This is a genomic window from Streptococcus sp. CF8-6 (genome assembly GCF_024295845.1).
Taxonomy (GTDB): domain Bacteria; phylum Bacillota; class Bacilli; order Lactobacillales; family Streptococcaceae; genus Streptococcus; species Streptococcus oralis_BO.
In genome coordinates, this window is the sequence record NZ_JANCOF010000008.1 from 1 (window position 1) to 48,141 (window position 48,141).

Here is a 48,141-nt window from a genome sequence, read left to right on the forward strand (position 1 = left end):
CAATCTAGCAGATCCATGATTTCCTTATAACTCTTTTCTTTTGAGCGAAAATAAATAATCTGTAGACGTTTGTGATATTTGGCGTATGATGAATCTCTTAGGAGTTTTTCAATTTTTTGTGTTTCTTCATTTGTAAGTTTCATAACTACTATTATAAGATGTTTTTTGATTTTAGGATAGTATTATTTCAAAGCTTTTTGTGCGTCTTCAATCATAAGTTTAGTTGATTCAAGACCGCCACCACTTAGATACCAGAGGTCTGGTGTTAGTTGGATGATTTTACCATTTTTAGCGGCAGGAGTTTCAGCAATGAGGGCATTTTCTAGGACGCCATCGTTGCTAGAGTTATCTCCACCGATGGCAAGGGTACGGTTGATGACAAAGAGGATGTCAGGATTGATTTCTTTGACACTTTCAAAGCTGACTTCCTGGCCATGACGAGAGTCTTCAAATTGAGTATCAGTTGGTTTGAATTTCAAGGTTTGGTACAAGAAAGAGAAACGAGATTGGGCACCAAAGGCAGCCATTTTTCCTTCATTTAGGAGGATTGCAAGGGCTTTTTTGTCAGAACTTTCATTTTTAGAAGCGACTTCTTGGATGCTCTTATCTAGGTTAGCTAATTCTTCTTTAGCTTTCTGTGTACCAGTTTCGCCAAAGGCGCTTGCTAGAGATTCGATGTTAGCCTTGGTTGAAGTCCAGTAGTCGTCCTTGCTTGCTTGGAAGAGGACTGTTGGAGCGATTTCTTTGAACTTGTCTACGAATTTTTGGGTACGTGGAGAAGCGATAATCAAATCCGGTTCAAGAGCAGCAATGGCTTCTAGGTCTGGCTCAACCATGGAACCCACATTGTTGACATTTCCTGCAAGATCTTTTAGGTAGGTCGGAACAGTTTTTGTAGGCATTCCGACGATATTCTTTTCAAATCCTAAAGCGCGAATAGTATCCGCAGCACCGAGATCAAAGGTCACAATCTTTTCAGGAACCTTTGAAAGTTTGACCTCATCTAGTGAACTTTTAATGGTTACTTCTGTTTGAGCAGAACTACTTGTCTCTGCTTGCTTCGTAGTTTTAGTTGTACTACATGCACCAAGTAAGAGCAAGAAGCTAGCCGCTAGGGCAGTGAGATAAAGTTTAAGGGATGTTTTCATAATTTCTCCTTTTTAAAATGTGATAACGATGTAGGGGTCTCTTAGATAGACTTGTTAGCTAAGAGACAGAGGGTTCTCTAACATGAGTTCAGAATAGCTAGCTATAGATACAGATCTTTTTGCCATTGATATCAGCCAGCGTGATGGGAATCTCATAGAGTTGACTGAGCAGGTCAGCCTGCATGATTTGAGCAGTCGTTCCCTTGCAAAAGACTTGACCGTCCTTGAAGGCAACAATTTCATCCGCATACTGGCTGGCCATGTTGATATCGTGGAGGACGATGATAATGGTCTTCCCTAGTTCCTCCACCAGTCGCCGAAGAATCTGCATCATGCTGACGCTTTGCTTGATATCGAGATTGTTAAGCGGTTCGTCTAGCAAGATAAAGTCAGTATCCTGGGCCAGTACCATGGCGATAAAAACACGTTGGAGCTGTCCACCAGACAGACTATCGATATAGCGGTCTTTTAAGTTGGTCAGTTCCAGATAGTCCAGAGTTTCTCGGATTTTTTCCCAGTCTTCCGCCCTCAGTCGACCACGGCTGTAGGGAAAACGTCCAAAGCTGACCAGCTCTTCAACGGTCAATTTGGCTTGGTAATTGATCTTCTGCTTTAGGATAGTCAGCTCTTTGGCTAGTTCTTGCGAATTCCAACTCTCAATTTCACGCCCTTTGATACTGAGGATTCCCTGATCTTTCTTGGTCAGTCTGCTCATGATGGAGAGGAGAGTTGATTTTCCAGCACCATTTGGACCAATGAAGGCTGTCAGTTTATGAGGACTGACTTCAAGGGAAATGTCTTGCAAAATATCCTGTTTTTGAATGGATTTGTCAATGTTTTCCAGTTTCACTGACGGGCCCTCCTGTAAAGTAAGATAAAGAATAAGAAACCACCCACGCTCTCGATGATCATACTGATGCGAATTTCCAACGCAAAGACTCGTTCAATGAGGGCTTGCCCCAAGGTCAAACTGATAAATCCAATCAGAATGGCCACGATAAAGAGCAACTTGTGCCGATAATCTTTGACAATCAGGTAGGTGAGATTGGCCAACATAAAGCCAAAGAAGGCCATAGGCCCTACCAAGGCAGTGGCCGTTGAGGTCAAAAGCACGATGCCCCAGAGGAGTTCTCTCTGTTCTTTTTCAACATTGAGCCCCAGTATCTGAGCCGTTTCTCTTTGTAAGTGCAAGACATCCAGAACGACTGCTTTTCGAAAGAAAAAGATTGTCAAGGCAAGGATGATCAGAGAACCGATGGCTAGGATGGAAGTGTTGAGATGCTGAAAGGAGGCAAAGAGACTGTTCTGCAGTTTATCGTATTCATTTGGATCCATCAGAACTTGGAGGAAGGTACTGATATTTCGAAAGAGACTTCCCAGGGCTAGGCAGATTAGCAGAATGAAAACCAAATTTTGCTTCATCAGCGTCTTCAAGTAACCTTGTAAGGCGAGAAAAAAGAGGGATTGAAGCAGAAGCAAGATTAGAAATTCTAAGACAGGAGACTTTCCAAGCTGTAGAAATTTGCTTTCAAATATCAGTAGCAGGGTTTGTAGCAAGACATAGAAGGATTCGATTCCCAAAATACTTGGCGTCAGAAAGCGATTTTCCGTCAGGGTTTGAAAACTAATGGTCGAAATCCCTGTCGCGATGGCTACCAAGAGATAAACGATGATTTTTTGGGAACGCAGCTTCCAGGCAAAGGCAGACAGGTTAGTGATGGGCCAAAAGTAGAGGAGACAAGCTCCGATGGCCAGAATAATGAGAAGGCAGAAGAGTTTGGTATGTTTGCTTTTAAACTGCATCTTTTTGTCCCCCTCTCCAGAGAAGTAGGATAAAGACGAGGCTACCGATGATTCCTAGTAGGAGACTGACAGACAGCTCATAGGGCCGAATCAAGACTCGAGAGAGGATATCGCAGGCCAGAACCAGATTGGCTCCGACCAGAGCGACCATGAGTTTGGTTTGGCTCAGATTATCTCCATAGCGCTTGCGGACAAGATTGGGAACGATGACTCCGAGAAAAGGCAAGGCACCTACAGTAATCATGGTGACACTTGTCGTTAGTGCCACTAGAAAGAGGGCCAGCTTTTCAAGTAGGGAGTAAGAAATCCCCAAACTCTCACTGGTTTCCTTGCCCAGATTCATGATGGTGAAGGTTTGGGATAATTTCCAAACGGCTATCAGGATGATGAGGCCTAAGAAGAGCCACTCATACTGATGGGTCTGAATCATGGAGAAGGAGCCCTGGGTCCAGGCCGTCATACTCTGAACCAGATTGAAACGATAGGCGATAACTTCTGTGACAGAACCGATAATCCCACTATAGATGATCCCGATCAAGGGCAACATCCACCTTTCCTTTACAGAAAAAATAGTCATAAAGGCCAGGAAGAAGAGGGTAAATAAGATGGATGAGCCAAAAGCAAAGAGCATCTTTTGGGTCAGACTTGCAGACGGAAAGACAAAGAGGCTTAACACCATTCCCAGTTTGGCGGCTTCAGTCGTTCCGACTGTACTCGGAGCAGCAAACTGATTTTGGGTAATGGTCTGCATGAGGAGTCCTGCCATGCACATACTAGAGGCTGCAAGGAGAATACTGATGGTTCTTGGAAGACGCGATTCCTGAAAGAGAAGCCAAGTCTGCTGGTCAAAAGCAAAGAATTTTTCCCAAGAAAAATCACTGGTTCCAATGGTAATGGAGAGAAAGACTAGGAGTAGAAGTAAGCCCGTTAAAATATGAGAGAGTTTCATGCTCCGTCCTTTCATGTAGATTTGGTATAAAAATACCCTTGGAGATAATGTAACACGATTTTTTTAATCTTTCAATAAATTTTCTGACAATTTAATGTAAAAAGAAAGAAAAATTTCTGAAATTACATCTGCCCCTCTCTTTTATTGGAAAACTGAGTAAAAACCAATCTACCTTCCCACTATCCTTCTCCTATAAAAAGTGGTAAAATGGAGGACAGAAAGAAGGAACTGATATGACAACATTATTTTCAAAAATCAAAGAAGTAACAGAGCTTGCTGCGATCTCAGGTCATGAAGCGCCTGTACGGACTTATCTTCGTGAAAAGTTGACACCGCATGTGGATGAAGTAGTGACAGATGGCTTGGGTGGTATTTTCGGTATCAAGCATTCAGAAGCTACTGATGCACCACGCGTCTTGGTCGCTTCTCACATGGACGAAGTTGGTTTTATGGTCAGCGAGATTAAGCCAGATGGTACCTTCCGTGTCGTTGAAATCGGTGGCTGGAACCCTATGGTGGTCAGCAGCCAACGCTTTAAACTCTTTACGCGTGATGGTCGTGAAATTCCTGTGATCTCAGGTTCTGTTCCTCCACATTTGACTCGTGGAACAGGTGGACCAACCATGCCAGCTATTTCAGATATCATTTTTGATGGTGGGTTTGCAGACAAGGCTGAGGCAGAAAGTTTTGGCATTCGTCCTGGTGATACCATTGTCCCTGATAGTTCCGCTATCTTGACAGCCAATGAAAAAAATATCATCTCAAAAGCTTGGGACAACCGCTACGGTGTTCTCATGGTAAGCGAGCTAGCTGAAGCTTTATCAGGTCAAAAACTCGGAAATGAACTCTACCTTGGCTCGAACGTCCAAGAAGAAGTTGGTCTTCGTGGCGCTCATACTTCTACAACTAAGTTTGATCCAGAAGTTTTCCTAGCTGTTGACTGTTCACCTGCTGGTGATGTTTATGGTGGCCAAGGTAAGATTGGGGATGGAACCTTGATTCGCTTCTACGATCCAGGTCACTTGCTTCTCCCAGGTATGAAGGATTTCCTTTTGACAACGGCTGAAGAAGCGGGTATCAAGTACCAATACTACTGTGGAAAAGGTGGAACGGACGCTGGAGCAGCTCACCTGAAAAATGGTGGTGTCCCATCTACAACTATCGGTGTCTGCGCTCGTTATATCCACTCTCACCAAACTCTCTACGCGATGGATGACTTCCTAGAAGCCCAAGCTTTCTTGCAAGCCTTGGTGAAAAAATTGGACCGCTCAACGGTTGATTTGATTAAAAATTATTAAACATGAGGGAGGTGCCGGATGGCAGAACCAAACCTAGAAAGCCTTATAAAAGATCTCTATAACCATGCTCGTCAGGGTTTGAGTGAAGATTTAGTTGCTGCTCTCCTAGAGACTGCTAAAAAACTACCTACTACAAATGAGCAATTACTAGCAGTCCGTCTCTCAGGACTGGTCACCCGTGAATTGCTCATCAATCCCAAACACCCAGCACCTGAGTTGATCAACTTGGCGCGCTTTATCAAAAGAGAAGAAGCCAAGTATAGAGGCACTGCAGTTTCTGCTATCATGTTTGGAGAACTCTTTAAAATGCTTTGATTCCATTGTTAATCAAAGCATTTTTTTATATGTCAGAAAAGAAATTCTTGATGAGGAGACGAAAAAAGCCATCCCATTCAGGATAGCTTTTTGTTTATTAGATTTGTTCAGCGATGACCTTTTCAGCTAGGTTCATAGCATGGTCAGATACACGAGTGTAGTGGGAAATGATGTCGATAAAGTTGACTCCAGCTTGTGTAGAACACTCACCTTTGTTAAGGCGTTTGATGTGAGTCTTTCTGAGAACGCGTTCCATATTGTTGATTTCTTTATGGCGTTCAATCAGACTTTGAGCTTTTTCAATATCATTGTTTTCCACACTATCAAGGGCATCCTTGATAAATGCAGTTGTTGCTTGATAAATCTCAGCTAATTCCTCTAAAGCAGCTTCAGAGAACTGAACATTCTTACGTTGGAGGTAGTCTGTTAGGTTGAGCAAGCCTTCTGCGTGGTCCCCAATCCGTTCCAAATCACGAGATGAATCCAGGATGTTGGTCAAGACTTCGCTTTCCTTTTGACTCAAGGATTCGCTTGAGAGTCTGATGAGGTAACGAGTGAGTTTTTCATCGATGGTGTTGATGGCTTCCTCTGTCTTGTGCCCTTTTTCAGCTATCTTCTCATCCAAACCGATGATATAGCTATAAGAAAGGTCAAAAGCTTTGGCTGCATAGTTCCCCAAGTGCAAGAGTTCTTTTTTGGCATTTCCTAGAGCAATAGAAGGAGATTGCTGGATAAGTTGCTCATCAAGATAAAGAGGCTCGTACTTGACAACCTCGTCTTCGCCAGGGATAATCTTGGTTACAAAGTAGGCCAAGGCTCCGATGAATGGAAATTGTACAATGGTATTGCTTACGTTGAAGGCACCGTGAGAGAAGGCGATGGTCATCTCAGGTGAGAGGTGAAGGATTGCCTGGAAGTACTCGATCATAGCAGTAAAGGGGCCTAATAAGATTAAGCAAAGAATAGTCCCTAAAACGTTAAAGGTAACGTGGGTTGCTGCAACGCGTTTCGCAGAGACATTGGCTCCAGCTGCTGCGATGATAACGGTTAGGGTTGTCCCGATATTATCTCCGAAAAGAACTGGTAGTGAACCTTTAAGGTCAAGGAACCCACCTGCATAGAGGCCTTGCAAAATCCCGATTGTAGCCGAAGAGGCCTGAATGAGGACGGTAATCACTGCACCAGCTACTACTCCTAAAATAGGATTTTGTCCCAAGGTGACCATATATTCCTTGAATTGTGGTAAATCTTTAAGTGGGCTCATACCGGCACTGATGAGGTTAAGGGCGTAGAAGATTCCCCCGACACCAAACAGGATGCGTCCGATATTGTTTGCTGTTCTGTTTTTTGTAAAGAAGAGGAACATGGTTCCAAGGAAAATCAAGGGTAAAGCATACTCGCCTAGTTTGAAACCGATGATAAAGGAAGTAACGGTGGTTCCGATATTGGCTCCCATGATAATTCCGATAGCCTGTCTAAGAGTGAGAAGACTAGCGCTGACCAGTCCGACCGTGATAACTGTAACCCCTGTACTTGACTGAATGAGGGCAGTCACGACAATCCCGACTAGAACACCTAAAAAGGGATTGCTAGTGTACTTGTCAATGTAAAAACGAAGGCGATCTCCAGCAGCTTGTTGCAAACCGTCTCCCATGGTCTTAATACTGTATAAAAACAGTCCTAGACCTCCTAAAAAGTGAAATAAAATTTCCTGCCAATTAATGGACATTTCTTTTTCCTCCGGAAAATAATAACGGAATTTCTCCTATTCTATTTTAAAGGATAAAAGTAAATCTCACAAGTGTTTAGCTGAAATTTTCATAAGAAACAAGAACTTTCTTTTAAAATGAGAGATAGTTTCCCTTTAAGATAGATGATTTATAGGATTGTGTCCAAATTTTACTGATTATTATCCTAGTTATAGTTTTTATGTTAAATAGATTGACATCGCTTTCATATAGGATAAAATGAAGATGATCTTGTTCTGGTGGTTTGCACTGAGAACAGTTACTTTTTATCAAAAAATAAAGCGCTTACTTTATGTTTTAATTAGGAGGATAAGATGAAAAATCTATTTTTTGAAAAACGTTGCCGTTACAGTATTCGTAAGCTGTCAATCGGGGCTTGTTCCTTGATGATTGGTTCAGCTCTATTTGCGAGCCCAGCTCTTGCGGAACAGGTCGCTGTCCCTGAAACAGCCGCAAACACGAGCGCTCAAGCTACAAGTACTAGTGAAACAACTAATCCAGATACTGCAGCTATCGAAAAACAATTATCGGAAACAGAGAACAAAGTAGCTGAGCAACCAATTTCAGAAAACACTCCAGCAATAGCTGATTTGCTTAATGAAAAAGAAGAGGCAAAGCCAGCTCCGACAGAAAAAGTTGAGAATCCAGCTCCAGCAACTGACAAAGAAGGAGTCAAGTCAGAGGAAGCTCCTCAGGTGGTTGACAATAAAGCTGACAAACCAAGTCTAACAGACGTTCCTAAAAATGAAGAGAAGAGTCTCCGACCAAAAGAAATCAAATTTGATACTTGGGAAGATTTGTTAAAATGGGAACCGGGTGCGCGCGAGGATGATCCCATCAATCGTTCCTCAGTTGAACTCGCCAAGCGCCATAGAGGTCAGTTGGTTAATGAAAAAGCAAGCAGAAGAGCCAAGGTTCAAGCTCTAGCAAACACCAACTCGAAAGCTAAAGACCACGCTTCTGTTGGTGGAGAAGAATTCAAGGCCTATGCTTTTGACTACTGGCAATACTTGGATTCAATGGTCTTCTGGGAAGGTCTAGTTCCAACTCCAGATGTCATTGATGCAGGCCACCGCAACGGAGTTCCCGTTTATGGAACCCTCTTTTTCAACTGGTCAAACAGCATTGCCGACCAAGAGAAATTTGCCGCTGCCTTGAAACAAGATGCAGATGGTACCTTCCCTATCGCAAGAAAACTTGTTGATCTCGCTAAATACTATGGCTTTGATGGCTATTTCATCAATCAGGAAACAACGGGAGAATTGGTAGCACCTCTTGGTGAAAAAATGCGCCAATTCATGCTCTATACAAAAGAATACGCGGCTAAGGTCAACCACCCAATCAAGTGTGCTTGGTACGATGCCATGACCTACAAATATGGCCGTTACCACGAAGATGGTCTTGGTGATTACAACTACCAGTTCATGCAAAAAGAAGGAGACAAGGTCCCTGCAGATCAATTCTTTGCCAATTTCAACTGGAACAAGGAAAAGAATGACCACTCTGTAGAGATGGCAAAATGGCTAGAACGTAGCCAGTATGATGTCTTTGCAGGCTTGGAATTGCAGCAAGGTGGTTCATATAAGACCAAGGTCAAATGGGATGCCCTCTTAGATGAAAATGGCAAGTTGCGTTTGTCACTTGGACTTTTTGCACCAGATACCATTACCAGTCTAGGAAAAACAGGTGAAGACTACCACAAGAACGAAGACATCTTCTTTACAGGTTACCAAGGGGATCCGACAGCTCAAAAACCAGGTGATAAAGAGTGGTATGGAATTGCCAATTTAGTTGCGGACCGCACACCAGCAGTAGGTCGAACCTTCACGACCTCCTTTAATACAGGTCATGGTAGAAAATGGTTTGTGGACGGCAAAGTTTCTAAGGATTCTGAGTGGAACTACCGTTCTGTTTCTGGTGTCTTGCCAACATGGCGCTGGTGGCAGACTTCAACGGGGGAAAAACTTCGTGCAGAATATGACTTTACAGATGCCTATAATGGAGGTAACTCCCTTAAATTCTCAGGTGATGTAGCTGGTAAGACGGACCAGGATGTGAATTTGTATTCTACCAAACTAGAAGTAACTGAGAAAACCAAACTTCGTGTTGCCCACAAGGGGGGAAAAGGCTCGAAAGTTTATATGGCCTTCTCTACAACACCAGACTACAAATTTGAGGATGCAGACGCATGGAAAGAACTAACTCTCTCTGATGACTGGAAGAATGAAGAATTTGACCTTAGCTCACTAGCAGGTAAAACCATCTATGCAGTCAAACTCTTCTTCGAACATGAAGGTGCTGTAAAAGATTATCAGTTCAACTTAGGTCAATTAACAATTTCAGATAACCACCAAGCACCACAAGCGCCGACGGGACTTTCTGTTGTGAAACAATCTCTCAAGAATGCCCAAGAAGCTGAAGCAGTGGTCCAGTTTGCGGGTAACCAAGATGCAGATTTCTATGAAGTCTACGAAAAAGATGGAGATAACTGGCGTTTGTTAACAGGATCATCTGCTTCCACTATCTACTTGCCAAAAGTTAGCCGTTCTGCTAATGCGACTGGTAGGACTCAAGAATTGAAAGTTGTTGCAGTAGGTAAAAATGGACTTCGTTCTGATGCGGCGACGGCGGCATTCGACTGGGGTATGACTGTTCAGGATACAACTCTCCCAAGACCTTTGGCTGAAAATATTGTTCCAGGGGCAACGGTTATCGGCAGCACCTTCCCGAATACCGAAGGCGGTGAAGGCATCGAAGGCATGTTGAACGGTACGATTACAAGTTTGTCAGATAAGTGGTCTTCAGGACAATTGAGCGGTAGTGTCGATATTCGTTTGACCCAACCACGTCGTGTTGTCAGATGGGTCATGGATCATGCGGGAGCTGGTGGTGAGTCTGTTAACGATGGTCTGATGAATACCAAGGACTTTGATCTTTATTACAAGGATACAGATGGCGAGTGGAAACTAGCTAAGGAAGTCCGTGGCAATAAAGCGCACGTTACAGATATCCCTCTTGACAAACCAATCACCGCCCAAGACTGGCGCCTAAAAGTTATCACTTCAGATAATGGGACACCTTGGAAAGCCATTCGTATCTACAACTGGAAGATGTACGAAACCCTGGACACAGAAAGTCAAAATATTCCAATGGCTAAGGTAGCTGCCCGTTCACTTGGAAACCATCAAGTTCAACTAGGCTTCTCTGATGTTCCAGCGGGTGCAACTATCACCGTTTACGACAAGGCAGATTCACAAACACCGATTGCAACTTTGAAGTCTGAAACTGGAGGCGACTTGGCAACAGCACCATTGGGATTTGACAAGCAACCAACTCTCCTCTACTATCGTACCCAACTACCTGGCAAAGAAATCAGTAACACCTTGGCAGTAGCGATTCCGCAGGATGAGAGAAAAATTGCTGCAGTTAGCCTTGAAAAAGGACCTAAGAAGATAGTTTACAAAGAGGGAGAAAATCTCGACCTCAGAGGCGGAACCCTCCGTGTTCAGTACGAAGGGGGACAAGCTGATGAGCTGATTAACCTTACTCACTCAGGTGTGACAGTATCTGGCTACGACGCTCATCAAAAAGGGGAACAAAAGCTCACAGTTAGCTATCTTGGACTTCCAGTTACTGGTGACTTAAAGGTACAAGTGACAGGACAAGATGAAGTAAAACCAAAAGAAGTAGCGGGCTTGTATATTACTAAGAAACCAAAAACGGACTATCTAGTAGGTGAGCAACTGGATCTTGCAGAAGGTCGCTTCGGTGTTCTTTATGATGATGAGACAGAAGAAAATCATGCCTTCACAGATCAAGGTGTTGAAATTACGGGCTACGATGCTCAAAAGACTGGACGACAAACCTTGACCTTGCATTACAAGGGGCACACCGCTGAGTTTGATGTCTTGGTTTCTCCAAAAGCAGCTGTCAACGATGAGTACCTCAAACAAGAAATCACTGCTGCCCAAGGTCGTCAGTCAACCCTTGCCTACACCTTCTCAAGTGAGGACAAACAAGTAACACTAGTAGAGAAGCTCAATGCAGCGAAAGCTGTAGCAGAAAACCACAATGCTAGCCAAGAAGAAGTCAACCGGGCTTTGAATGAGTTGAAACAAGCAGGGACAGACTTGGATGGAAATCAACGTTACCAAACTGCTAGAGAAGAATTGGAAGGCTTGCTTGAATCCCTTCGTGAAAAAGATCCTAAAGCTGACTTGATTGAACAAGCAGAAACTTTGTTGGATTCAGAGATGCCAACTCCACAAGCTTTTGCGGAAATGAAAGAAAAGTTGAATAAGAAACTAGCTCCTGCAGAAGAAAGTCACCACGTTGGCAGTATGGATCCAAATGAAGTAGCTCCAACGGTTGAAGCCCTCCCTGAACTAGTTATTGAAACTGAAACAACAGCCTTTGAACGTCAGGAGCGACCAAACGCCGAGCTTCTCAAAGGACAACGCCAGCTAGTTCAAGCAGGTGTGGAAGGCCAAGTTCGTCATTTAGTAGAAGTAGATGCCCAAGGCAAACGCACTCTTCGTTCGACTGAGGTAGTCAAGGAAGCAATCCCAGAAATCACTGAAGTTGGTACAAAAGTTCTATCGAGCAACCAACCAGCTGAAGGTGTGAAAGATTTAGTTCTAGAAACTCCGAAACTGGAAGTTGAAGAGGGAACAGTTTCCTTCGAACGTCAAGAACGACCAAATGCAGCCCTTCTCAAAGGACAACGTCAGCTAGTTCAAGCAGGAGTTGAAGGCCAAGTTCGTCGCTTTGTAGAAGTTGATGCTCAGGGCAAACGCACCCTTCATTCTACTGAGGTTCTCAAGGAAGCTCTTCCAGAAATTGTTGAAGTAGGAACGAAAGAAGAGCAAGTCTCACAAACAAGGGATCGGGCACTTTTAGCTACACCAGCAAAAGTTGAAGAAGTAAGTAAAGAGCTTCCAAATACGGGAGCGACAAGAGATGCTAGTCTAGTAGCGCTAGGACTTTTCGGAGTAATGAGTGGCTACGGCTTGCTTGCTAGAAAGAGGAGAGAAGACTAATCGGATTTACGAATCTTGGATTTTCTCATAAAAATTAAAAAACAGGGCTTGACTGTAGATTAGTCAGGCCTTGTTTTTAGTTTTGAAATTGAAGAGTAAATTTGAAGCTAGATTTTTGTTATTCAATTCCTTGGATAAATTTTTGGAAACGATAAGTGTCGAAATAGATATTGGATGCAACTAATTTATCAAATTCATCGAATTTCAGAAATTCTGCGACATCCAGTTCAAGTTCTTTTCCTTGAGGAGAATGTAGACGGTAGCGATTTAAAGCTGAGACTGCTCGACCATCAACAAGTAATTGCTTCACTTCAAGATGCTGGCTCAAAGCATAGAATTGGCCTGCGCCTTGCAAATAAACATCACGTCCTTGTCGAATTTCTATACTATCGCACATGCCATAATCAAAGTTTTCAGCTACGAAATCTTCCCAGCCTCCCTCATTTACTGCCGTAAAATAGCTTTCTGCAAGTATTTTTGTATCCATTTGGAACCTCCTGTAAAATAATTGGACTATGATGAATATCATGAAATATTTTGCCCACTTAAGAGTATACAAAAGGAAATATGACTACAGGTTGTCATATTGCTGAAGATTTTTTTTGAGAGTACTGACCAGTAGATTTTGTAAGTGACTTGGAGATACGACCTTTACTTGATAACCAAAGCTTAAGAGTAAATCAAAAAATGCAGGAGTTAAAGCTCTGAATGCCTGAACTTTTATTATTTCGTCCTCGACTCTGATTTCTTCTTCTGTAAAGTAATCGTAGATTTTTGGAAGTGCAAATCTTGTAAAAACTAGTTCGATTTCTTCTCTTTGCCCCTCCACTTTATGTTTTGGGGGATTTAAAAAAAGGTCTAACTTTTCTTGAGATAAACGTGGATAATCGAATGGTTTATCTTTTATCTCGACTAGTTCTAGTTCACGAATTCGAGTTAATTTAAAAATACGAAAATCTAATTTTTCTAAGCAGTAACCGATAACATACCAAGCATTCAGTTTATAGATCAATCTGTATGGGATAACTGTTCGCTGACTTTTCTCTTGTTTTTTCGAATAGTAAGAAAAAGAAATCATCTGTTCAGTTTGTATCGCTTCCTCAATGTCTAGTAAATAATTTGTATTAAGAGTCCAGGAACTGAGATCAAAGTAAAAAGGACTGTTTACTTTTGTAATTTCTTGAGAAGAAAGCTTGTGCTCGATACTGTCAAGACTTGAATGATCAACGATTTTACTAACATTTTGGCTCATATTAATAATAAACTGTCTCTCTTCCTCAGTGAAAAAGTTTCTGTCTATCTTATAGTCGCTTGGTATATAGAAACCTCCCTTATCTCCACGTTCTGAATAGATTGGAATCCCCGCTAAACTGAGCGTATCCATGTCTCTATATACTGTTCGAGTAGATATTTCAAACCTATCTGCAATCTCTTTAGCTGTTATTCTCTTCTTATTTAAAAGAGAAAGTAAAATATAGATTAGTCTTTCTAATTTCATGGTAGCAATTCCCCTTCTTTTAATCTCAAATAGTACAAACTGAAGAAACTATTTTAGTTATATTGTATAATAAGAAACCTAGCAATTCAAAAAGAAGGACTGTATAGTTTAGAATATTAAGGATTAAAATGTTGGAAAAAGAATGGTATAGAAGTAATTAGGCAGATCAATCAAGAAATTTGCCTAAATTATTCCAACCGAATTGTGTGAAAATTGCTATTTCCCGTACTGCAATCCTAGGTTTTTAGGTTAATAGATAAAAGAATGAACTAGAAAAGTTTAGGGTTTTTCTATCTCTTTTACTGATTTTGTGATATAATTAACACGTATAAAAAAAAGAAGGAGTCATATCTAATGGCAAAATTGACTGTTAAAGACGTTGACTTGAAAGGGAAAAAAGTTCTCGTTCGTGTTGACTTCAACGTACCTGTTAAAGATGGCGTGATTACCAATGACAACCGTATCACTGCAGCTCTTCCAACTATCAAGTACATCCTCGAACAAGGTGGACGTGCAATCCTCTTCTCTCACCTTGGACGTGTAAAAGAAGAAGCAGATAAAGAAGGTAAATCACTTGCTCCTGTAGCTGCTGACTTGGCTGCTAAATTGGGACAAGAAGTTAAATTTATCCCAGGTGTTACACGTGGTGCTGAATTGGAAGCCGCTGTTAACGCTCTTGAAGATGGACAAGTTCTCTTGGTTGAAAACACTCGTTTCGAAGATGTTGACGGTAAGAAAGAATCTAAAAATGATCCTGAACTTGGTAAATACTGGGCATCTCTTGGAGATGGTATCTTCGTAAACGATGCATTCGGTACAGCTCACCGTGCACACGCATCTAACGTTGGTATCTCAGCAAACGTTGAAAAAGCAGTTGCTGGATTCCTACTTGAAAACGAGATTGCCTACATCCAAGAAGCAGTTGAAGCTCCAGAACGTCCATTTGTGGCTATCCTTGGTGGTTCAAAAGTTTCAGACAAGATCGGTGTTATCGAAAACTTGCTTGAAAAAGCTGATAAAGTTCTTATCGGTGGTGGGATGACTTACACATTCTACAAAGCACAAGGTATCGAAATTGGTAACTCACTTGTAGAAGAAGACAAATTGGATGTTGCGAAAGCTCTTCTTGAAAAAGCAAACGGCAAATTGATCTTGCCAGTTGACTCAAAAGAAGCAAACGCATTTGCTGACTATACTGAAGTGAAAGACACTGAAGGTGAAGCAGTTGATCCAGGCTTCCTTGGTTTGGATATCGGTCCAAAATCAATTGCTAAGTTTGATGAAGCTTTGACTGGTGCCAAAACAGTTGTATGGAACGGACCTATGGGTGTCTTTGAAAACCCTGACTTCCAAGCTGGTACAATCGGTGTCATGGATGCTATCGTGAAACAACCAGGCGTGAAATCAATCATCGGTGGTGGTGATTCAGCTGCTGCAGCCATCAACCTTGGACGTGCAGATAAGTTCTCATGGATTTCTACTGGTGGTGGAGCTTCAATGGAACTCCTTGAAGGTAAAGTATTGCCAGGTTTGGCAGCTTTGACTGAAAAATAAATAGTTTAACTAAAAGAAGATGGTGTGACCATCTTCTTTTTAATTTATAAATATGTAGAATTTCTCTATAAATAAAAATAAAAAAGAGTAAATATTTGCATCCTGCCTTGTAAAGTGATAGTATAAGAATTAACGACTAAATTTAGATAATGAAAGGGATTATAATGAAAAATAAAAAAGAAGTCTATGGATTTCGTAAAAGCAAAGTTGCGAAAACTTTGTGTGGTGCTGTTTTAGGAACTGCTTTGATTGCTTTTGCAGACAAAGCAGTATTTGCTGATGAAGTTACAGAGACAACTAGTACAAGTACAGTTGAGGTAGCTACTACAGGAAACCCAGCTACAAATCTACCTGAAGCTCAGGGTGAAATGAGCCAAGTTGCAAAAGAAAGCCAAGCCAAGGCTGGTTCTAAAGACTCAGCTTTGCCAGTAGAAGTATCATCAGCTGATTTGGATAAAGCAGTTGCCGATGCAAAATCTGCAGGAGTTAAGGTAGTTCAAGATGAAACAAAAGACAAAGGAACCGCCACAACTGCTACAGAGAATGCTCAAAAACAAGATGAGATTAAAAGTGACTATGCTAAACAGGCTGAAGAAGTAAAGACAACGACTGAAGCATATAAAAAAGAAGTTGCAGCTCATCAAGCTGAAACAGATAAAATCAATGCTGAAAACAAAGCAGCGGATGACAAGTATCAAAAAGATCTAAAAAGTCATCAAGAAGAAGTTGAAAAAATCAACACTGCCAATGCAACAGCTAAAGCAGAATATGAGGCTAAGCTAGCACAATATCAAAAAGATTTAGCAACTGTCAAAAAAGCAAACGAAGATAGTCAACAGGATTATCAAAATAAACTTTCAGCTTACCAGACAGAATTAGCTCGAGTACAAAAAGCAAATGCTGAAGCTAAAGAGGCTTATGATAAAGCAGTAAAAGAAAACACTGCAAAGAATGCAGCGCTTCAAGCTGAAAATGAAGCGATTAAACAACGTAATGCCACTGCAAAAGCAACTTATGAAGCGGCGATGAAGCAGTATGAAGCAGACCTTGCAGCTATTAAGAAAGCTAAAGAGGATAATGATGCTGATTATCAAGCTAAATTAGCAACTTATCAAACAGAGTTAGCTCGAGTACAAAGGGCTAATGCTGAAGCTAAAGAAGCTTATGATAAAGCAGTGAAAGAAAATACAGCTAAAAACACAGCAATTCAAGCTGAAAATGAAGCGATTAAGCAACGTAACGTCACTGCAAAATCGACTTATGACGCAGCGGTGAAGAAATACGAAGCAGATTTGGCGGCAGTTAAGCAAGCAAATGCTACCAATGAAGCAGACTACCAAGCTAAGCTAGCGGCTTATCAGACAGAATTAGCTCGCGTTCAAAAAGCAAATGCCGATGCAAAAGCAACTTACGAGAAGGCAGTTGAAGACAACAAGGCAAAAAATGCAGCGCTCCAAGCTGAAAATGAAGAAATCAAGCAACGCAATGCTACGGCTAAGACTGATTATGAAGCTAAAGTTGCGAAATATGAAGCAGATCTTGCCAAATATAAAAAAGAGTTGGCTGAGTATCCGGCTAAGTTGCAGGCTTATAAAGATGAGCAGGCCAAAATTAAGGCTGCATTGGTTGAACTTGAAAAAAACAAGGACCAAGACGGTTACTTGTCTAAGCCATCTGCTCAGAGCTTGGTTTACGATTTAGAACCGAATGCTCAACTTGATCTTAAAACGGAAGGAAAACTTCTCACAGCAGCAGCAGTTGATGAAGCTTTTAAGAAAGACACAGTCCAATATGGCAAGAAAAATCTTCAGTTAGACAATCTAAATGTCAAGAACTTGGAAAACGGTGCTACCGCTTCTTCGGTGGAATTGTATGGTAATATTGGAGACAAATCTGACTGGACCACCAATGTAGGGAATAAAACAGAAGTTAAATGGGGCTCTGTTCTTCTAGAACGTGGGCAAAGCGTAACTGCAACTTATACCAACCTTCAAAATTCATACTACAATGGTAAAAAGATTTCCAAGATTGTTTACAAATATACTGTAGATCCTTCTTCTCAATTTAAAAATCCTAGTGGAAAAGTTTGGTTGGGAATCTTTAGTGACCCAACTTTGGGTGTCTTTGCTTCTGCTTACACTGGTGATGTTGAAAAAGGGACTTCAATTTTCATTAAAAATGAATTTACCTTCTATGATGAAAATGACCAACCAATTAATTTTGACAATGCCCTTCTTTCAGTAGCATCTCTAAATAGAGAAAATAATTCTATTGAGATGGCCAAGGATTACACTGGTAACTTTATTAAAATTTCCGGTTCATCTGTTGGAGAAAAAGACGGAAAGATTTATGCCACAGAAACCTTGAACTTTAAAAAAGACCAAGGTGGATCTCGTTGGACTATGTATCCAAATGGTCAACCTGGTTCAGGTTGGGATTCATCAGATGCACCAAACTCTTGGTATGGTGCAGGAGCAATCAGCATGTCTGGTTCAACTAACCGTGTTACTGTTGGTGCCATTTCTGCGACCCTAGTAGTTCCTTCTGATCCAGTTATGGCGGTTGATACAGGTAAAAGACCAAACATCTGGTACTCACTCAATGGTAAGATTCGTGCCGTTAACGTTCCGAAAATTACAAAAGAAAAACCAACTCCACCGGTAGCACCAACTGAACCACAAGCTCCTACCTATGAAGTGGAGAAACCACTGGAACCAGCTCCAGTAGCACCAAGCTACGAAAATGAGCCAACTCCACCAGTAAAAACTCCAGATCAACCGGAGCCATCAAAACCAGAAGAGCCAACATATGAGACAGAGAAACCATTGGAACCAGCTCCAGTAGCACCAAACTACGAAAATGAGCCAACTCCACCAGTAAAAACTCCAGATCAACCAGACCCATCAAAACCGGAAGAGCCAAACTATGAGACAGAGAAACCATTGGAACCAGCTCCAGTAGCACCAAGCTATGAAAATGAGCCAACTCCACCGGTAAAAACTCCAGATCAACCAGAGCCATCAAAACCAGAAGAGCCAAATTATGATCCATTGCCAACTCCGCCGCTAGCACCAACTCCTAAGCAGTTGCCAACACCACCAGCGGTGCCAACAGTTCACTTCCATTACAATCGTCTATTTGCACAACCTCAGATTAATAAAGAAATTAAAAACGAGGATGGAGTAGATATTGATCGTACTCTAGTTGCTAAGCAGTCTGTAGTGAAGTTTGAGCTGAAAACAGAAGCTTTAACTGCTGGTCGTCCAAAAACAACTTCGTTTGTATTGGTAGATCCACTTCCAACTGGCTATCAGTTTGATTTGGAAGCAACCAAGGCTGCAAGCAAAGGTTTTGAAACAAGCTATGACAAAGCTAGTCACACTGTAACCTTTAAGGCTACTGAGGAGACCTTAGCTGCTTTCAATGCAGATTTGACAAAATCCTTTGAGACTCTATATCCAACTGTTGTTGGTCGTGTCTTGAATGATGGGGCGACTTATACGAATAACTTTACATTGACAGTCAACGATGCCTACGGTGTCAAGTCAAACATTGTTCGTGTAACGACTCCAGGTAAACCAAATGATCCTGACAATCCAAATAACAACTACATCAAGCCTTTGAAAGTTAACAAGAACAAGCAAGGTGTGAATATTGATGGCAAAGAAGTTCTAGCTGGTTCAACGAACTACTATGAACTCACATGGGATTTGGATCAATACAAGGGAGATAAATCTTCTAAAGAAGCGATTCAAAATGGTTTCTACTATGTGGATGATTATCCAGAAGAAGCCTTAACCCTTCAACCAGAATTGGTTAAGATTCGTGATCTAGAAGGCAACCTTGTATCAGGTATCAGTGTTCAACAATTTGATAGTTTAGAAGCTGCGCCTAAGAAGGTTCAAGAGCTGTTGAAGAAAGCCAACATCACTGTTAAAGGTGCTTTCCAACTCTTCTCAGCTGATAATCCAGCTGAATTCTACAAGAACTATGTAGCAGCAGGAAAATCATTACTCATCACAGATCCGATGACAGTTAAACCTGAATTTGGTCAAACGGGTGGTAAGTATGAAAACAAAGCCTACCAAATTGATTTTGGAAATGGCTATGCTACAGAAGTAGTTGTTAACAATGTACCGAAAATCACACCTAAAAAAGATGTGACAATCAGTATGGATCCAAGCAGTGACAATATTGATGGTCAAACAATTCCGTTGAACCAGTACTTCAATTATCGTTTAATTGGTGGTTTGATTCCACAAAATCATTCTGAGGACTTGAATGACTATAGTTTTGTAGATGATTATGACCAAAAAGGTGATCAATACACTGGAAATTATAAAGTTCTTGCCAAGGTTGATATCCGATTGAAAGACGGTCGTGTTATTAAGGCAGGAACAGACTTAACAGCTGAAACACAGGTTGAACATGATCAAGATAAGGGAATGATTACAATTCGCTTCAAGGAAGAATTCCTTCAAGAGATTCAGTTGGATTCTCCATTCCAGGCTGAGACTTATATTCAAATGAAACGAATTGCTGTTGGAACCTTTGAAAATACCTATGTGAATACTGTGAACAAAGTTGCTTACGCTTCAAATACAGTTCGCACGACAACGCCAGAACCTAAGAAACCAGAGGAGCCAACAACTCCTACTCCAAAACCAAAAGGTAACCCTACTCTACCTCAAACAGGTACAAATGATTCAAGCTACATGCCATATCTTGGTCTAGCAGCTTTAGTAGGAGTTTTAGGACTTGGTCAGTTGAAACGTAAAGAAGACGAAAGCAACTAAGCTCTGAATTTAAATAGAAAAGAGGAACTCTGTTTCCTCTTTTTTATAGTTAAAAATTAAAAACGCTTCCTATTGATTTTGACTCATAAAATCAACTAATTTATGTTAAAATGGTAGTAGAAAGTTGAGATTATGAGTTATTTTAAAAAATATAAATTTGATAAGTCACAGTTCAAGCTTGGTATGCGAACCTTCAAAACAGGGATTGCTGTATTTATAGTTCTCTTGATTTTTGGTTTTTTTGGCTGGAAGGGGCTTCAAATCGGAGCATTAACAGCGGTCTTCAGTCTACGAGAAAGCTTTGATAAGAGTGTCCATTTTGGAACTTCGCGTATCTTAGGAAATAGCATTGGCGGTTTTTACGCCCTTGTCTTTTTCCTCTTAAACACTTTATTTCATGGAGCCTTTTGGGTAACCTTACTAGTTGTTCCGATTTGTACCATGTTAACCATTATGACAAATGTTGCTATGAACAACAAGGCAGGAGTTATCGGTGGTGTAGCGGCTATGTTAATCATTACCCTATCAATACCAAGCGGAGAAACATTTTTGTACGTTTTTGCGCGCGTATTTGAAACATTTATGGGAGTTTTTGTCGCAATCCTTGTTAATTATGATATTGAGCAACTGAAACTCTTTTGGGAGAAAAAAAGAAAATAATGTTACATTTTATGACATTATTCGTTGACGTATGTCTTTTTTTAGACTATAATAGACAGGAAGAAGGAAATTGTAAATGAAGGAAAGAGAATTTCGCCGAAATATGGCTGTTTTTCCTATCGGCAGTGTTATGAAATTGACCGATCTCTCGGCGCGTCAGATTCGTTATTATGAAGATCAAGAGTTGATCAAACCTGATCGAAACGAAGGGAACCGTCGCATGTATTCGTTGAATGACATGGATCGTCTACTTGAAATCAAAGATTATATCTCTGAAGGTCATAATATTGCTGCGATTAAGAAAAAATATGCTGAACGCGAGGCGAAGTCCAAGAAAGCCGTGAGTCAGACGGAAGTGCGTCGTGCACTTCACAATGAACTCCTCCAGCAGGGGCGCTTTGCTTCAGTACGGTCACCCTTTGGTCGCGGTTAGGCAATCGCAAGTAGTCATATATTAAGGAGAAAACCCATGCCAATCACAGCTGCAGATATTCGTCGTGAAGTCAAGGAAAAAAATGTTACCTTTATCCGTCTCATGTTTTCAGATATTCTGGGAACTATGAAAAACGTCGAAATTCCTGCTACAGATGAACAGTTAGACAAGGTCTTGTCAAACAAAGCCATGTTTGATGGATCTTCTATTGAAGGTTTTGTACGTATCAATGAGTCAGATATGTACTTGTACCCAGACTTGGATACATGGACAGTCTTCCCATGGGGAGATGAAAATGGAAGTGTTGCAGGTTTGATCTGTGATGTCTATACAACAGAAGGCGAACCATTTGCAGGTGACCCACGTGGCAATCTGAAGCGTGCACTTCGTCATATGGAAGAAGTAGGATTCAAATCCTTCAACCTTGGTCCAGAGCCAGAATTCTTCCTATTCAAGCTCGATGAAAATGGCGATCCAACTCTTGAGGTAAATGACAAGGGTGGCTACTTCGACTTGGCGCCTACTGACCTTGCTGACAATACGCGTCGTGAGATTGTGAATGTCTTGACCAAAATGGGATTTGAAGTTGAAGCGAGTCACCACGAGGTTGCGGTTGGGCAACACGAGATTGACTTCAAGTATGATGAAGTCCTCCGTGCCTGTGATAAAATTCAAATCTTTAAACTCGTTGTTAAAACCATTGCTCGTAAACACGGTCTTTATGCAACCTTTATGGCAAAACCAAAATTTGGTATCGCTGGATCAGGTATGCACTGTAATATGTCTTTGTTTGATGCAGAAGGAAACAATGCCTTCTTTGATCCAAATGATCCAAAAGGAATGCAGTTGTCAGAAACGGCCTACCATTTCCTTGGTGGCTTGATTAAGCATGCTTACAACTATACTGCTATCATGAACCCAACAGTTAACTCATACAAACGTTTGGTTCCAGGTTATGAAGCGCCTGTTTACATTGCTTGGGCTGGTCGTAACCGTTCGCCACTTGTGCGCGTGCCGGCTTCACGTGGTATGGGAACTCGTCTTGAGTTGCGTTCAGTGGACCCAATGGCAAACCCATACATCGCTATGGCAGTTCTATTGGAAGTTGGTTTGCATGGTATTGAAAACAAAATCGAAGCACCAGCTCCTATCGAAGAAAATATCTATATCATGACAGCGGAAGAGCGTAAGGAAGCTGGAATTACTGACCTTCCATCAACGCTTCACAACGCCTTGAAAGCCTTGACTGAGGATGAAGTGGTCAAGGCAGCCCTAGGTGAACACATCTACACGAGCTTCCTTGAAGCTAAACGTATCGAGTGGGCTAGCTATGCAACCTTTGTGTCACAATGGGAAGTTGATAATTATCTTGATCTTTACTAATACTAATATAGAAGAAAGATTGCCCGGTGGGCAATCTTTTTTGTTTTTGTGTTGTTATAAATGTATTTTGATACAGGTTTTAGTATAGGGGATATAGGTAATTTAAATTTTTTAGCTTACTTACAATTATGCATAGTAAATGGGAATATTCTGATACACAGACGGAGTTGAGACAGGTCGTGTTGAGAAATTCAACATAATCACTACTCCAGCAGTAGATGAGATTGTTGAAGTAGGAACTAAGAAAGTAGCATCTACAACAACAGGAAATCAAGCTGAAAACAACAAGAAAGAAGAAACTGCAAGTCAAGATAAGAAAGCTCTACCAAACACAGGTTCAGCAGTATCTAGCCTTCTTTCAATCATCGGTCTTGCCTTTGCAAGCCTAGCAGCTTTTGTCCTTCGTAAGAAAGACTAAGTCATCTTAATGTTCAAAAGTTTTTTGTGAGACATATATCAAAAAGAACTCGAGATTGATTCTCGGGTTCTTTTTATAAAATATAAAATAAACTGAGACCTTTTAAATCAAAAGAGAGAAACTCTTATTCTATTTTCGAAACTATAAATAAAAATTAATTTATTTGTATGGTTTATAGAGGTCTTTCTAGTATAAATACTACATAATGAAGATAGATTCAATAACTCGAAATAGAATTTACCTCCTGTAAAGTTTGTGAAAAGAACACATTTTTTAATATATAGATAGATGTTTAAAGTATAAATGGACAGAATGAATGACAATTTGGAAATACAAAAAAGTAAATATTTTTTTATATCTGCTTTCAATTTCCCTTTCTTTGTGTTAGAATGAGATGAATATTTCTTTTGAAATGATCAAATAATCATTTTTAGTTTTGGAGGTACATTATGAAATGGAAATATCGCATGAGAATGCCTTTTTCTACTATTTTCAGTAGAAAAAAACAGGCTTTTCTCGGACTAGTCGTTTTACTTTTTTCTATTTTTCTTCTTCCGCTTCAATCTTATGCGGCTTTAGAAGAAATAAAAAATGGAACGGATATCTCAACCTTGGATATTCGTAAGTTTAATTTGAACATCAACAATTTTAGTGTTTTATCTAAATCACAGGCTGTTGATCAGTTTCATTTATCGAATCCCCACTATGAATATCTCTGGGGTGGTGTCTATCCAGGCGAGATGGAGAACTTTACTCTTAAAGTAGATAAAAGTAAAAAGCAGGATCAAGTTTTTGAAAATCCTCTTTCTCTAAAATTCACAAATATTGGGACAGTTAATGGTAAGCAAGTAGATGCTTACTTAAAATTCAATAAGGTAACTCTTCACTATCTAAACACTGCTCAAGCAGAGTCTGAAATGAATAGTACTCAAAAATCTACTGTTGAATTTTTCTCAATTTCTGAATTATGGGAAAGTAGTGCTTTTGAAATTGGTAATGTTCCTTACGTAGATGCGAACCATGATTACATCATGAATAAAGCATTTTGGATTGATGCTGATGTAACAGCCGAGTTGAGTTATGCAGATGGTTCAGAGACAGATTTGAAGTTGGTCATGAAACCAACGGATATCGATGCAATGGATGCAAACAACTTGAAGGAAACCTTCTATATTAAAGATTATCAAAATGATGTTAATCTTCGTCTGATGAACAATGCCAATGTTTTGAAACAGGAAGACCAAGGAGAACGAACTGCTTGGATTGCGACTCAAGTAACAAGTGGTGGTAACTATGAAAACAATGTTTCAGGTTTAGCGCTTCGTTCAAATAGTAACAGTTTGAATTTCGGTTATTCATCTACGGAAACCTGTTCGGCGGTGTTTGGACTGTATGTTGAAAAAATTGATCCGAGACCTGTTCTAGAAGTGGATCCTACAGAGATTCCAGCTAAGGAAGGACAAGATGTAACCTATAAAGCTACTTTTAAAGTTCCGGTTCCAGGTAAGGACATTCTAGCAACGCCTTCATCTATCGAAATGGTTCAGAAATTTGATGAGCGCCTTGATTATCAAGGACTTAAAGTGGAATCAGGTGGAGTGACTTTACAGGAAGGGCGTGATTATACTATTGAAAAGAATGGTCAAACTGTTACTGTTAAAATGACACCTGAATACATAAAAGCAAATTCTTCTGCTGAAATTATTGTAACTTATAATACTACTACAAACAAAAAAGTAGAAGAAAAAGGTCCTGAAAAGATTGACAATACTGTAACATTGCATGTTGATAATTTATCAGCTCCTTCTAATCAGGTAAGCACTGCCCTTCTTTATGAAAAACATCATGAGTTTGTGAGTGGGACCCCAGGAAAAGACCTTCCACAAGAAGTGAAAGACTTGCTTCCGGCGACGGATAAGAACTTGGCTAATGGTAGTCAAGTAACTCCAACACAACCAAGTCAAACAGAAGTGAAGACAGCAGAAGGTACATGGAGCTTCAAGTCCTATGACAAGGCATCAGAAACCATCAATGGAGCGGATGCCCACTTCGTCGGTACTTGGGAATTTACTCCAGCACCAACTTACAAGGCAACACATGAATTTGTCAGCGGAACGCCAGGAAAAGACCTTCCACAAGAAGTGAAAACCTTGCTTCCATCAGACCAAACAGACTTGAAAGACGGTAGTCAAGCGACTCCGACTCAACCAAGTCAAACAGAAGTGAAGACAGCAGAAGGCACATGGAGCTTCAAGTCTTATGACAAGGCATCAGAAACCATCAATGGAGCGGATGCCCACTTCGTCGGTACTTGGGAATTTACCCCAGCACCAACTTACAAGGCAACACATGAATTTGTCAGCGGAACGCCAGGAAAAGACCTTCCACAAGAAGTAAAAGACTTGCTTCCGGCAGACCAAACAAACTTGAAAGATGGCAGCCAAGCAACACCAACACAACCAAGTCAAACAGAAGTTAAGACAGCAGAAGGCACATGGAGCTTCAAGTCCTATGACAAGACATCTGAAACTATTAATGGAGCAGATGCACACTTCGTAGGCACCTGGGAATTCACTCCAGCGCCAACAGTGACTCATAAGGCAGTTCACGAGTTTGTCAGCGGAACCCCAGGTAAAGAACTTCCACAAGAAATGAAGGCCCTTCTTCCAGCAGACCAAACAAACTTGAAAGATGGCAGTCAAGCAACTCCAATGCAACCAAGTCAAACAGAAGTGAAGACAGCAGAAGGTACCTGGAGCTTCAAGTTCTACGATAAGACATCGGAAACAATTAATGGATCAGATGTTAAGTTTGTAGGTACATGGGAGTTTACAGCAAGCCCAGTTCCAACAGTGACTCATAAGGCGGTTCACGAGTTTGTCAGCGGAACTTCAGGTAAAGAACTTCCACAAGAAGTGAAAGCCTTGCTTCCAGCAGACCAAACAAACTTGAAAGATGGCAGTCAAGCAACTCCAATGCAACCAAGTCAAACAGAAGTGAAGACAGCAGAAGGTACCTGGAGCTTCAAGTTCTACGATAAGACATCGGAAACAATTAATGGATCAGATGTTAAGTTTGTAGGTACATGGGAATTCACCCCATCCCCAACCTATAAGGCAACTCATGAGTTTGTCAGCGGAACGCCAGGAAAAGAACTTCCGCAAGAAGTGAAAGCCTTGCTTCCGGCAGACCAAACAAACTTGAAAGATGGTAGTCAAGCGACTCCGACTCAACCAAGTAAAACAGAGGTTAAGACTGCAGAAGGTACATGGAGCTTTAAGTCCTACGACAAGACATCAGAAACAATTAATGGATCAGATGTTAAGTTTGTAGGCACATGGGAATTCACCCCAGCGCCAACAGTGACTCATAAAGCAGTTCATGAGTTTGTCAGCGGAACGCCAGGAAAAGAACTTCCGCAAGAAGTGAAAGCCTTGCTTCCGGCAGACCAAACAAACTTGAAAGATGGCAGTCAAGCGACTCCGACTCAACCAAGTAAAACAGAGGTTAAGACCGCAGAAGGCACATGGAGCTTCAAGTCCTACGACAAGACATCGGAAACCATCAATGGAGCAGATGCACATTTCGTAGGCACATGGGAATTCACCCCAGCGCCAACCTACAAGGCGACACACGAGTTTGTCAGTGGAACTCCAGGCAAAGAACTTCCACAAGAAGTAAAAGCCTTGCTTCCAGCAGACCAAACAGACTTGAAAGACGGTAGCCAAGCGATTCCGACGCAACCAAGTCAAACAGAAGTTAAGACAGCAGAAGGCACATGGAGCTTCAAGTCTTATGACAAGACATCTGAAACCATCAATGGAGCAGACGCACACTTCGTAGGAACCTGGGAATTCACTCCGGCCCCAATTAAAGATTCTGGAACTAATAGTCAACCAGAAGAAGGAAGTAGTCAAAATCAGAACTTGTTACCAAACACGGGTTCAGCAGTATCTGGTCTTCTTTCAATCATCGGTCTTGCCTTTGCAAGCCTAGCCGTTTTTATCCTTCGCAAGAAAGACTAAGCTACTCTTAGGAAATAACAAAATGACTTCTTAATTCCTGAGCCTAAGAAGAGAGAACGAGAAATCGTTCTCTCTTTTTCTTGCATTTTATATCGAGATGTGATATAGTTTGTATAACGAAGTGCGATATATCGAATTAAATAGGAGGTGTGGTTAAATGGAATTAACAGATAAGATCAGGCGTGTTTACCTCCCCATGACTGAAACGGGGTTTTATATCTTGTTTTGTCTACAGAAGGAGAACCATGGATATGGTATCACACAAAAGGTTAAGGAGATGACAGATTCGCAAGTTTCGATTAGTCCTGGAACTATGTATGGGACCTTGTCAAAGATGGAAAAGGATGGCTTGATTTCCTTTATCCGGGAAGAGGAAAAACGTAAAATCTATCAGATCACAGACTTAGGACGAAAAGTCTTAGATATTGAATTGAAACGTATTGAACGGCTCTACAGAAATAGTCGGGAGGAAGGATGATGGAAAAGAAAATTGTTTACCGAATTTTTACCATTGCGGATTATGATAGAGAGGCTCGATACTTTAGAGAAATGCATGCCAAGGGCTGGAAACTTAGAAAAGTAAGCTATTCTATCTTGTTGTTTGCGGTTAGGTATACCTTTGAAAAGTGTCAGCCTGAACAAGTGTCTTATCAGTTGGATTTTTACCCAATGAAAACATCAGAGAGAGCCTCCTATATACAACTGTTTAAAGACTGTGGTTGGGAGCATATTACAGACTTTAATAGTTTTTCCTATTTTAGAAAAGCACATTCTGAAATTGAATCGGATGCAGAGTTTGAAATTTATAACGATGCTACTGGGAAGTTAGCTATGGTTAATCGCATTTTAAGACTGCGGCTAGTACCTGTTTTACTTTTGCTAGCCATACATATACCATTCTTACTTAAATTGCTCAATAGAAGTAATGCGTATGGTCTATGGAGTTTTCTTGCGGTTGGGCTAGATATTTTCTTGTCTTTAATCCTTTTGTTAATAGTTGCCTATATTAGCTGGAAGTTATGGCATAAAAAGAAGGAATTATCAGATTTATGATAAGGTAGGTATGCACAAATTGGAGGGAAAGTCATGATAAATAAAAAGCAATTTAGGATTTTCACTATTGTTGATTTGGACAAGGAAGAAGAATATTTACATGAGATGCACTTGAAAGGTTGGAGATATAGAACTAACCGTTTTGGTTTTTTCTATTTTGAACAATGTCAACCAGATGATATTATCTATCATATCTATGATTCTAGATTTCTTAAAAAGTATAAGCATGAACTACAAGATTTTAGAAATAGCGGTTGGGAATTGATAGAAACAGGTTTTTGTTCGATTCTTCGTAAACCAACTTCTGATATACTTTCAGAGGAGAAAGTCTATATGAGTAAGGGTCTCAGATGGGAAGTTATGCGGTCTAGACTTCGTTCCTGTATAGCCACTTTTTCAGGTGGTCTTGTTGTTTGCATGAGTTTGTATCGAGAAAATTTGTCTCAGTCTTTCTTTATTATTTTCGTTTTATACACTTGTTTAATTTCTTATCTAATCTATGGTTTTTTCAGGCTTAAAAGGAAATACCAAGTAGATGAGAAGTAAGATTCTAGGTCTGTAGACTGATTTTTAGCACTCTTGGCAAAAGAGTGCTAATTTTTTGAGTTTTTGTCTTGACATTCTCTTCTAAGGGTGTATAATAGAATCATGAGTTAGCACTTGGATGCATAGAGTGCTAATCGATCGGACAGAGAGGAGTGATGAGATGGTTACAGAGCGTCAGCAGGATATTTTAAATCTGATTATTGACATCTTTACCAAAACGCACGAACCTGTCGGATCCAAGGCGCTACAAGAGTCTATCAATTCTAGTAGTGCTACCATTCGTAATGACATGGCAGCTCTAGAGAAGCAGGGTTTGCTTGAGAAGGCTCATACCTCAAGTGGTCGGATGCCAAGTGTTGCTGGTTTTCAGTACTATGTAAAACACTCGCTCGCTTTTGATCGGCTGGCTGAAAATGAGGTTTATGAGATTGTCAAAGCTTTTGATCAGGAATTCTTCAAACTGGAGGATATCCTGCAAGAGGCTGCTAATCTACTGACAGACCTGAGCGGTTGTACGGTAGTGGCGCTGGATGTTGAGCCCAGTAGGCAACGGTTGACAGCCTTTGATATCGTTGTTTTGGGACAACATACAGCCTTGGCAGTATTTACCTTAGACGAGTCCCGAACGGTTACCAGTCAATTTCTGATTCCAAGGAACTTCTTGCAGGAAGATTTAAATCGCCTCAAGACCTTGATTCAAGAACGTTTCCTAGGTCACACCGTTCTGGACATTCATTACAAGATTCGGACGGAGATTCCGCAAATTATCCAACGTTACTTTACAACAACGGATAATGTCATGGATCTCTTTGAACACATTTTTAAAGAAATGTTCAACGAAAACATTGTGGTGTCGGGCAAGGTCAATCTCTTGAATTTTGCCAATCTAGCAGCCTATCAGTTCTTTGACCAACCGCAAAAGGTGGCTTTGGAGATTCGTGAGGGTCTGCATGAAGATCAAATGCAAAATGTCCGTGTTGCGGACAGTCAGGAGTCTTGTCTAGCAGACCTAGCGGTGATTAGCAGTAAATTCCTCATTCCTTATCGAGGTTTTGGAATTCTAGCGATTATCGGTCCAGTCAATCTGGATTACCAGCAATTGGTCAACCAAGTCAATGTGGTCAATCGTGTTTTGACCATGAAGTTGACAGATTTTTATCGCTACCTCAGCAGTAATCATTACGAAGTAAATTAATTTTGAAATCAATAAAGGAGGCGAAAATGGCCCAAGATAAAAAAAACGAAGAAATGAAAGAAGAGGAAGTTGTAGAAACAACTGAAGAAACAACTCCTGAGAAGTCTGAGTTGGACTTGGCAAATGAACGCGCGGATGAGTTCGAAAACAAATACCTTCGTGCTCATGCAGAAATGCAAAATATTCAACGCCGTGCCAATGAAGAACGTCAAAACTTGCAACGCTATCGTAGCCAAGATCTGGCAAAAGCAATCTTACCATCGCTCGACAACTTAGAACGTGCTCTTGCTGTTGAAGGTTTGACAGACGATGTCAAAAAAGGATTGGAGATGGTGCAAGAGAGCTTGATTCACGCTTTGAAAGAAGAAGGAATCGAAGAAATTGTAGCTGACGGTGAATTTGACCATAACTATCATATGGCCATCCAAACTCTCCCAGCAGACGATGAACACCCAGCAGACACCATCGCTCAAGTCTTCCAGAAAGGCTACAAACTCCATGACCGCATCCTACGCCCAGCCATGGTAGTAGTATATAACTAGGCTAGAGAACTTAAAAACTTGTCCGAAACGACAATAAACTATGAAAAAAGATAAAAAACAAGCCGGAGGCTTGCAAGGAAGATATTGTCCGCCGTGGTGAAACAGGGGATTTTTGAGACAATAGGCTCAAAAATAAGTGATGAAATCCCGTAGGGAGTTGCTCACGTCCCCACCACTTAAGGGAAATATCAAAAAATCAAAATTCGAATTAAACTTTAAGGAGAAAAACACATGTCTAAAATTATCGGTATTGACTTAGGTACAACAAACTCAGCAGTTGCAGTTCTTGAAGGAACTGAAAGCAAAATCATCGCAAACCCAGAAGGAAACCGTACAACTCCATCTGTAGTATCATTCAAAAATGGAGAAATCATCGTTGGTGATGCCGCAAAACGTCAAGCAGTTACAAACCCAGATACAGTTATCTCTATCAAATCTAAGATGGGTACTTCTGAAAAAGTTTCTGCAAATGGAAAAGAATACACTCCACAAGAAATCTCAGCTATGATTCTTCAATACTTGAAAGGTTACGCTGAAGAATACCTTGGTGAAAAAGTAACCAAGGCTGTTATCACAGTTCCAGCTTACTTCAACGATGCTCAACGCCAAGCAACTAAAGACGCTGGTAAAATTGCTGGTCTTGAAGTAGAACGTATCGTTAACGAACCAACTGCAGCAGCTCTTGCTTACGGTTTGGACAAGACTGACAAAGAAGAAAAAATCTTGGTATTCGACCTTGGTGGTGGTACATTCGACGTATCTATCCTTGAATTGGGTGACGGTGTCTTCGATGTATTGTCAACTGCAGGGGACAACAAACTCGGTGGTGACGACTTTGACCAAAAAATCATCGACCACTTGGTAGCAGAATTCAAGAAAGAAAACGGTATTGACTTGTCTACTGACAAGATGGCAATGCAACGTTTGAAAGATGCGGCTGAAAAAGCGAAGAAAGACCTTTCTGGTGTAACTTCAACACAAATCAGCTTGCCATTCATCACTGCAGGTGAGGCTGGACCTCTTCACTTGGAAATGACCTTGACTCGTGCGAAATTTGACGATTTGACTCGTGACCTTGTTGAACGTACAAAAGTTCCAGTTCGTCAAGCCCTTTCAGATGCAGGTTTGAGCTTGTCAGAAATCGACGAAGTTATCCTTGTTGGTGGTTCAACTCGTATCCCAGCCGTTGTAGAAGCTGTTAAAGCTGAAACTGGTAAAGAACCAAACAAATCAGTAAACCCAGATGAAGTTGTTGCTATGGGTGCTGCTATCCAAGGTGGTGTCATCACTGGTGATGTGAAAGACGTTGTCCTTCTTGATGTAACACCATTGTCACTTGGTATCGAAACAATGGGTGGAGTCTTCACAAAACTTATCGACCGCAACACTACAATCCCAACTTCTAAATCACAAGTCTTCTCAACAGCAGCAGACAACCAACCAGCCGTTGATATCCACGTTCTTCAAGGTGAACGCCCAATGGCAGCTGATAACAAGACTCTTGGACGCTTCCAATTGACTGATATCCCAGCCGCACCTCGTGGAATTCCTCAAATCGAAGTAACATTTGACATTGACAAGAACGGTATCGTATCTGTTAAGGCTAAAGATCTTGGAACTCAAAAAGAACAAACTATTGTCATCCAATCTAACTCTGGTTTGACTGATGAAGAAATCGACCGCATGATGAAAGATGCAGAAGCTAACGCTGAAGCAGATAAGAAACGTAAAGAAGAAGTAGACCTTCGTAACGAAGTAGACCAAGCAATCTTTGCGACTGAAAAGACAATCAAGGAAACTGAAGGAAAAGGCTTCGATGCAGAACGTGATGCTGCCCAAGCTGCACTTGATGACCTTAAGAAAGCTCAAGAAGATAACAACTTGGACGAAATGAAAGCAAAACTTGAAGCATTGAATGAAAAAGCTCAAGGACTTGCTGTTAAACTCTACGAACAAGCCGCAGCAGCGCAACAAGCTCAAGCAGGAGCAGAAGGCGCACAAGCAACAGGAAACGCAGGTGATGACGTCGTAGACGGAGAGTTTACGGAGAAATAGGCGGTAAGACAGAACTAAAAATTGAAAGTTTTTAGTTCGTAGTCGAACCCCCGCGAGGATGATTAGGGTTTTTGGGAGTCTGAAAGACGAACCTAAAATCCAATCAGCTACCGCGTCAAAAGTTGTTTTGAAAATTAGATGAGGCGGATAGGTCTTTGTTTTAGCCTCGGTCTGATGTTATAAGTATAGGAAGAAATCCAGAGGTTGCAACCCAGCCTCTGTTTTTCGGTAAAAAGGGGCTAAACCCAATTTATTTGAGTTTTTATTATCAATATGAAAGAAAGGAATTGAACCCGACCTAGATTGAGGTTTTGTTCCGTAATATTAACAGAAAGGAATAAGGGTGTTCGAGTAACTGAACACGGGCTACGGACTGTGCCAAAAAGATAGTTTTTTCTAGGACGTAAGTGTCCGTCGTCAAAACTCCTATTTTGGCTGTGTCCGTTTGACGCCCTTTGTATCTTGAATTATGAACAATACTGAATTTTATGATCGTCTGGGGGTGTCAAAAAACGCTTCGGCAGACGAGATCAAAAAGGCTTATCGTAAGCTTTCCAAAAAATATCACCCAGATATCAACAAGGAGCCTGGCGCTGAGGAAAAATACAAGGAAGTTCAAGAAGCCTATGAGACTTTGAGTGACGACCAAAAACGTGCAGCCTACGACCAGTATGGTGCTGCGGGTGCCAACGGTGGCTTTGGTGGTGCTGGTGGTTTTGGTGGCTTTGACGGAGCAGGTGGCTTCGGTGGTTTTGAAGATATCTTCTCAAGTTTTTTCGGCGGAGGCGGAGCTTCACGCAATCCAAACGCTCCTCGCCAAGGGGATGACCTCCAGTATCGTGTGAATTTGACCTTTGAAGAAGCTATCTTCGGAACAGAAAAAGAAGTTAAGTACAACCGTGAAGCAAGCTGTCGTACCTGTAATGGATCTGGTGCTAAGCCAGGGACAAGTCCAGTCACTTGTGGACGCTGTCATGGCGCTGGAGTCATTAATGTCGATACGCAGACTCCGCTTGGTATGATGCGCCGTCAAGTAACTTGTGATGTCTGTCATGGTCGCGGAAAAGAAATCAAGGATCCATGTACAACTTGTCATGGAACAGGTCATGAAAAACAAGCTCATAGCGTACATGTGAAAATTCCTGCTGGTGTGGAAACTGGTCAACAAATTCGCCTAGCTGGTCAAGGTGAAGCAGGCTTTAACGGTGGGCCTTATGGTGACTTGTATGTAGTAGTTTCTGTGGAAGCTAGCGACAAGTTTGAACGTGAAGGAACCACTATTTTCTACAAGTTAAATCTTAATATCGTCCAAGCTACTCTTGGAGATACTGTTGAAATTCCAACCGTGCATGGAGATGTTGAATTGGTTATCCCAGAAGGAACTCAGACTGGCAAGAAATTCCGTCTACGTGGCAAGGGAGCACCGAGCCTTCGTGGCGGTGCTGTTGGTGACCAATACGTTACTGTCAATGTCGTGACTCCGACAGGATTGAACGAACGCCAAAAAGCAGCGCTTAAAGAGTTCGCAGCTGCTGGCGACTTGAAAGTCAATCCGAAGAAAAAAGGCTTCTTTGACCATATAAAAGATGCCTTTGAAGGAGAATAAAGTAAAAAGAGCCGGCGGGCTCTTTTTTTGTTATCATTAAAAATTTAGTATCGAGAAATCATTCTCCAGTTAGTCTACTATTTATACTTATGAGTGAGCAAGCCAGCTGCATCCATCTCTTGGATGAGTTGCTTGATTTCCGCTTCTTTGCCAGGCTTAACGGTGACGGTATCAATGTGGTTGATCGCCGAATTATCCTGAATATCTACCAAGGTCAAGGCTTTTTCATAGAATGCGATTCCCTTTTTGAGACTTGCCTGATCCTTCCAAGCTAGAATTGTGTAAGAAGAATTTGATTTTTTTCCTTTTTCTTGGAAATACTTCTCGCCCTCCTCCTCTAAAAATTGTATTAAACCACGATTGAATAAGTTGTCTCCTACTTTATAGTAGGAAATATCTCCTGTCTGGAGGACATAGACTTCGAGTCGGTTTTTGGTGAGTTTTGGACTTTCCTTTAGGACGGGGTGACTATTGATGACCTCGTCTGAGAAAGTAACATAAAAATCTAGGCCTCCACCCTCGTATTGATAGTGTCCATCCGATTCTACTTTCTCAGGAGGCATGTCAAGAGAGATAAAGATTTGTTTTAAGTCGTCATTCCCTTTTTGGATGTCACTCGGTGACGCTTTGAAAAGATTGATTAGTAGTAGAAATGCCAGAACTGCAAGGAGACAGAGACAGCCACAAGGAATTAGGATAATCTGCGCCAGAATTTTAAAAAACTGTTTCATTTTCATTCCTTTTCTTTATCTGGACTTGACAACCTAAAATGGATTTAAGGAAAGTTGTTGGCTCTTTTTACTTATCCTCAAGCTCCTGTATTTCTTTTATCACAGCTAGTCTAGTTTGGAAATCTTTTTCCAAGACTTTAAATTTATAGGTTAAATCTTTTTGGTATTCCTTGATAAGGGCTTTTTGTTGGTCGATGATTTGTAGACTGTTTTGGATGATATCCAAATCATCCTTGATAGCTTGGACGCGGTCAGTTGTATCTAGCACTTCATCCTGAATGGCTTGGCGATTTTTCACGACAAAATAACTTCCAGCTGCAGCTCCTGCGAATAGCAGTAGATTTGATAGTTTCATGGCATCTCCTTAAGCGTTTTTAATGTTTTCAGCGACTTGGGCAAGTTTGTCAAAGTCAGGTTCGTGGGCGATAAAGTCAATCTTGAGGTCATCTTCTGCACCGTAGCGAGGTACGAGATGCACGTGAGTATGAAAGACCGTTTGACCAGCAACTTCCTCACAGTTGGCGATGATGTTCATACCAGTAGCTTTGGTAGCTTTCATAACTTTTTGAGCTACCAGTGGCACTTGGGCAAAGAGTTGGCTGGCACTTGGGGTATCCATCTCCAAAAGATTGCGATAGTGTTCTTTTGGTACAATGAGGGTGTGTCCAGGCGTTACTTGAGAGATATCAAGAAAGGCAAGAACCTGCTCATCCTCGTATACTTTTGAAGCAGGAATCTCCCCTGCGATGATCTTACAAAAAATGCAATCTGACATAAAATCCACCTCTACTGTATTGAATTTTGATATAATATAGCTACATTATACCAGATTCGGAGAAAATATGTTAGAAATTAAAAACCTGACAGGGGGCTATGTTCACGTTCCTGTCTTGAAAGATGTGTCCTTTACAGTTGAAAGTGGGCAGTTGGTCGGTTTGATTGGGCTCAACGGTGCTGGGAAATCAACGACTATCAATGAGATTATTGGTCTGTTGACACCTTACAGTGGGGAAATCAAGATTAATGGTTTAACCCTGCGAGAAGATGCGACTAGCTACCGCAAGCAGATTGGCTACATCCCAGAAACGCCTAGCTTGTATGAGGAATTGACTCTTAGAGAGCATATCGAGACGGTTGCCATGGCCTATGGTATTGAGCAAAAAGTGGCTTTTGATCGTGTGGAACCTTTGTTAAAAATGTTCCGCCTGGATCAAAAATTAGACTGGTTTCCAGTGCATTTCTCCAAAGGGATGAAGCAGAAGGTCATGATTATCTGTGCTTTTGTCGTGGATCCAAGTCTTTTCATCGTGGATGAGCCTTTTCTTGGGCTCGATCCGCTGGCGATTGCCGACTTGATTCAGCTTTTGGAAGTAGAAAAGCAAAAAGGCAAGTCCATTCTCATGAGTACCCACGTGCTGGATTCAGCGGAGAAGATGTGTGATGCCTTTGTCATCCTCCACAAGGGGGAGGTGCGAGCTCAGGGGAACCTCCAGCTACTCCGCGAAGCCTTTGACATGCCTGAAGCGAGTTTGAATGATATTTACTTGGCTCTGACCAAAGAGGAGGAGCTATGAAAGACTTGTTTTTAAAGCGAAAGCAGGCTTTTCGTAAGGAGTGTGTCGGTTATCTGCGCTATGTTCTCAATGACCACTTTGTCTTGTTCCTGCTAGTTCTCATCGGTTTTCTAGCTTACCAGTACAGTCAACTCTTGCAACATTTTCCTGAAAATCATTGGCCTATCCTCTTGTTTTTGGGGATTGTATCTGCCTTGCTTTTGGCTTGGGGAGGAATCGCGACCTACATGGAAGGACCTGACAAGCTCTTTCTCTTAGTCAGTGAAGAGGAGGTTAAGTCTCACCTCAAAGGGCAGACAGTGCGCTCACTGGTCTTTTGGCTCTTTGTCCAAACCCTTTTCTTGCTTTTATTTGCGCCCTTATTTTTAGCCATGGGCTATGGCTTGCCAGTTTTTTTCATCTATATGCTTTTATTGGGAGCTGGGAAATATCTCCTCTTTCGTCAAAAAGCCAGTAAATTTTTTACTGAGAACGGAATTGACTGGGACTATGTGATCGCCCAAGAAAGCAAGCGCAAGCAAGTTTTGCTTCGTTTCTTTGCTCTCTTTACTCAGGTCAAGGGCGTTTCAAATAGTGTCAAACGTCGCGCTTATCTGGATTTTATCCTAAAGACTGTTCAGAAGGTACCTGGGAAAATTTGGCAAAATCTCTATCTTCGTTCTTACTTGCGAAATGGAGACCTCTTTGCCCTCAGTCTCCGTCTCTTGCTCCTATCCTTGTTAGCTTTGATCTTTATCGAGCAGTCTTGGATTGCGACGGCAGTGGTTGTCCTGTTTAATTACCTTATGCTCTTCCAGTTGTTGGCTCTCTATCGTGCTTTTGACTACCAGTATTTGACCCAGCTCTTTCCACTAGAAAAAGGGGAGAAAGAGAAGGGACTACAGGAAGTTATCCGAGGATTGACAGGTTTTGTTTTATTGGTTCAGCTGATAGTTGGTTTGATTACCCTCCAAGAAAAACTAGCTCTTCTAGCCCTGCTTGGAGCTGGACTGGTCCTGCAAATCTTGTATCTCCCTTATCAGGTGAAACGTCAGATGCAGGACTAATACTCTTCGAAAATCTCTTCAAACTACGTCAGCTTTATCTGCAACCTGCGGCTAGCTTCCTAGTTTGCTCTTTGATTTTCATTGAGTATAACATTGCTTATATGATACTAAAAAAGAAGTTGAGTTCTGTCTCAGCTTCTTTTATTTTCTACAAGATAATGGTTGGTCCGTAGAGACTCAACTTAGTCTTGACTTGGTCAAAGTGGAAACGGTCATAGGCCCGCCAAGCGGCGCGAGTAGGAGCATCTGGATTGAGAGCACTGAGGCCCATGAGGAGACTGGAAGTTTGGTAAAATTTTTCCAGCTCAATCAAGAATCGATTATCCATTGTCTCAGCTTTAGAGAGAAAGTGGAGGATATTGTTCAGTTGCTCCTGAAAGCGAACGTCATCAGCTGTTGCCTGTTTGCATGCTTGATAGGCTTTGTTTAACTCAGTAATCAAAATCTGAGCTCTTTTGATAGGTTCTGTATCTGTCATGAGAATTCCTCCTTTAATCTGGGTGCTAGTCTTGTTTCTAGCAACTGTTTTTTTGATACTGTCAGTTTATCACTTTTAACTCTTTTTTTATCTTCAAATCTTTAATTGTCATTGAAATTTCCTGAATGGTAATAGCGGGATTTTATGATAAAATGGTTGTAAGGTTATCATAGTTATTTTGTAAAAACTTCGACACTTTAGGAATTTTTAAGAACCGTTTAGGATTTGGTGAAAAATAGTTTCTAGACTTATGGTATCCTCTCTTCAGGAGGTTTTATCCATGAACTATATCATCATCCAAAAAGAGAAAGAAATTTTCAAATTAAACATAAAGGATATCTACTATATCCAAACGCATCCAAGTAAAGCCCATACCGTGCAGATTGTTACAGAAGACGCTAGCTTTGATCTGTTTCAAAATTTAAGCAATCTTGAAAAACAATATGGGGAAACCTTGACGAGATGTCATCGAAATTGTCTGGTCAACCTTGAACGAGTAAAATCCATGGATATCCAATCAAAGACCCTCTTTCTAGGGGAAGAAGGTCGATATGCTGTTCAGTATGCCAGACGTCGCTATAGAGACATTCGCCAAAAATGGTTGAAACAAGGAGAGTAAGAAGATGAGAATATTTGTTTTAGAAGATGACTTTTCCCAACAAGCTAGGATTGAAACGACGATAGAGAAACTCTTGAAAGAATATCGTATCATTCCCAGCTCTTTTGAAGTTTTTGGCAAGCCAGACCAACTGCTGACAGAGGTACATGAGAAGGGGGCGCATCAGCTATTCTTTTTGGATATTGAGATTCGAAACGAAGAGATGAAGGGGCTAGAAGTGGCTAGAAAGATTCGGGATCGGGATCCTTATGCTCTAATCGTCTTTGTGACAACTCACTCGGAGTTTATGCCCCTGTCCTTTCGCTACCAAGTGTCAGCTTTGGACTACATTGATAAGGCCTTGTCGACAGAGGAGTTTGAATCTCGGATCGAGACAGCCCTCCTCTATGCCAATAGTCAAGATAGTAAAAGTCTGGCGGAAGATTGCTTTTACTTTAAATCAAAATTTGCTCAATTCCAGTATCCCTTTAAAGAGGTTTACTATCTCGAAACGTCGCCTAGAGCCCATCGTGTTATTCTCTATACCAAGACGGATAGGTTGGAATTTACAGCGAGTTTAGAGGAGGTTCTCAAGCAGGAACCCCGTCTCTTGCAGTGCCACCGCTCTTTTCTCATCAATCCTGCCAATGTGGTTCAATTGGATAAGAAAGAAAAACTCCTTTTCTTTCCCAATGGTGGAAGCTGTCTAATCGCGCGTTATAAGGTCAGGGAAGTGTCTGAGGCTATCAATAACTTACACTGAGTGAGGTGATGGAATGGAATTAGTTTGGAAGATAGTATATGCGTTTTTGATATCTGGATTGGAATTGTTTATATTTTTTAAGGTGGATGGAATTGTTCTGACTCTGGAGAGAGTTTTTAAGGCCTTTCTTTTTAAGATACTTTTGGCAGTTGTTTTTGTAACGATTAGCTATATAGTAGGAAATGCTTACCTATCTTATTTTGTGGAACCCTTGTACGGCATAGGTTTATCTTTCTTGTTTTTAAGAGGGTTTTCTAAAAAACTCCTTCTATTTTATGGTCTCTTTCCAATGATATTGGTAAATCTCTTTTATAGAGGAATCTCCTATTTTGTGCTTCCATTTTTGGGGCAAGGGCAAGTGTACGATGACCTCTCTTTTATTTGGTTATTTATAAAAATTTTCATTTGCTTTATTTCTCTAGCCTTTTTGAAATGGTTAGACTATGATTTTACTAGCTTGAGAAGGGAGGTTCTAGACAAAGATTTTCAAAAGTCTCTGACTAAGATTAACTGGATAATGGGAGCCTACTATCTAGTGATGCAAAGTTTGTCTTATTTAGAATATGTACAAGATATTCAATCAACGACTATTCGCCATCTGATTCTGGTGTTTTACTTGCTCTTTTTTATGGGGATTATCAAGAAATTGGATACCTACTTGAAGGAAAAACTTCAGGAGAAACTGAACCAAGAGCAGGTTTTGCGCTATAGAGAAATGGAGCGGTATAGTCGGCATATAGAGGAACTTTACAAGGAAGTACGGAGCTTTCGTCATGATTATGCCAACCTCTTGACTAGCTTACGCCTAGGTATTGAAGAGGAGGATATGGAGCAGATAAAAGAGGTCTACAACTCCGTTTTAAAGGACTCCGTCCAGAAATTTCAGGACAATAAATATGACCTTGGACGGTTGGTGAATATTCGTGATCGTGCCCTCAAAAGTCTCCTTGCAGGAAAATTTATAAAAGCCAGAGAAAAGGATATTGTCTTTAATGTCGAAGTTCCTGAGGAGATTCAAGTTGAGGGGATGAGTCTGCTTGATTTTTTAACTATCGTATCTATCCTTTGTGACAATGCTATTGAAGCCAGTGCAGAGGCTAGTCAACCTCATGTTTCAATCGCCTTTTTAAAAAATGGAGAACAGGAGATCTTTATCATTGAAAACTCCATCAAAGAAGAGGGCATAGATGTTTCTGAAATCTTCTCTTTTGGAGTTAGTTCTAAAGGGGAGGAACGAGGTGTTGGTCTCTATACCGTCAGGAAGATTGTTGAAAGTTATCCCAATGCTAGTCTCAATACAACCTGTCAAAATCAAGTCTTTCGTCAGGTTTTGACAATGTTATCAATTGAATGACAGCAAGTAATAGAATGATTAAATAATGGAATAAATATAACAGAATTCTATAATATAAATGTTTTGGAAAGGTTAATTATGGATTTTTATAATTTTTAAGTTTTTTTACCATTTGTTAAGTCAATAAGGGATTTAAGAAGAAACGAGACTAGACAGTAGCTATCCTGAGGTTACTGTCTTATTCTTTTACAACAAAATAGGCTTCATAATATCTATAGGAGATTTACCCACTACAAATATTATAAAGCCAAGCTTTTTATCCAAAAGCACTTTGTATGATTACATTTGTTGATAATTTCTAGACCTATTGGCTTGGTTTGATGAGTTAGATGTTAATATGCTTAATATTGAATCTAACCACCATCCTCCACCTGTAATTTGATTGAGTTCAGTAGTTGTTAATTCTTGAAATGAAGTTAGGTTTTGTTTCTTATCCATGTTATGATTCTCCTGTTTTATAAGATAATAAATAGTTATAGAGTGTTATCTGAAAATTAATTAGAATGTGTTAAAATTTTATCTTTGAAATAATCAAAATATGTTTTCTTTGCAGTTACACTAGTGACGCGACCTTGTAGACCATATTGGATGAGTTTACTGTCCTCACCAGATAGTTTTGCAAGAGCGGTTAATTTAAAGAGATTTCCTTGCTCTGTTCTGGTGGGAGTTTGATCAATGCTCTGAAGTTGGCCGATGATGGTAATACCGTGATTTCCAATCTTCTCAAGTTTTAATCTTACAGTTTGTCCTTTATCTAGTAAGGGGAGATAGTCAGATGATACGTAGTAAGTGATTAGTACTTCTCTTGTATCTGTTATAATAGGGAATATTTGAGCAATTTCTGTACCAGTTGGAATTCTATTTTTACCTTCAAATTCGCTGTTCAGATGAACGATACCTTTACTTGGAGCGGTTAAGGTATTGTTTTCCAAGCGCTGTGTCGCTTGATCTAGTTGTACTTTTAATTCTGTTAGTTGATTTTCCACAGCTAGTTGTTGCTGAGAAGTTGTTTGTAAAAACTGAGTACGAAGTACTTCAATTTTGGTTTCTAAACTATTATCATAAGTTGCTACACTTCCGATACCAGCTTGCTGAATTTTGAGACTTGCGATAGATGATTCAAGGCCTGTAACACTTTGATTGATTTGAGATAAAAATTGCTCTTCTATAGCTCCTTGTGTTTGTCCTTGTGATGCTACCAGATAACTATTCAAGGTTGACTGGTGTGGATTGCCAGTCGGTAAGCGTGCTCTTTTGTTTATGATAGCATCTCTCAGCTCTTGATATTCTCCAATTTGTTGTTGAATTTTTGTAATTTCTTGTTCGATAGCTGATGAACTGCTATTAGCAAGATTGGCTTGATTTGAAACTTCAGTGTTAGTCTTTGAGATACCCAGCTCAATATCATGAGCTTGTTTAGTAAAATTCATAAAGGTATTATAGTAGCCAAACTCATCCTCACCAGAAAAAAGATCGGTATTTTTTTCTAAGCTTTGTTTCAAAATTCCAAGTCCTTCTTTTTGCTTCTCAAGTCTTTGTAACTGAGTTTCTAAGGCAGTTTTCTGACTTTCTTCCATTGTTTCAGAGTATTTGATGAGTAAGTCACCTTTTTCAACTACTTGATTTGCCACTAAATGATTAGCTAAGATAGGATTATCACTGGTTGACTGAATGGATGCAATGACACTTGTAGGAGTGACTTCTCCTTGCGATGTAACAGTAATCTCTTTTGTAGCAACAAGGGAGAAAATCACGATGAAAGTAAACAGTAATGAAAGTGGTATGATCAATACTGTCGCATAATTATGGTAACGTCTCTGATAAAACTCGACGCTTCTAAAAAGATTAGGATTCATAACATTCTCCTTATTTGTTGAATAGATGATGGTAGAAGCCTTGCGCCTGTATTAACTCTTGATGACTACCAACTTCAATGATTTTCCCTTGGTCAAGAACAATGACACGGTTAGTCCGTTCGGCTATACTTAGACGATGGGCTACAAAGAGAATGGTTTTATCAGTTAGGGACATAAGATTATCTATAACCTTTTTCTCAGTCAAAACATCGAGAGCACTAGTAGCTTCATCTAGTATTAAAACAGGAGATTTAGTTAAAAGAGCACGAGCGAGGGCGATTCGTTGCTTCTGTCCTCCTGACAGACCTGCTCCATCAGAAAGTTGAGTTTGATAGCCCATAGGCATTCTTTCAATATCTTGACGGATTTCAGCTAATTCGCAAGCTTTTAGAATATCTTCTTGGCTAATCATACTATTACCGCCCAAGGTTAAGTTTTCCAAGATAGAGCCATTAAAGATATAGGCTTGTTGGGGCAGGTAATTAATATGACGTCGCAAGATTTTTTTATCAATATTTTTAATATCCTGATGATTGATGGTAATCTGTCCTTTGTAAGGGTCAAAGAAGTTGACAATCATTTTGGCTAGAGTTGTTTTACCAGAACCACTAACTCCAACTAGGCTAACCTTATCACCTTCTTTAATCGTTAGATTGATATCTGTTAAGGTATCTCGCCCAAAACCATACTTATAAGAAAGGTCATCAAATTCAATATCGCCCATCAAAAAATTTGAATGAACAGGATTTTCTTGAACTTGAAATTCAGATTCGACTAAGTAGACCTCGTTCAAGCGGTTATTAGCAACCTTCGCAGATTGGAGTTTAGTTTGTAGGTTGATAATATTTTCCATAGGAGTTGTAAAGTAAGAAAGAAGTGTATTAAAGGTAATCAGCTGACCGATAGAAATCTTACTCGACATGACTAATTGAGCACCAAACCATAGGATAAAGATATTAAGAACTAACTTTGTTCCTTGTTTTAAATTAGTTTGTAAAATAGAATATTTAGTAAGTTTAAAGGATTTTTCCAAATAATCGACAAATTCACTGTCAATATTTTGGTAGCGATTTTCTTCACTTGTGAGTGACTTGATGGTTTCGATCCCGTTGATATCTTCGATAATAGCAGAACTAACCATAGAATTACTTTGCATGACATCATGGTTCATTTTTTCAAAAGGTTTCATAAAAGAAAAGATGATGAATATGTAAATAGGGATAGAAATAAGAGAAAGAAGAAAGAGGTTAGGATTTTGTGCCAGTAAGACACTCCCTACAAGGATCAGAATGGAAACATCAAGAAGAAGAGAGAGAATGGTAGAAGCCAAGGCATCTATAATAGAGTTAGCATCTGTGAACCGTGAAATGATTTCTCCTGTACGACGTGTCGCAAAGAAAGACATAGGAAGTTCAAAAATATGGCGAATATAGGATAAAATCACATCAATACTTAATCTCTGACTCAGAACAGTTAGGAGATAATCTCTGGAGAAGCCCATGACTTGTTGGAGGATATAAGTGATAACTAGACCAACTGAGATGATTCCTAAAGTTGATTTCATCTGATTTGGGATATACTCATCCAAGATTCCTTGGAGATAATAAGAACCACCGATATTGATAATAGTGACCAATAAGCTTGAGAGAACAATGTAAGTAATGAGAGATTTTTGTTTGAAAATCAGAGGAAGGAAGCTTAGTAGACCATTCTTTTTATCTTTATGGGGTTGATAGCTGGGTTTTGGAGCTAGAAAAATAGCTACTCCAGTCCATTCAGAGAAAAAGCGTTCTTTTGACATTTTGGTGATTTTTACAGAAGGGTCAGGATCACCAATAATCAGATAGTCTTTCTTTGTTTGATAGACAACATAGTAATGTTGGAGTTTTCCTTTTTTGTTAACGTGAACAATAAATGGATAGGGGACATCACTCATGTCAAAGAGCGTTTGATCTGCTTGAACAGGCCTTGTTTCAAATCCCATTTCATCAGCGGCTTTTACAATGCCAAGAGCAGTCGTCCCTTCTTTATTGGTCTTTGCAAGTTCTCTCAAGTGAGCTAGAGAAAAATCTGAACCATAGAATTTAGCAATCGAGGCTAAGGCAGCAACACCACAGTCTCTAGCATCTATTTGTGGAACAAATGTACGTTTATAAGAAGTCATTGGCAATTCCTTTCATATAATATGATGAGTTTATTATGCCATAATAATAAGTTTATATTTTATGAAATCTTGAATTGTCATTGAAACTTCCTGAATGGTAAAAAAGTGATTAGAAGCCATCTTTCTTTAAAAGGTTATAGAATATGCTTTGAAATAAAAAAGCTAATTCAAGACGTTTCGATGACAATTCAAGATTTGGATGAAAAATTTAAAAAAACAATGATATACTAAACTTGTCAAAGTTGCAACAGGACAAAAATTAAAATAAAAAAGGAGTATTTATCATGAATACAAAAATGATGGAACAATTTTCTGTTATGGATAATGAAATGCTTGCTTGCGTTGAAGGTGGAGATAATTCATACGGATTCTGGTATAGAATAGGTGGTTTAGTAAGAGATGGATTCGATTTGTATGTTGAAAATCAAAGAAGATTGCATGCGATGTGTCCACTGTGTATCTAGGGAGGTAATATCATGAAAAATAAATACTTTGAAACTTTAAGTGCAGAAGAACTAACACAAGTCCAAGGAGGCGGAATTCCTTGGTGGACTCCAATAATTCCTAATTACGACCAAATTCTGGGATCAATTTGTGGTTTCATAGATGGATTTAGCAGATCTACAAACAGGGGACAATGCTAAAAAATCATCTAGACATTAAAGAAAGGATAAACTATGAAGAACATAAGTTTTATCTTTATAAAAGTGCTTACTTGCTTTTTACTTACTTTTGCCATTCAAGTTGTACCATTAACTGTTGTTAGACGATTTTATGACGGAGCGATGGGAGATGTGTTCAGTGTTGGTGTCTTCTTTTTAACTTTCTTTATTTGTTTAACCATTCTTGTATATCTCATTAAGAGATGGGGTGATGAGACTACTTTAGATTGCTTGCCAATCAAGTGGGTAGAATTGAAATGGATTGTTCTTGCTTATCTGGCTAATCTGGTTTTAGTAGTTGGTTTTATACTTTTCATGACCGTACTTGGAAAAGTCCATGATAATACAAGTTCTTTAAGCTTTTTTCAACATTTGGAAACAAGAGGTTTTCTGTACACATTTCTATTCTGGTTGTCAACTGCTTTTACTCAACCTCTTTTGGAGGAGATGCTCTTTAGAGGGATCATTTTAGGAACTTTAGAAAAATATTCTCCTATTTTTGCTGTTTTTCTTTCAGCTGTTCTTTTTGGATTTGCTCATGATGGAGAGATTATTTCTCAGCATCTTGTGACAGGAATTGTATTAGGGAGTCTCTATATAAAGCGGAGAAACCTGTATTCCTGTGTAGTTGTACATGGTTTGATGAATGCTACTGTTACCTGTCTCTTTTTTCTGGCTACTTAAGTTTTTAATAAGGTCACATAGCTATGTAGCAGAGGTTACATACGGTTTCTTGATATATTAGTATAAGAGAGGAGACTGGAAAAATATTTCTAAAAACACAACGTACTTCTAGTGAGATTGTTCCTAGGTCAGTTTCCTTTACTTGTCTATTTTTATCTCGTCAGTTTTTAAATTTTTCCTTAGTTTTCTAATTTCTTTTAGTGGTTATCAACTTGACTTCTATTTTGGCTGTTGTTTATCTCACTAGGGAAATGAGAGTGAAAAAATTTGAAGATGATGATTTGGTTAGTCCTAGAACCAATCAACTCATGTTTATAGATTGACAGGTTTTGTGTCTATTATCGCTTTGTATAGAGGTATCACAGCAGTAGAATTCTATCAGCAATTAATTGCCTATATCGGTGCCATCCTATGCTTGCTTATCATGCTTCTGCTCCTTTGGGATTTGAAGTATCATAAAAAGTAGGGGCTAATGCTAATAAAGTATAAAAGGGTAAGTGTTTTCGAAATATTTACCTTTTTTTAATGAAGTTTTTGCAATTCAAGATGTTTCGATGACAATTCAAGATTTGGATGAAAAATTTTAAAAAACAATGATAAACTAAACTTGTCAAAGTTGAAACAGGACAAAAATTAAAAATGAAAAGGGGTATTCATCATGGATACAAAAATGATGGAACAATTTGAGGTTATGGATACAGAGATGCTTGCGAGTAAAGTAGGAGGAAAAACAATATACTACGGTAATGGTTTATATTGTGATAACTCTAAAGGTTGCTGGGTAAACTGGCCTGAAGCTATAAATAAAATTCTTACTAATTCTATTGTTAATGGATTTTCAGGTGGGAATGCAGGTTGGAATTCGGGGGGGCCTCTATAATGAGAGGTTTAAAGTGGTTTTCTGGAGGAGTTGAAAGACGCCGTGAAGCTATCATCATATTAGAAGAACTTATTCAAAATATAAAATGTGATTCTCAACTTCTCCCTTTGAAAAATATATTGATTTCTTACGAATATGAATTAAAGAAAGGAAGTATATCGATTCCTTATACCCTTAGTCGAATGAACATTGAAATTTCAAATGTATTAATTGAAAATGCACTACATTTATCTGAAATTCAGTCTGATCAGATAAAAAAATTAAGAGAATTATCTAATATTAGATATGGATACTAGGGTGTAGTCCAAGTGATATGTTAATTATAGTTTATGTATTCCTAATATTTTTATTGTGATTCTGGATTTGAGTGAAAAAAATTAAAACAGTGCTATACTAAACTTGTCAAGGTTGCAACAGGATAAAAATTAAAAATAAAAAAGGAGTATTTGCCATGAATACAAAAATGATGTCGCAATTTGAGATTATAGATACTGATATGCTTGCTTGCGTTGAAGGTGGTTTCGGAGGTTGGGGAGATATGATTGCTGGTTTATTGGGTGGGCTAGCACCGTCTCCAACTTTGGACCAATTAAATGGTAAGTGACCTATTATACATTTTTCAAAACCATGTAGTCCTTATGGTATTGGGGGAACTCCAAACTCATGTAATGGTATTTAAAAAGGATTGAAGCTATGAAGGCAAAATATGGGAATCAAATTGTTGATGTTTGGGAAATTGGTCAAGCAACTCCTAAACCAAGTTGGGTAGAGGAAGCTTTTCAAAAAAATTATATGGTTTGGTTGGATAATCATGTGCGCATTCTAATGGCAGGTCTCAACACTTCTCTCGCAACGAATATCAAGTTTGGTCTAGTTGGAACAGTTGGAGGAGGATTCGCTGGTTATGGAATGTATGTTCTTGGTTATCCAGGTGATTATATAGATATCACCAATCATAGAGTTGTTTCTGCTAAAACATTTCACAAAAGTTATCAAATTTTAGAAAATGATTAGATGTCATTTAATTGTAATGGAGATAGTAATGAAAAAAATATTTGCAACAAAAAGCAATATATTCTTAGTGAGATTGTTGTTCGGACAGATACCCTTGCTTGTCTCTACTTATCTATTTTTATCCCGTCAGTTTTTAAATTTTTCCTTAGTTTTCCAATTTCTTTTAGTGGTTATTAACTTAGCTTCTATTTTGGCTACTGTTTATCTCACTAGGGAAATGAAGATAAGAGAGTTTGAAGATGATGATTTGGTTAGTCCTAGAACCAATCAACT

42 protein-coding genes and 4 pseudogenes are annotated in these 48,141 nt (G+C 39.9%); 31 read left to right on the forward strand and 15 right to left on the reverse strand.

The annotated features are described in order from the left end of the window. The 5 genes and pseudogenes from NML69_RS09330 to NML69_RS09350 form a co-directional block, all read right to left on the reverse strand. Positions 1-143: pseudogene (locus NML69_RS09330) on the reverse strand (IS630 family transposase); the annotation flags it as partial. A gap of 39 nt (positions 144-182) precedes the next feature. Continuing rightward, entirely contained in the window at positions 183-1,148 is a 966-nt protein-coding gene (locus NML69_RS09335) for a siderophore ABC transporter substrate-binding protein (RefSeq protein WP_254726553.1), read from the reverse strand. A gap of 97 nt (positions 1,149-1,245) precedes the next feature. Beyond that, entirely contained in the window at positions 1,246-1,998 is a 753-nt protein-coding gene (locus tag NML69_RS09340) for an ABC transporter ATP-binding protein (RefSeq protein WP_125840927.1), read from the reverse strand. Continuing rightward, positions 1,995-2,951 (reverse strand): iron chelate uptake ABC transporter family permease subunit, encoded by a 957-nt coding sequence (locus NML69_RS09345; RefSeq protein WP_254726555.1) that lies wholly within the window; start codon positions 2,949-2,951, stop codon positions 1,995-1,997. The genes NML69_RS09340 and NML69_RS09345 overlap by 4 nt, the downstream gene beginning before the upstream one ends. Then, entirely contained in the window at positions 2,941-3,900 is a 960-nt protein-coding gene (locus NML69_RS09350; protein ID WP_254726557.1) for an ABC transporter permease, read from the reverse strand. The genes NML69_RS09345 and NML69_RS09350 overlap by 11 nt, the downstream gene beginning before the upstream one ends. 233 nt (positions 3,901-4,133) lie before the next feature. Here NML69_RS09350 and pepA point away from each other — a divergent pair, with 233 nt between their 5' ends. Together pepA and NML69_RS09360 are read left to right on the forward strand one after the other, a co-directional pair. After that, positions 4,134-5,198 (forward strand): glutamyl aminopeptidase, encoded by a 1,065-nt coding sequence (gene pepA, locus NML69_RS09355; protein ID WP_125384840.1) that lies wholly within the window; start codon positions 4,134-4,136, stop codon positions 5,196-5,198. Positions 5,199-5,216: 18 nt separating this feature from the next. After that, positions 5,217-5,513 carry an enterocin immunity protein gene (locus NML69_RS09360; protein ID WP_033583388.1) on the forward strand — a complete coding sequence of 99 codons (297 nt, stop codon included), beginning with the start codon at positions 5,217-5,219 and terminating at the stop codon, positions 5,511-5,513. Between the two features lie 97 nt (positions 5,514-5,610). Here the strand turns inward: NML69_RS09360 and NML69_RS09365 are convergent, their stop codons facing one another. Further along, positions 5,611-7,242, reverse strand: a complete 1,632-nt coding sequence (locus NML69_RS09365; protein ID WP_254726558.1) for a Na/Pi cotransporter family protein — start codon at positions 7,240-7,242, stop codon at positions 5,611-5,613. A gap of 333 nt (positions 7,243-7,575) precedes the next feature. Here NML69_RS09365 and NML69_RS09370 point away from each other — a divergent pair, with 333 nt between their 5' ends. Further along, positions 7,576-12,300, forward strand: coding sequence for a bacterial Ig-like domain-containing protein (locus NML69_RS09370; protein ID WP_254726560.1), 4,725 nt, complete (start codon positions 7,576-7,578; stop codon positions 12,298-12,300). A gap of 118 nt (positions 12,301-12,418) precedes the next feature. On the opposite strand, the gene NML69_RS09375 is transcribed toward NML69_RS09370, so the two are convergent. Then, complete coding sequence (locus NML69_RS09375) at positions 12,419-12,787, reverse strand: hypothetical protein (protein ID WP_254726562.1); 369 nt, start codon at positions 12,785-12,787, stop codon at positions 12,419-12,421. A gap of 84 nt (positions 12,788-12,871) precedes the next feature. Beyond that, positions 12,872-13,798, reverse strand: a complete 927-nt coding sequence (locus NML69_RS09380; protein WP_254726564.1) for a YafY family protein — start codon at positions 13,796-13,798, stop codon at positions 12,872-12,874. A gap of 354 nt (positions 13,799-14,152) precedes the next feature. Between NML69_RS09380 and pgk the strand changes: the two genes are divergently transcribed. The 14 genes from pgk to dnaJ all read left to right on the forward strand — a co-directional run bounded on the left by pgk (position 14,153) and on the right by dnaJ (position 34,064). Continuing rightward, the gene (gene pgk / locus NML69_RS09385) at positions 14,153-15,352 is read left to right on the forward strand and encodes a phosphoglycerate kinase (RefSeq protein WP_001096770.1); all 1,200 of its coding nucleotides are present in this window, start codon (positions 14,153-14,155) and stop codon (positions 15,350-15,352) included. A 164-nt stretch (positions 15,353-15,516) separates the two neighbouring features. Then, positions 15,517-20,148 (forward strand): antigen I/II family LPXTG-anchored adhesin, encoded by a 4,632-nt coding sequence (locus tag NML69_RS09390; protein WP_254726566.1) that lies wholly within the window; start codon positions 15,517-15,519, stop codon positions 20,146-20,148. Positions 20,149-20,280: 132 nt separating this feature from the next. Continuing rightward, on the forward strand, positions 20,281-20,808 hold the full coding sequence (locus NML69_RS09395) for an aromatic acid exporter family protein (RefSeq protein WP_000119887.1): 528 nt from the start codon (positions 20,281-20,283) through the stop codon (positions 20,806-20,808). A 76-nt stretch (positions 20,809-20,884) separates the two neighbouring features. Beyond that, positions 20,885-21,241: a transcriptional repressor GlnR gene (gene glnR / locus NML69_RS09400; RefSeq protein WP_000664333.1), complete on the forward strand. Its 357-nt coding sequence runs from the start codon at positions 20,885-20,887 to the stop codon at positions 21,239-21,241. 36 nt (positions 21,242-21,277) lie between these two features. Next, positions 21,278-22,624, forward strand: a complete 1,347-nt coding sequence (glnA, locus tag NML69_RS09405; RefSeq protein ID WP_001122885.1) for a type I glutamate--ammonia ligase — start codon at positions 21,278-21,280, stop codon at positions 22,622-22,624. A 223-nt stretch (positions 22,625-22,847) separates the two neighbouring features. Further along, complete coding sequence (locus tag NML69_RS09945) at positions 22,848-23,042, forward strand: LPXTG cell wall anchor domain-containing protein (RefSeq protein WP_254726601.1); 195 nt, start codon at positions 22,848-22,850, stop codon at positions 23,040-23,042. Positions 23,043-23,491: 449 nt separating this feature from the next. Further along, entirely contained in the window at positions 23,492-27,067 is a 3,576-nt protein-coding gene (locus NML69_RS09415) for an LPXTG-anchored SHIRT domain periscope protein (RefSeq protein ID WP_254726569.1), read from the forward strand. 157 nt (positions 27,068-27,224) lie between these two features. Beyond that, entirely contained in the window at positions 27,225-27,545 is a 321-nt protein-coding gene (locus NML69_RS09420) for a PadR family transcriptional regulator (protein WP_096422751.1), read from the forward strand. Next, a complete protein-coding gene (locus NML69_RS09425) occupies positions 27,545-28,120 on the forward strand; it encodes a DUF2812 domain-containing protein (RefSeq protein WP_254726574.1) in 576 nt (191 codons plus the stop codon). The genes NML69_RS09420 and NML69_RS09425 overlap by 1 nt, the downstream gene beginning before the upstream one ends. A gap of 33 nt (positions 28,121-28,153) precedes the next feature. Beyond that, positions 28,154-28,666 carry a DUF2812 domain-containing protein gene (locus tag NML69_RS09430; RefSeq protein WP_254726576.1) on the forward strand — a complete coding sequence of 171 codons (513 nt, stop codon included), beginning with the start codon at positions 28,154-28,156 and terminating at the stop codon, positions 28,664-28,666. Positions 28,667-28,826: 160 nt separating this feature from the next. After that, positions 28,827-29,861 (forward strand): heat-inducible transcriptional repressor HrcA, encoded by a 1,035-nt coding sequence (gene hrcA, locus NML69_RS09435; RefSeq protein ID WP_070567066.1) that lies wholly within the window; start codon positions 28,827-28,829, stop codon positions 29,859-29,861. Positions 29,862-29,887: 26 nt separating this feature from the next. Beyond that, entirely contained in the window at positions 29,888-30,403 is a 516-nt protein-coding gene (gene grpE / locus NML69_RS09440; protein WP_070837582.1) for a nucleotide exchange factor GrpE, read from the forward strand. 231 nt (positions 30,404-30,634) lie between these two features. Continuing rightward, complete coding sequence (gene dnaK / locus NML69_RS09445; RefSeq protein WP_000034683.1) at positions 30,635-32,458, forward strand: molecular chaperone DnaK; 1,824 nt, start codon at positions 30,635-30,637, stop codon at positions 32,456-32,458. 469 nt (positions 32,459-32,927) lie between these two features. Continuing rightward, complete coding sequence (dnaJ, locus tag NML69_RS09450; protein ID WP_254726581.1) at positions 32,928-34,064, forward strand: molecular chaperone DnaJ; 1,137 nt, start codon at positions 32,928-32,930, stop codon at positions 34,062-34,064. Between the two features lie 77 nt (positions 34,065-34,141). On the opposite strand, the gene NML69_RS09455 is transcribed toward dnaJ, so the two are convergent. The 3 genes from NML69_RS09455 to NML69_RS09465 form a co-directional block, all read right to left on the reverse strand. Then, positions 34,142-34,795: a hypothetical protein gene (locus NML69_RS09455; RefSeq protein ID WP_254726583.1), complete on the reverse strand. Its 654-nt coding sequence runs from the start codon at positions 34,793-34,795 to the stop codon at positions 34,142-34,144. Positions 34,796-34,862: 67 nt separating this feature from the next. After that, entirely contained in the window at positions 34,863-35,150 is a 288-nt protein-coding gene (locus NML69_RS09460; RefSeq protein WP_254726585.1) for a hypothetical protein, read from the reverse strand. 9 nt (positions 35,151-35,159) lie between these two features. After that, entirely contained in the window at positions 35,160-35,570 is a 411-nt protein-coding gene (locus tag NML69_RS09465) for an HIT family protein (RefSeq protein WP_254726587.1), read from the reverse strand. Between the two features lie 67 nt (positions 35,571-35,637). Between NML69_RS09465 and NML69_RS09470 the strand changes: the two genes are divergently transcribed. Together NML69_RS09470 and NML69_RS09475 are read left to right on the forward strand one after the other, a co-directional pair. Continuing rightward, the gene (locus NML69_RS09470; RefSeq protein WP_254726589.1) at positions 35,638-36,369 is read left to right on the forward strand and encodes an ABC transporter ATP-binding protein; all 732 of its coding nucleotides are present in this window, start codon (positions 35,638-35,640) and stop codon (positions 36,367-36,369) included. Next, positions 36,366-37,415, forward strand: a complete 1,050-nt coding sequence (locus NML69_RS09475) for an ABC transporter permease (protein WP_254726591.1) — start codon at positions 36,366-36,368, stop codon at positions 37,413-37,415. Before NML69_RS09470 ends, NML69_RS09475 begins: the two co-directional genes overlap by 4 nt. Before the next feature lie 148 nt (positions 37,416-37,563). Here the strand turns inward: NML69_RS09475 and NML69_RS09480 are convergent, their stop codons facing one another. Then, on the reverse strand, positions 37,564-37,893 hold the full coding sequence (locus NML69_RS09480; RefSeq protein WP_254726593.1) for a helicase BlpT: 330 nt from the start codon (positions 37,891-37,893) through the stop codon (positions 37,564-37,566). A 280-nt stretch (positions 37,894-38,173) separates the two neighbouring features. Between NML69_RS09480 and NML69_RS09485 the strand changes: the two genes are divergently transcribed. Genes NML69_RS09485 through NML69_RS09495 form a run of 3 tightly spaced genes read left to right on the forward strand, consistent with a single transcriptional unit; the run spans position 38,174 to position 40,608 of the window. After that, positions 38,174-38,512, forward strand: coding sequence for a LytTR family DNA-binding domain-containing protein (locus NML69_RS09485; protein WP_125840943.1), 339 nt, complete (start codon positions 38,174-38,176; stop codon positions 38,510-38,512). A 4-nt stretch (positions 38,513-38,516) separates the two neighbouring features. Next, positions 38,517-39,254, forward strand: a complete 738-nt coding sequence (locus NML69_RS09490) for a LytTR family DNA-binding domain-containing protein (protein ID WP_254726595.1) — start codon at positions 38,517-38,519, stop codon at positions 39,252-39,254. A gap of 13 nt (positions 39,255-39,267) precedes the next feature. Beyond that, positions 39,268-40,608, forward strand: a complete 1,341-nt coding sequence (locus NML69_RS09495) for a sensor histidine kinase (protein ID WP_254726597.1) — start codon at positions 39,268-39,270, stop codon at positions 40,606-40,608. A 279-nt stretch (positions 40,609-40,887) separates the two neighbouring features. On the opposite strand, the gene blpC is transcribed toward NML69_RS09495, so the two are convergent. The 3 genes from blpC to blpA are packed head-to-tail and all read right to left on the reverse strand — an operon-like array spanning position 40,888 to position 44,628. Then, positions 40,888-41,046: a quorum-sensing system pheromone BlpC gene (blpC, locus tag NML69_RS09500; protein ID WP_125418565.1), complete on the reverse strand. Its 159-nt coding sequence runs from the start codon at positions 41,044-41,046 to the stop codon at positions 40,888-40,890. Between the two features lie 56 nt (positions 41,047-41,102). Beyond that, positions 41,103-42,464 (reverse strand): bacteriocin secretion accessory protein, encoded by a 1,362-nt coding sequence (locus NML69_RS09505; protein WP_125418567.1) that lies wholly within the window; start codon positions 42,462-42,464, stop codon positions 41,103-41,105. Positions 42,465-42,474: 10 nt separating this feature from the next. After that, positions 42,475-44,628: a peptide cleavage/export ABC transporter BlpA gene (gene blpA / locus NML69_RS09510; protein WP_254726599.1), complete on the reverse strand. Its 2,154-nt coding sequence runs from the start codon at positions 44,626-44,628 to the stop codon at positions 42,475-42,477. Positions 44,629-44,912: 284 nt separating this feature from the next. On the opposite strand from blpA, the gene NML69_RS09950 reads away from it, so the two are divergent. The 9 genes and pseudogenes from NML69_RS09950 to NML69_RS09550 all read left to right on the forward strand — a co-directional run. Continuing rightward, positions 44,913-45,092 carry a bacteriocin class II family protein gene (locus tag NML69_RS09950; RefSeq protein ID WP_160312966.1) on the forward strand — a complete coding sequence of 60 codons (180 nt, stop codon included), beginning with the start codon at positions 44,913-44,915 and terminating at the stop codon, positions 45,090-45,092. A 12-nt stretch (positions 45,093-45,104) separates the two neighbouring features. Beyond that, positions 45,105-45,272, forward strand: coding sequence for a bacteriocin (locus tag NML69_RS09520; RefSeq protein WP_152906313.1), 168 nt, complete (start codon positions 45,105-45,107; stop codon positions 45,270-45,272). A 33-nt stretch (positions 45,273-45,305) separates the two neighbouring features. Further along, positions 45,306-45,974, forward strand: coding sequence for a CPBP family intramembrane glutamic endopeptidase (locus NML69_RS09525; protein WP_049537855.1), 669 nt, complete (start codon positions 45,306-45,308; stop codon positions 45,972-45,974). A gap of 111 nt (positions 45,975-46,085) precedes the next feature. Beyond that, a pseudogene (locus NML69_RS09955) lies at positions 46,086-46,440 on the forward strand (immunity protein). A 192-nt stretch (positions 46,441-46,632) separates the two neighbouring features. Continuing rightward, positions 46,633-46,854 (forward strand): leucocin A/sakacin P family class II bacteriocin, encoded by a 222-nt coding sequence (locus NML69_RS09530; protein ID WP_049537856.1) that lies wholly within the window; start codon positions 46,633-46,635, stop codon positions 46,852-46,854. Next, positions 46,854-47,150: a bacteriocin immunity protein gene (locus tag NML69_RS09535; protein WP_049537857.1), complete on the forward strand. Its 297-nt coding sequence runs from the start codon at positions 46,854-46,856 to the stop codon at positions 47,148-47,150. The genes NML69_RS09530 and NML69_RS09535 overlap by 1 nt, the downstream gene beginning before the upstream one ends. A gap of 155 nt (positions 47,151-47,305) precedes the next feature. Further along, positions 47,306-47,533: pseudogene (locus NML69_RS09935) on the forward strand (Blp family class II bacteriocin). 14 nt (positions 47,534-47,547) lie between these two features. Beyond that, on the forward strand, positions 47,548-47,868 hold the full coding sequence (locus NML69_RS09545; protein ID WP_000645118.1) for a hypothetical protein: 321 nt from the start codon (positions 47,548-47,550) through the stop codon (positions 47,866-47,868). A 28-nt stretch (positions 47,869-47,896) separates the two neighbouring features. Beyond that, positions 47,897-48,141 (forward strand): annotated as a pseudogene (locus NML69_RS09550) (immunity protein); the annotation flags it as partial.

Bases quoted from the DNA above. Each gene is read 5' to 3' on its own strand.
- NML69_RS09360 (WP_033583388.1), top strand. From the start codon at position 5,217: ATGGCAGAACCAAACCTAGAAAGCCTTATAAAAGATCTCTATAACCAT.
- NML69_RS09425 (WP_254726574.1), top strand. From the start codon at position 27,545: ATGGAAAAGAAAATTGTTTACCGAATTTTTACCATTGCGGATTATGAT.
- NML69_RS09370 (WP_254726560.1), top strand. From the start codon at position 7,576: ATGAAAAATCTATTTTTTGAAAAACGTTGCCGTTACAGTATTCGTAAG.
- NML69_RS09525 (WP_049537855.1), top strand. From the start codon at position 45,306: ATGAAGAACATAAGTTTTATCTTTATAAAAGTGCTTACTTGCTTTTTA.
- pgk (WP_001096770.1), top strand. From the start codon at position 14,153: ATGGCAAAATTGACTGTTAAAGACGTTGACTTGAAAGGGAAAAAAGTT.
- glnR (WP_000664333.1), top strand. From the start codon at position 20,885: ATGAAGGAAAGAGAATTTCGCCGAAATATGGCTGTTTTTCCTATCGGC.
- NML69_RS09395 (WP_000119887.1), top strand. From the start codon at position 20,281: ATGAGTTATTTTAAAAAATATAAATTTGATAAGTCACAGTTCAAGCTT.
- pepA (WP_125384840.1), top strand. From the start codon at position 4,134: ATGACAACATTATTTTCAAAAATCAAAGAAGTAACAGAGCTTGCTGCG.
- NML69_RS09375 (WP_254726562.1), bottom strand. From the start codon at position 12,787: ATGGATACAAAAATACTTGCAGAAAGCTATTTTACGGCAGTAAATGAG.
- NML69_RS09335 (WP_254726553.1), bottom strand. From the start codon at position 1,148: ATGAAAACATCCCTTAAACTTTATCTCACTGCCCTAGCGGCTAGCTTC.
- NML69_RS09470 (WP_254726589.1), top strand. From the start codon at position 35,638: ATGTTAGAAATTAAAAACCTGACAGGGGGCTATGTTCACGTTCCTGTC.
- NML69_RS09415 (WP_254726569.1), top strand. From the start codon at position 23,492: ATGAAATGGAAATATCGCATGAGAATGCCTTTTTCTACTATTTTCAGT.
- blpC (WP_125418565.1), bottom strand. From the start codon at position 41,046: ATGGATAAGAAACAAAACCTAACTTCATTTCAAGAATTAACAACTACT.
- NML69_RS09495 (WP_254726597.1), top strand. From the start codon at position 39,268: ATGGAATTAGTTTGGAAGATAGTATATGCGTTTTTGATATCTGGATTG.
- NML69_RS09480 (WP_254726593.1), bottom strand. From the start codon at position 37,893: ATGACAGATACAGAACCTATCAAAAGAGCTCAGATTTTGATTACTGAG.
- NML69_RS09535 (WP_049537857.1), top strand. From the start codon at position 46,854: ATGAGAGGTTTAAAGTGGTTTTCTGGAGGAGTTGAAAGACGCCGTGAA.
- NML69_RS09380 (WP_254726564.1), bottom strand. From the start codon at position 13,798: ATGAAATTAGAAAGACTAATCTATATTTTACTTTCTCTTTTAAATAAG.
- NML69_RS09485 (WP_125840943.1), top strand. From the start codon at position 38,174: ATGAACTATATCATCATCCAAAAAGAGAAAGAAATTTTCAAATTAAAC.
- NML69_RS09545 (WP_000645118.1), top strand. From the start codon at position 47,548: ATGAAGGCAAAATATGGGAATCAAATTGTTGATGTTTGGGAAATTGGT.
- NML69_RS09390 (WP_254726566.1), top strand. From the start codon at position 15,517: ATGAAAAATAAAAAAGAAGTCTATGGATTTCGTAAAAGCAAAGTTGCG.
- NML69_RS09350 (WP_254726557.1), bottom strand. From the start codon at position 3,900: ATGAAACTCTCTCATATTTTAACGGGCTTACTTCTACTCCTAGTCTTT.
- hrcA (WP_070567066.1), top strand. From the start codon at position 28,827: ATGGTTACAGAGCGTCAGCAGGATATTTTAAATCTGATTATTGACATC.
- NML69_RS09490 (WP_254726595.1), top strand. From the start codon at position 38,517: ATGAGAATATTTGTTTTAGAAGATGACTTTTCCCAACAAGCTAGGATT.
- NML69_RS09505 (WP_125418567.1), bottom strand. From the start codon at position 42,464: ATGAATCCTAATCTTTTTAGAAGCGTCGAGTTTTATCAGAGACGTTAC.
- blpA (WP_254726599.1), bottom strand. From the start codon at position 44,628: ATGACTTCTTATAAACGTACATTTGTTCCACAAATAGATGCTAGAGAC.
- NML69_RS09365 (WP_254726558.1), bottom strand. From the start codon at position 7,242: ATGTCCATTAATTGGCAGGAAATTTTATTTCACTTTTTAGGAGGTCTA.
- NML69_RS09530 (WP_049537856.1), top strand. From the start codon at position 46,633: ATGGATACAAAAATGATGGAACAATTTGAGGTTATGGATACAGAGATG.
- NML69_RS09430 (WP_254726576.1), top strand. From the start codon at position 28,154: ATGATAAATAAAAAGCAATTTAGGATTTTCACTATTGTTGATTTGGAC.
- dnaK (WP_000034683.1), top strand. From the start codon at position 30,635: ATGTCTAAAATTATCGGTATTGACTTAGGTACAACAAACTCAGCAGTT.
- NML69_RS09520 (WP_152906313.1), top strand. From the start codon at position 45,105: ATGAAAAATAAATACTTTGAAACTTTAAGTGCAGAAGAACTAACACAA.
- grpE (WP_070837582.1), top strand. From the start codon at position 29,888: ATGGCCCAAGATAAAAAAAACGAAGAAATGAAAGAAGAGGAAGTTGTA.
- NML69_RS09475 (WP_254726591.1), top strand. From the start codon at position 36,366: ATGAAAGACTTGTTTTTAAAGCGAAAGCAGGCTTTTCGTAAGGAGTGT.
- NML69_RS09465 (WP_254726587.1), bottom strand. From the start codon at position 35,570: ATGTCAGATTGCATTTTTTGTAAGATCATCGCAGGGGAGATTCCTGCT.
- glnA (WP_001122885.1), top strand. From the start codon at position 21,278: ATGCCAATCACAGCTGCAGATATTCGTCGTGAAGTCAAGGAAAAAAAT.
- NML69_RS09455 (WP_254726583.1), bottom strand. From the start codon at position 34,795: ATGAAACAGTTTTTTAAAATTCTGGCGCAGATTATCCTAATTCCTTGT.
- NML69_RS09420 (WP_096422751.1), top strand. From the start codon at position 27,225: ATGGAATTAACAGATAAGATCAGGCGTGTTTACCTCCCCATGACTGAA.
- NML69_RS09345 (WP_254726555.1), bottom strand. From the start codon at position 2,951: ATGCAGTTTAAAAGCAAACATACCAAACTCTTCTGCCTTCTCATTATT.
- dnaJ (WP_254726581.1), top strand. From the start codon at position 32,928: ATGAACAATACTGAATTTTATGATCGTCTGGGGGTGTCAAAAAACGCT.
- NML69_RS09950 (WP_160312966.1), top strand. From the start codon at position 44,913: ATGAATACAAAAATGATGGAACAATTTTCTGTTATGGATAATGAAATG.
- NML69_RS09460 (WP_254726585.1), bottom strand. From the start codon at position 35,150: ATGAAACTATCAAATCTACTGCTATTCGCAGGAGCTGCAGCTGGAAGT.